The organism is Terriglobia bacterium, from assembly GCA_020073185.1.
Lineage (GTDB): Bacteria > Acidobacteriota > Terriglobia > Terriglobales > Acidobacteriaceae > JAIQGF01.
Genome location: JAIQFT010000007.1, coordinates 57,672 through 110,439, shown reverse-complemented (window position 1 = coordinate 110,439; position 52,768 = coordinate 57,672). Strand labels below are relative to the sequence as shown.

Below are 52,768 nucleotides of genomic sequence, written 5' to 3'. Positions count from 1 at the left end.
CGCAATCCAGATGTCCTCTTGCTTCTCCCGCTGCTTGCGCGTCCCCATCGACATGCGCGACATTCTACGAACTATGCCTGTGGATACTTCAGTACTTTCCGCTCACGAATCCAGACTTGCACCACGGGCTGCTAGGCGAGGCACAGAAGAATGGCGGACGGAGTGGACTTCCCCAAGAACGATGACGACGACGATGGCGACAGCACCTTTTTCGTGCAGGTGCGCGACTGCAACGGCCGTGCCGTGCCAGCGTGCTCCGTCGCCCTGGGTTTTACAGCGCCACAGCGCGGCGTCACCGACGAAGAACGAACCGACGCGGACGGGATTGCGACCTTTCTCGGCTATCGCGATGGGGAAGCAAAGGTATTCGTCAGCGGCCGGGATGTGGGCAGCTATTACTTTGGGCACGGTACGCGCATTGCCGTGACGATCTGATCGCGCGCTCTACAGCGAGCTCATGTTGGAAAGGAAAATGCCGTTGTTCTGAGTCTTGCTGAGCTTGTCGATCAAAAGCTCCATCGCCTCCACCGGCGAGAGCGGATTGAGAACCTTGCGCAGCACCCAGATGCGCGCCAGGTCGTCCTTGGGAATCAGCAGTTCTTCCTTGCGCGTGCCGGAGCGCTGGATATCGATCGCCGGGAAGACGCGCTTGTCCACCAGCTTGCGGTCGAGAATGATTTCGCAGTTGCCGGTGCCCTTGAACTCCTCAAAGATCACGTCGTCCATGCGCGAGCCGGTATCCACCAGCGCGGTGGCGATGATGGTGAGCGAGCCGCCCTCTTCGATGTTGCGGGCGGCGCCGAAGAAGCGCTTCGGGCGCTGCAGCGCGTTGGAATCCACGCCGCCGCTCAGCACCTTGCCCGAGGGCGGAACGATGGTGTTGTAAGCCCGCGCCAGACGCGTGATCGAATCCAGCAGGATGACGACGTCGCGTTTGTGCTCGACCAGGCGCTTGGCCTTCTCGATCACCATTTCGGCGACCTGCACGTGGCGCGCGGCGGGCTCGTCGAAGGTGGAGCTGATGACCTCGCCTTTGACCGAGCGCTGCATGTCGGTCACTTCTTCCGGGCGCTCGTCGATCAGCAGGACGATGAGCACGACCTCGGGATGGTTCGTGGTGATGCTGTTGGCGATGTTCTGCAACAGCATAGTCTTGCCGGTGCGCGGCGGCGAAACGATCAGGCCGCGCTGGCCTTTGCCGAGCGGCGTCAGCAGGTCCATGACCCGGGCGCTGATGTTCTCCTTGACCGTCTCCAGCTTGCAGCGCTCCTGCGGATACAGCGGGGTCAGGTTGTCGAACAGGATCTTGTTGCGCGCTTCCTCGGGCGATTCGAAGTTGACCGCCTCGATCTTGACCAGGGCGAAGTACTTTTCGCCCTCGTGCGGAGGACGGACCTGGCCGCTGATGGTGTCCCCGGTCTTGAGATCGAACTTGCGGATCTGCGAAGGCGAGACGTAAATGTCGTCCGGCCCAGGCAAGTAGTTGTAATCGGGGCTGCGTAGGAAGCCGTAGCCGTCGGGCAGGATTTCCAGGACACCTTCGGCGAAGATGTGTCCTTCTTTCTCGCTCTGGGCCTGCAGGATCTTGAAGATGAGGTCCTGCTTGCGGAGCCCGCTGGCTCCCGGCAAGTCGAGCGTCCGAGCAATGCGGGTCAGCTCGGTAATGTTCTTTTCTTTCAGTTCTGCGATGGTCATATTCACCTACGGAGAGATTTTCAGGGGGGTCAGAAGACGTGCCGAGCGCAACCGAGAGGCGCGCTGGGAAGCTCTATTATGCAGCCCGACGCTGCGCCTCTGCAACCATTTCCGGCTCCGCCAAGACTTGCTCCCGGTCAGCGACCCCAATCCGCTGCAATACCTGGTTCATCGTTTCCTGGATGCGGGTATTGGGACGGTGAAACCTGCGGGTGGCCTTGGAGGCAAGCTGACAAAGCATATACCGGTTACGCAGGGTGTGTAAAGCGTCGAATACAAGATCAGAACGCATCATTATTATCTCCTAAAGTATGAAACCAGGGCCAGATGCGCAAGTTGCGGTGCGAATGCCATCCCGTAAATTTTTGGGAGGTATGGAATAGGCGCGGGCCTACTGCCCTGCGGTATAGATGCCGCAGCGGCCTCCGAAGTTGCTCATTTTTCAAGGGTCCCGGTTAATTGGATGATGCAGAGTAGCAGAGAGTAACTCGGGGGGGAAGAAATATTTCGTGCGCTGCCACAAGGGGAAGATCGAAAGTAAACGGTTGCCCGGGGATGGTTCTCCGTCGGAAAATCCGCCTTTTCTCGGCACGACTGCGCGAGATGAGGGTGAGCTACCGGTGCGAACGACATCGGACCCACATTCAGGGCTGCTCGATCACCCCCTTGATACGAACGAAGGCCCAGTCGATCTCGTCGCGAGTGATGACCAGCGGCGGCGCCAGGCGGATGACGCGATCATGGGTTTCCTTGCAGAGGATCCCCTGGTCCTTCAAAGCCTCACAGTACGGACGAGCGGGGGTGCGCAGCTCGATGCCAATCCAGAGGCCGCGCCCGCGGACTTCGACGATGTCGGGACTGCGGAGGGTTTTGAGGCGGTCGAGGAAGTAGGCGCCGAGTACGGCGGAGCGCTGCACCATCTTTTCTTCGGCCAGCACGCGCAGGGCAGTGCGAGCGATGGCGCAAGCCAGCGGGTTGCCCCCGAAGGTGCTGCCGTGGTCGCCCGGCTGGAAGACACCCAGGACTTCCTTGGAGGCCAGGACGGCGGAAACGGGATAAAAGCCGCCGGAGAGAGCTTTGCCGACGATCAGGACGTCGGGCGTGACGTGCTCGTGCATGCAGGCGAAGAGCTTGCCGGTGCGGCCCAGGCCAGACTGGATTTCGTCGCACATGAGGAGAACGCGGTTGGCGCGGCAGATGCGGGCGGCGTCGCGCAGGTAACCGTCCGGCGGAATGAGGATGCCGGCTTCTCCCTGAATGGGTTCAACGAGAAAGGCGCAGGTGTTGGGAGTGATGGCTTTTTCAAGAGCAGCGGCGTCGCCGAAGGGGATGACCTTGAACCCGGGCGTGAAGGGGCCAAAGCCGCGGCGGTACTGCTCGTCGGTGGAGAAACCCACGATGGTGGTGGTGCGGCCGTGGAAGTTGTTGGCGCAGACGATGATTTCGGCCTGACCGTCGGGAACGCCTTTGACGGTGTAGCCCCATTTGCGCGCGGCTTTGACGGCAGTCTCGACCGCTTCGGCGCCGGAGTTCATGGGCAGCGCCATGCCGTATCCGGTGAGATCGTGCAGATCCTGGTAGAGCAACGGGAGCTGGTCGTTGCGAAAGGCGCGCGAGGTGAGAGTGACTTTGTGCGCCTGGTCGATGAGCGTCTCGAGAATGCGGGGATGACAGTGGCCCTGGTTCACCGCGGAATACGAGGCGAGACAGTCGAGGTACTTTTTCCCTTCTACGTCATACACCCACACGCCTTCGCCACGCTCGATGACGACATCGAGTGGCTTGTAGTTGTGCGCGCCGTAGCGCTCTTCGATTTCGATGAGTTCCTGTGATTTGGTCAGCTCTGTTGTTGGCATAAGTCCTTTTTCCTTTGGTAGCCCGTAGTCGGTAGTCCGTAGTCCGGCGACGGGCTTCAAAATATGATCAAATCGACGCTGCCGCGGCGCCAACCGGCGCTTCACACCAGGCCCTCAAGCCATGGAGCAATTGGGCGACACGGCGGCTCTTACGAAAAACGTCCGAAAGCACTTCATCGGACACATAACCGAGTCTGTTGGCGATATCGAGCTGAGTCTCGACTTCTAGTAACGAGCCAAGAGCCATGCCAATAAACCTTTGAAAATCCTTCCGGGACTTCCGTCCGTACCCTTCGGCGAGGTTGCTCGGTGCGGATACTGCCGCACGCCGAAGTTGTGAGGTAAGTCCGTACAGCTCTTCCTTGGGGAACCCCCGCGTGATCCGATATATCTCGATCACGAATTCCATTCCTTGCTGCCACGCAACCAAGTCGCGATGACCCTTCATGCTCACCTCCGGAAGGTCTTTCCGGACTACCGACTACCGACTACGGACTACCTTCACGCGTGCAACACTTCCTCCGGTTCCGCTCGGCCCGGCCGAGAGACCACTTCGCCCTGCATGAGGTCAAACATGATGGCCTTCTGGATGTGGAGGCGGTTTTCGGCCTCCTGGAAGACGACGGAGTTGGGCGAGTCAATGACCGCGTCGGTGACCTCGTCGCCGCGATGCGCGGGCAGACAGTGCAGGAAGGTGGCGTCGTGCTTGGCATGGGCGAACAGTTCCGTGTTGACCTGGTAGGGGAGGAAGATGCGCTTGCGCTGCTCCGTTTCGGCTTCCTGGCCCATGCTGGCCCAGACGTCGGTATAAATGACGTCGGCGTCGGTGGCGGCTTCGAGCGGATCGTTGGTCAGGGTAATCGTGGCGCCGGTTTGCTGGCCGCGTTCGCGGGCCCACGTGACGGCTTCGCCGCTGGGTTCGTAGCCAAGGGGGGTGGCCACCCAGACGCGTGCGCCCAGTTGTGCGCCGGCAAACATGAGCGAATGCGCGACGTTGTTGCCGTCCCCGATGAAGGCGACCTTCAGGCCGGCCACTCTTCCCTTCACCTCGCGCATGGTGAGGAAGTCGGCCATGGCCTGGCAGGGATGGCTGAAGTCGGTGAGGCCGTTGATGATGGGGATGGCGGCGTATTCGGCCATGCGCTTGACAATCTCATGCGCGAAGGTGCGGATCATGATGCCCTGCACCATACGCTCCAGATTCTTGGCAACGTCGTAGACCGACTCGCGTTTGCCAAGGTTGATCTCCGCGGGCGAGAGATACAGCGAAAAGCCGCCGAGCTGCTGGATGCCGACGTCGAAGGTGACGCGGGTACGCAGTGAGGGCTTTTCGAAGATCATGGCGAGGGTCTTGCCCTTGAGCGAATCGGCGTAGGCCTTCGGACTCGCCTTGATGTCGGCGGCGAGGTCGAGCAGTTCGCGGATCTGGCGCGGCGAGAAGTCGCGGAGGGAGAGGAAATCGGTGGTGATGGCATTCATGGTCGTCTCTCGGTCTTTCGGTCTTTCGGTCTATCGGTGAGAGCTATCAGCTATCAGCGGTCGGCCGGCGAAATTACTGCGAGGCTCGCATCGGGCTCAACCGTCCCTACGGGACTCGGGTAAATCGCATCGCTACCCGGCACTGAAGTGCCGGCTACTTTCATTCGTGCCTTACGGCACGGGAGCTTCGATCTGCGATGTGCAGCAGTGGCGGGGACACCCCTCGAATTCGCTCAGGGCAGGCCCTGTGCCACACGTGTGATCCATCAGCAAGCCGTCAAACCGCCGCTACTCAATCCGCATGCGCGACCTCGCGCTTCACCTGGTGTTGGGTAGTGAAGTCGGCGAGCAGGTCCGGCAGATTGGGCTTGGTGAGCTCCTCAACTTCGTATCCAACGCGCACACAAGGCTTGTTGAGGTGCAGGATGCGGCGCAGGTCCACGGGCGTCGCCAGCAACACCAGGTCGCAGGGCGTGCGGTTGATGGTTTCCTCCAGCTCGTGGCGCTGGGTTTCGCTGTAGCCCATGGCCGGCAGGAGGTCGCGCAGGTGCGGAAATTTTTCAAAGGTCTGGCGGATGGAGCCGACAGCGTACGGGCGCGGATCGACCCGCTGCGCCGCCCAGTACTGGCCGGAGGCGACCACGCCGGCGCCGTAGGGCATCTCGCCATGGGTGAGCGTGGGACCGTCTTCGACGACGAGCACGTGCTTGCCCTTGATGACGTCGGGGTGGTTCTCCACCGAGACGCGGCAGGCGGTCTCGATCACCGTGGCCCTCGGGTTGGCCAGGGCGATGTTCTGACGCACGATGTCCACGTTCTGGGGCACGGCGGTGTTGACCTTATTGATGATGATGACGTCGGCGCGGCGGAGGTTCACCTCACCGGGAAAGTAGCTCATCTCGTGCCCGGCACGATGCGGGTCGGTGACGACGATTTCCAGGTCGGAGCGGAAGAACGGGGTGTCATTGTTGCCGCCGTCCCAGAGGACGAGGTCGGCTTCCTTCTCGGCGCGGCGGAGGATGGCTTCGTAATCCACGCCGGCATACACGACCGTGCCGTTTACGATGTGAGGCTCATACTCCTCGCACTCCTCGATGGTGCACTGATGGCGCTGGAGGTCGTCGAGCGTGGCGAAGCGCTGCACCGCCTGGCGCACCAGGTCGCCGTAGGGCATGGGATGGCGCACGACCACCGGGTTCCAGCCGAGCTTGCGCAAATCGCCGAGCACGCGCCGCGCCACCGGGCTTTTGCCGCAGCCGGTGCGCACGGCGCAGATGGAAATGACGGGCACGTTCGCCTGCAGTTCGGTATGGCGGCCGCCCGGGAGCCAAAAGTCCGCGCCGGCAGCAAGCACGCGCGAGGCGAGGTGCATGAGCGTGGTATGCGCGATGTCGCTGTAAGAGAAGACGACGACATCGATGGCGTGGTCGGCGACCAGGGCTTCGACTTCCTTCTCCTCAACGATGGGAATGCCGTCGGGATAAAGCGGCCCGGCAAGTTCGGCCGGATACCGGCGTCCGGCGATGTCGGGGATCTGGGTGGCGGTAAAGGCAACCACCTGATAATCGGCATTATTGCGGAACAATGTGTTGAAATCGTGAAAGTCGCGGCCGGCTGCGCCGAGGATGACGACGCGTTTCATGGGTCCTCCTGCACAACCCTTTAGTGTCCGCCCGCGGGAAGAGGAAGGAAGTGAGGATTGTCACAACGAGGGGTGGTGGAGTTCCGAAACGGGCATTATTGTTGGGCGAAATGCATATTTATGCGCGCGCCGGATACCGGGAAAGGCACCAGTTTAGCGTTAACCGACGGGGATATGGGAAGGACGGCGCCGATCGGGATTTGGGCAGGGCACGGCGTAAAACCGTGCCCTTTGCTATTCACTCCTGAAATGCAGGAACCGACTCAGTCGGCGCCAGCCAGGGCGGGAGTGTTGTTGGTTTTCTTCTCCCGGGTGATGGCGCGCAGCATGCTGGTGTCGTCGGAGTATTTGAAGTGGGCGAGGCCGCGCTCCAGCGCTTCCTTTTCTTCCGCCTTAACCAGCAGGGCCAGTTCGGTCTTGTTAACCGCCAGGATGCCGCGGGCGCGCAGGTCGCTCTCGATGGTCTCGATCGCGGCGGCACCCTTGTCGGGCTTGGAGGCGAGATAGTTCAGCACGTGGGTGGCGCCGACTTCGGCGTCATGGCGCGCGATGCCCACCAGGCCGTCACTGGCGCGGCGTGCCCAGCCCACCACGAAGTGCGCTTCCATCTCGGCTCCGGTCTGCGGATCGACCACCTGGTAGAGGGAACGCTGGTCGCCCTGGACGGGCTTGGTGCTGTAGCCCTCCGGTCCCATGGGCAGGCCGAGGTTGGGATCGTGCACGTCGCCGATGGCGAAGATCATGGTGTCGATATCGAGCTCGGCAGTCTGGTCGGTAGCTTTGGCGGCGGTACCTTCGCCCTTCTTGACCAGCAGGTTTTCGGTGACGATCAGCTTGCAGATGCGGCCGTCGGGGCCCTTCACGATTTCCTTCGGCGAGCACAAGAAACGGAACTTCATCACCGGCTTGGTCTGCGGCACGTCAGTCTTCTTCAGGATGGAGAAGACGTCGCCGGCCTTGGTGATGTCCTGACCGACGGCGGCAACGCGCTCGGCAACGCGCTGCATTTCGGCGTTGAGCTCGTTGCGGTCGAGGTTGTGCTCAACGTACTTGATTTCCTTTTCGTCAAACTTGGCCTCGAAGGGGCCGCGGCGGGCGACGATGGTGAGTTCCTCGGTCCGGCGATTGGGATCATCGAACAGTACCCAGCGGGCGATGTCCACCATGACGTTACCCATGCCGACGATCGCCACCTTCTTGCCGGTGGAAAAATCCCGGCTGGCAAAGGGCGGCAGCGAGTTGTAGAAGTAAACAAAATCCTTGGCGGAATAGACGCCCTTGGCGTCCTCGCCGGGCAGGCCGAGCTTCTTGGTGCCCTGGGCGCCGACGGAGAAGACGATGGCGTCGGGATGGAAGGCGCGCAGGTCATCCACGGTGAGAGCCTGCTTGGTGCCCACCGGCACGTGGCCGAAATAGTGGACGTTGGGGAGGGACAGCACCTTGGCGAACTGCTTGCGGAGGCCGCTCTTCATCTTATCCTTGACAACGTAGATTCCGTACTCGGCCAGGCCGCCGTGCTTGATATCGCGGTTGAAGATGACCACCTGGTGGCCGGCAAGAGCGATCTTCTGGGCGGCAAACATGCCGGCGGGACCAGCGCCAACGACGAAAACGGTTTTCATTCTGTGCTGCCTCCTGCCATCAATTACATCCTCGACAGGGTACAGAGACAATGTACTAGAGGACTGTGACCTGCGTCTCAGAAGCGTGTGACGTCGTCACATTATGCACCAGCTTTTAGCTCTTAGCTCCTGGCTCTTGGCGGTTGGCCATTGGCGTCTTGAGATTCGCGATGTCGCTAGAGTGGTAGCGTTTCGAACATTTTGGACACCAAACTCGGTACCCCATTCTTATCTCCTCAAATTTAAGTCCTCAGGCCCAAAAGGTGCGGTCGAGAGTGCGGTATTGGATGGCTTCGGCGATGTGCTTGGCGTCGAGTTGGGGGGCGCCTTCCAAGTCGGCGATGGTGCGGGCGACCTTGAGGATGCGATCGTGGGCGCGGGCGCTTAATCCCTGTTGATTGATGGCGCGCTCCAGGAGGCGCTCGCAGTCGGGAGAAAGCTCGCAATGAGTGCGGATCTGGCTGGTCTGCATCTGCGCATTGCAGAAGATGCGGGGGCGGGCGGCGGCAAAGCGCTGTAGCTGGATGTCGCGAGCATGCACCACCCGCTCGCGGATGTGGGCGGAGGTTTCAGGGCTGGCGCCGCCGCGGAGTTCCTTGTAGTTGACCGCGGGAACGTCCATGTGGATGTCAATGCGGTCGAGCAGCGGCCCGCTGATCTTGGCCACGTAGCGCTGGATCATGGGCTGAGTACAGTGGCATTCGCGGGTGCGGTCGTTGAAATAGCCGCAGGGGCAGGGGTTCATGGCGGCGGCGAGCATGAAACGCGCCGGAAAAGTGAGCGACATGGAGGCGCGCGCGATGCAAACCGTGCCGTCTTCCAGGGGCTGGCGCATGACCTCCAGAACGTTGCGCGGGAACTCCGGCAGCTCGTCGAGGAAGAGAACGCCGTGGTGGGCCAGCGAAACTTCGCCCGGCCGCGGCACGACCCCGCCTCCGATCAGCCCGGCGTCGGAGATCGTGTGGTGCGGCGCGCGGAAGGGACGAGTGCCGACCAGCCCGGCGTTGGCGTCCAGCACACCGGCAACGCTGTGGATCTTGGTGGTTTCCAGCGCTTCCTCAAAGGTCAGCGGCGGCAAGATGGTGGGCATGCGCTTGGCCAGCATGGTCTTGCCCGAGCCGGGCGGGCCGATCATGAGGATGTTGTGGCCGCCGGCGCAGGCGACCTCGAGCGCGCGTTTGGCGGTGTGCTGGCCGCGGACGTCCTTGAAGTCCACGGTGAACTGCTGGGCTTCACTGAGGAGCGCGTCGGCGTCCACCTTGATGGGCGCGATGCCGTTGCCTCCGTTCAGCAGTTGGACAACATCCATCAGCGAGCCGACCGGAAAGACGTTAACCCCGCTGACCACGGCGGCTTCGCGCGCGTTGATGACGGGAACGATGAGATTGGGAATCTTGCCGGCGCGGGCGGCGACCGCGATGGGCAGGGCGCCGCGCACGCCGCGCACGCCGCCGTCGAGCGAGAGTTCGCCGACGAAAACGTAATCCGGCACTTCTTTCCGAGAAATCCCGCCGTAAGCGCCCAGGATTCCGAGGGCCATGGGGAGGTCATAGCCGGAGCCCTCCTTCTTTATGTCGGCGGGCGCCAGGTTGACGGTGATGTGGGTGGGGGGGATGTCGTACCCGCAGTTGCGCAGGGCGGAGCGGACGCGCTCGCGGCTCTCGCGGACGGCGGCGTCGGGCAACCCGACAGTCATGAAATTATCTTTGTCACACCGGATGCCGGAGACGTCAACCTCGACCTCGATGATGCTGGCGTCAATGCCGTAGACGGCGGCGCTGAGGGTCTTGTAGAGCATGGGCCGGGCGAAGTCCGCCCAAACCTCAACAGCAAGGCCGGAGTATAGCAAAGGCGGCCCGCAATAGCGGTGATATCCCGCTGCGAAGCCGACTTTGTATGGCCGATTTCATGCCCAAATGCGGACTTGGGACGCGCTGCTGCTTGCGTCGACAGATACATCTGGTGGTTCCCCTATTGCGGGCGTACACGCAACAACATACCATTCGGAAGAACCACCAGAAACCAGCATGGAAGAAAACCCGCAAGCCGGCGAGGAGCACGCGGAAAAGCTGCAGCGTCTGCAGCACGAAGAAAACCGCCTCTGGCGCGCCGCGGTGCTGTTCCTCGTGCTGCTCACGGCCGGGCTGGCAGCGACGTCGTGGCAGAACCTGGCGTCGATTCCGAACCACCTGGAGGCGCTTCCGCTCGGCATGCTCGTTCTGGGGGTGCTGTTCGCAGTGTACTTGACAAGGAAGCGCCGGGAAATCGCGGAACTGCAGGGCGTAGTGCGCGGCCTCCAGGAGCGTGAAAAGGCGCCTCCCAGCGAGGAGCAATTGCACCGGCTGCTGGAAGCGATCAGCAATTCGCAGCGCAATTATCGCGAACTGATCGACAGCCTGGACGAGGCGGTGCTCGGCCTTTCCCTGCAAGGGACGATTCGCACCACGAACCACGCGTTCGTTGACATGCTCGGCAAATCGTTCGCGGAAATCGCCGGGCATAACCTGGAGGAGTTCCTCGACGAACCCACCCGGGAACAGGCGGAGAAACAGGTGGCGCGGTTCCTGCAATGGCGGCAGTGGTCCGGCGTGCTGCGCGTGCGCTTCAAGCATGAAACCGCGATGCGCTACTTCGATACCGTGCTGCACCCCATCGTGGCCAACGGCGAGGTAGTGGGAATCGGTGTGATGGCGAAGGACATCACAGCGTCCCGCGAGCGCGAGACGCGCTTCACCGAGCTGTTCGAAACGCTGCAGGAGGGCGTGTATTTCACCACCCCGGAAGGGAGCATGCTGGACTGCAACATGGCGCTGGTGCGCATGCTGGGGTACGACACCAAGGAGGAGCTGCTCGCGATTCCAGTGCCGCAGTTGTTCCTGGATTCCTCGGAGCGCCGAGAGCAGGTGAGAGTCCTGGAGCAGAGCGCGGCGCTGCGCTGCCAGGAAGTGCGTCTCAAGCGCAAGGATGGCAGCATCGCGATTTGCCTGGACACGGCGCGCGCCATCTGCGACGACAGCGGCAAGCTGGTGCGCTTGCAAGGGGCGCTGTTTGACATCACCGAGCGGCGCCAGGTGGAAGACCGGTTGCAGCGGCAGGAAGAGTTCGGGCGCCGGCTAGTGGAAAGCTTCCCCGACCTGATCCTGGCGCTGGATCACACGGGGCGGTACACGTTCGTCAGCCCGCGCATCCGCGAGATCCTTGGGTACGAACCGGAGAGGTTCATGGGGCGCAGCATGAGCGACGAGGAAGCACCGGTAGCGGCGGAAGAGTTGCAGCAGTTGTTCCGCGAGCTGCTTACCGGCCAGGAGGTCTTTCAGTCGGCGGAATACGGTGCTCAACATCGTGACGGCACCTGGCGCTCGTTGCGCGCCACCGCCAGTCCCATGTATGACGCCCAAGGAAAGCTGACCGGCGTGGTGGCGTCGGTGCGCGACGTGACCAGCCTCAAGCAGATGGAGCAGCAGTTGATCCAGACGGAGCGGCTGGCGGCGATGGGTCAGATGATCGACGGCTTCGCGCACGAGCTGAATAACCCGCTCACCGCGATCCTGGGCGCGGTGGAACTGCTGCAGGCGACTACACCGCCGGAGGCCGGAGCCGCACGCAAGTTCGAATTACTCAAGCAGCAGGCCAAGCGCGCCGCCGAGGTGGTGCAGAACCTGCTGTTCTTCGCGCGGCCGCCGGCGCCGGGCCAGGCGCCGGTCAACATCAGCGACATGGTGCAGCGGTCGCTGCAGTTGCACGAGCACTCGCTGAAAGTCAACAGCATCGCGGTGGACTTTATCCCTGACCCGGACTTGCCCGAGGTGGAGGGCGATCCGCACCAGATCATGCAAGTGTTCCTCAACCTGATCATCAACGCCGAGCAGGCAATCCGCGAAATCCGTCCGCGCGGGACGTTGCGCGTGCGGCTGGGAAAAAGCGGCGACAAGGTGTGGATCGGCTTCCAGGACGACGGCCCAGGCATCAGCCCGGAAGCACTACCCAAGATTTTCGATCCGTTCTTCACCACCAAGCGACCCGGGCGCGGCACCGGACTGGGGCTCAGCGTGGCCATGGCAATCTTGAAAAAGTACGGCGGTACCATCGAGGCGCAGGCCGCGCCCGGAGGTGGGTCAGTGTTCACGGTCACGCTGCCGACGGCGACGCCTAAGACCAAACCGCCAAGCGCACGCGCCGGCCTCTAGTTCCCCTGCGGTTAAGCTGAGTTAGTCTCCTCAGCACCGCTGCCGCCGGTTCGAGAGGATGCAGAAAAAAGCTTAGCCACGGATTCCCACGGTTGGGTAGTGTCCTAAATTGAAATTAGGACAGTACCCAAGGGCTCGACACGGATCAAAAGGAACCAGATTCCCCTGTAAACTGTCCGGCTAGGAGTCTCTCAGATCAGGCATCGCTACCAGCTAGGAACGGGGGGCCAAAACATTCCTCAGGAACCGCAGACCCAAGGTCCTGCCAAAGCCGAGAAACGCGCCAGCCATCGTGTGCGGTACTCAGTCCGGCTACAGATTACCGGCAGCGACACTTCCGGCCGCGCATTTACCGAACCCGCGCGCACCGAGGTAATCACTCGCGATGGGGGGCTGATCATTTGCGCCCCGTCCCTGTTCACGGGAAGCCATGTCCGCCTGTTGCGTGGGAAAAAGGCCGCGCGCGCGCGCGTTGTCGGCGTAGTCGGCTTCCGCGGTGAGGAAACAGCCTACGGAATCCACTTCCTCGATACTTCGGGCCTGTCATTTTGGGGAGTGGAGTTCCCGCCGCCCGAAACGGAAGCCGGCGTGGGGCGAACCGTCCTGGAGTGTGCCCTTTGCACCTCGCAATGGGTGTTTGAGCTCTCCGAGATCGAAATGATGATGCTGGAGAGCGTGCGAGTCGCCAGCCATGAGTGTCGCCACTGCGGCCAGGAAACCCTGTGGCAGATCCCCGTGCTGTTGGCGGATCCCGAGTTGGTCATCGGCAGCACCGAATACGCCAGCGTGGGAATCTACGAGAAACCGCCACGCACCCGCAACGACCGCAAACATACACGCGTGGCCATGATGCGGATCCGGGCCTGCATCAAGCGGCCGGGACTGGAAGATGATGTGGTCGACGTGCTCGATCTCTCCCGCGGGGGCGTTCGCTTCCTGAGCTTCGTCGATTACCAACCCAAGGTCTACCTGGAGATTGCGGTTCCGTACACCGAGGGTGGCGCCAACATCTTCGTGCCGGCACGCTTGGTGCGCGTCAACTCCCGCCCCCAGGCGCAAGACATGCTTGGCGAGTATGCTTGTCAGTACGAGAAGCGCGGCTAGTCTTGGAAGACGGGCGACTCAAGACTTGTTCCTCGGCGCATGGGGCGCGAAGACCTGCGTGATGACGAATCGAGAAAGGGTGCGCCCCCCCGCCGATGGGAAAAATGAAAGAAGAATAGGCGAGGCTTGATGCAGGAATTTCTTACCCCGCCTCGGTGCCTTGCGCCGGTGTTATCGCTCGATCGCGAGTCCGACAGCGTTGCCTCCGCCCAAACAAAGCGCAGCGATTCCCTTCTTCACATCGCGGCGGATCATCTCGTAGAGCAGCGTGACGAGAATGCGCGCGCCGGTGGCGCCGATGGGATGGCCAAGAGCAACCGCGCCGCCGTTCACGTTGACCTTGTCGAGGTTGAGGCCCAGTTCGCGCGTGACCGCAATCGAAGCAACCGAAAACGCTTCGTTGATTTCGTAGAGATCAACTTCGTCCTTGCTCCAGCCGGTTTTCTTCCAAAGCTGGCGGACGGCGTCAACCGGCGCCATCATCACCCACTGAGGATCGACGCCGCTGGTGGCTTGCGCAACGATGCGCGCCATCGGCTTGGCGCCGAGCCGCTCCGCCGTCTTCGCGCTGGTAACGACCACGGCGGCGGCGCCGTCGTTGACGCCGGGCGCGTTGCCGGCGGTCACGGTGCCGTCTTTCTTGAACGCCGGCTTGAGGCCGCGCAGCGCTTCGGCAGTGGTGTCCTCGCGCGGGCCTTCGTCTTTCTCAAACAGAACCTTCTCGCCCTTCTTCTTGCCGGGAACTTCGACGGGGATGATTTGCGACTTGAAGCGGCATTCCTTGATCGCCGCGAGGGCTTTGCGGTGTGAGTTGACGGCGAACTCGTCCTGCTCTTCGCGCGCGATATGGTACTTCTCGGCCACGTTCTCGCCGGTGTTGCCCATGTGGTAGTCGTTGTAGATGTCCCACAGGCCGTCGTAAATCATGGAGTCGAGCATGGTGACGTTGCCGAGGCGGAAGCCCTTGCGCGCGTTGGGCAGCAGGTAGGGCGCGTTGGTCATGGACTCCATGCCGCCGGCCACCACGATGCCGGAGTTGCCGGTCTGGATGGCTTGCGCCGCCAAGGCGACCGACTTCAAACCCGAACCGCAAACTTTGTTGACGGTCATGGCGCCGGCCGAGGGCGGCAGTCCGCCATAAATCGCCGCCTGGCGAGCTGGATTCTGTCCCAGTCCGGCGGATACAACGTTGCCCATGATGCACTCGTCCACCGAGTTGGGGTCGATTCCGGCGCGCTTGACAACTTCGCGCACCACCACCGCGCCCAGCTTGGAGGCGGAGATTTCCGACAGCGAGCCCTGGAATTTTCCAATCGGGGTACGAACTCCCGCGATGATTACCACATCGTCTGCGCTGAACATGAGAGTGCTCCTGTATGAATTCCCAACCCGTCATTATAAGATGTTCGTCAGTTTGGCCGCAGAATTTCAGAGCCCGAACATGACCACCGAAGAAGTCGTTAGAGCCCTCCACGAGAACATAGGCAAACGCGTTCTGCTGACGTGGGAAGACGATACAGCGCAGTGGGTGGACATTCACTCCGTCGACGATGAGGGCGTCCTGCACAGTGGCGCCAACGGCGAGGATCCTGCCCACTGGTGGACTCGGTTTGAGGACGTCAAGCTGGTTCAGAAGGATGGCACGTCGGTGTCGCCCCCAGACGTCGAGCCCAAGCTGAGAACGCCCGCGATACTCAAGATTGCTCAGCCCGCTGCAGTGGCGCCGGCATGGCACACCATAGTTTTCCTGGCGGTGATCTTCGCCTTCGCCGCGGCTTCGGCGCACTCGCAGCACCAGATGATCGAGCGCCACGGCCGTGTCGCCGCCTACCTCCTCACCATGGGGTGGGAATACGCGCTGGTGGTTTACATCCTGTGGGGCGCGCGGAAGAAGAGCGTCCGGCTGCGGGATATCGTCGGCGGAAAGTGGACCAGACCGGAAGACTTCCTGCTCGACGTGGCGGTCGCGTGTGGATTTTGGTTAGTGGCCGCGGCCGTGCTGGCGGGATTGTCGTTCGCACTCGGGCTGGCGTCGGCGTCGCAGGTAGCGGAGGCGAAGAAACAACTGGGACCGCTGCTGCCGCGGACCGGATTGGAATTGGGCGTCTGGATCGCGCTCAGCGCGACGGCCGGCTTGTGCGAAGAGATCATGTTCCGCGGATACCTGCAAAAGCAGTTCCGCGCGGCGACACACAGCACGGCGGCGGCGATCGTGATGCAGGCGATCGTGTTCGGCATCGCGCACGCGTACCAGGGCGGGCGGCGCATCGTCCTGATCAGCGTGTACGGCGCGCTGTTCGGCATGCTCGCGGCGTGGCGCAAGAGCCTGCGGCCGGGAATGATGCAGCATGCGCTGCAGGATACCGTCAGCGGTGTCGCGTTCCGGTTACTGAAGTGAGTGTCCGCAAGATTCTTGCAGCGAATGCGCGCCAAATTCTCACGCAAGTGGATGTGCGATCTCTGGTTCGGTGGATTTTTTGCTTGACTTCGTTTTTGAATGACTCTATACATTCAAGCAATTGCAACGGAGCATTGTTGCGAATCCATGAAGAATGGAAGGGAGAATAGATCCATGGCAACGAAAAAGGGTGGCAAGAAGGCTGCAAAGAAAACCAAGAAGCATTAAGCCGTAAGTTCAATGCAGCGCAAAAGGGGACGCATCAAGCGTCCCCTAAGTTTTGGCAGCAAGGAGCGGTCAGCCAGTTGGGCTCACCGCGGAAGCCGAAGGATAAGGAAGCTCCTCTGACCAAGCACGTCGTCAGTCCCTCAGCGGCTAAAGCCGGGCTTTTTTGCGGCATTCACGGACGGCCTTGAAGGCCGTCCCCTTCAAAGAACCGGAGTTGATCAGACCCTCCTGAATTGCGTGCGGGCGCTGCTGCCGCGATGGTGTATAGCGTGCGCTCCGTCGCCGGGCACAAGTTGCAATACCCGCACGAGCGGCAGTGAAAGCCAGGCTTGGGCTCGAAAAATCCCGCCGCGATTCCCTCCGCAACTTCCGCAATCTTGGCGCGCGTTTCGACGAGCTCTTGGTCGTCGCGCACGGTGGTCACTTCAGAGTTGTCCTCGAGATTGTAGATGGCAAGCTCGAAGGGTTCGGCATCGAACGTCTTGCGCGCGGCGATGGCGTAAATGGAAAGCTGCAGGCTCTTGTCGGCTTTCTCCTGGTCGAAGGGGGAGCCGGTCTTGAAGTCAATGACGCGAACACGTCCGGCGTCAAGCCGGTCCACGCGATCCATGCGCCCGCGCACCCGCACGCCGTCGACTTGCATTTCGAAAGTTTTCTCGACGGCGAGAATGGGTGGCGGCGGCCCCTGCGCGCGCGCAGCGGCGTACTGGATGAGCTGTTTTGCGCCCTGTTGCTCGAACAGCGCGCGCTGCAGTTCATCATCGAACGCGGCGGCGGCTATCAGGTCGCGGAAACATTGCAGTATCTCGCCTTGGCTGCGCGGGCGACCGGCGAGAATTGCCTGATGAAGGTCGCGCAGCACGTCGTGCATGATCTTGCCGTAGAGCATGGCGGCGGATGCCGGGCCGGGAATGCGCCAGTCGCGCATCAACTTGTACTTCAGCGGGCAGGTATCGAAGGCGTCGATGGAGGTGGCGCTCAGCGTGGCGGTGAGGATCTCGGGGCGCGGCTTCATGAGCAGCCAGGAGGCGACGCCGGCGGTTGCGGTTGCGCCGGCCTGGATGCGGGCGCTGAACGAGCGCGCGTCGCGTTGCGACCAGCAGCCCTTGGCGAAGGCACTCTTCATCATCTCGCGCAGCAGTCCGGCGGGCGTGCCGTCCTTCCCTGTCCCCGGGCGCGCGTAGACGCTGAGCGAATCGCGGGCGCGGGTCAGCGCCACGTAGAACAGGCGCCGCTCCTCCTGCGTGTGGATCTCCTTGCTGTCATCGGTCAGCGGCATCGCGCGCAACTCTGGCGGGAACTCGAAGACCGCCTCGCGATAGTGCGAGGGGAACGACCCGGAGTTGGCGCGCAGCACGAAGACCGAGTTGAACTCCAGGCCCTTGGCGGTGTGTACAGTCATGAGTTGGACGGCGCCCGGTGTTTCGGGCACCGGAAGCTCAAGCGCACCGCCGGCTTCGTGGAACAGATCGACGTACTCGATGAATTCCTGCAGTGAGCCGGATACGGTGATCGGCTTGGCGTGCCACTTGTCCACGAATTCGCGGAAGACACGCACGGCGACCTCCGATTCCGCGAAGCCGAAGCTACGGATCACGAACGCGCACACCTGGGCGGAGTTCCAGTCGACTGAGGCGGCGAAGGCGCGCGCCCTCTCCACCGCAGCCAGCACGCGGGCGCCGCCGGGAATCTTCTGCAGCAGCGAGGTGAACGATGCTTCGCGCGAAGAAGAGGCGAGCGAGCTGCGCACGGCGTCGCCTTCCATGCCGAACATGGGAAGCGCGGCGACGCGGAAGAGCGCTTCCGAATCCGAGAGCGAGGCGACCGCGCCCAGGCAAGCAAGCAGGTCGCGGATGACAGCCGTCTCGAGAATATCGAGACCTTTGACGACGAATGGAATTTCGCGGTCGGCAAGCGCCCGGGCGATCTCGTCACGATGCGAGTGCATGCGGTAAACGACGGCGATGCTGCCGGCGTAACCGGCGCTACGAAGTTCTTCGATGCAGGCGGCGAGGTCGGCTGCCTCCTGCTCCTTGCCCTGGTGCAGAACAATGCCGAGCTTTTGCGGAGCGAGCGGCTTCCCTTCCGCCGCGGCCCGCGCCTGGCGCGCCGAACGCAGCGCTTGACGTTTGAATTCGGCGCCGCCGGGCAGGCGACAATCCACCGCGGGGTTGCGTTGGATGATCGCATACGCGCAGCGGAGAATGTTGGACGTGGAACGCTGGTTTTCGTCGAGCACGACCGAACCGGCGCCGGGGAAGCAACGCTGGAATTCCGCGAAGGCGGCGCTGGAAGCTCCGCGAAACCGGAAAATAGCCTGATCGGGGTCGCCGACGGCGAAAATGTTTCGCTCCGTCCCACCCAGCAAGCGCGCCAGTTCGATTTGCGCCACGTTGGCGTCCTGGAATTCGTCAATCAGGAGGAAACGGACGCGCTGCTGTTCGCGCATCAACAGGCCGGGGTCGGAGCGCAGCAGGTGCACGGCGCGCGTGATCATGTCGCCGAAGGTGCCAAGATTCTCTTCGCGCAGCATGGCCTCGACCTTGGCGAACACGCGCGCGATTTCCTCACAGCGATCCAGGCGCTCGGCGAGAGTGACCGGGGACGATTTCCTGGATTTCATCACTCGCGGCGGCGTGTACTTGCCGGCGCGCAGCTCTTCCACGTAGCGGCTGAAACGCGCGGCGTCCACCAGTTCGTCCTGGCAGCGGCTGAAGAAATCGAGTAGCGCGTTGAGGAATTCGTGCGGCCTAGCCGCCTTGATGTAGTACTTGAGTCCGAGGCGGTCGAGGCGGCGCCGCAGCAGGATCCAGAGGTCCTTTTCGTCCAGCAGCCTGAATTCCTGCTTCTCCCGCTTTAACACGGCCAAACCAAAGGCGTGAAAGGTGGTTGCCCGCAGCCTCGGGTTGCCGACGCGCGCCTGCAGTTTTTCCTGCAGCTCCTGTGCGGCTTTGTCGGTGTAGGTGACGGCGAGGATTTCCTCCGGACGCGCCTCGCTTTGGGCGATCAGGCGCGCGACGCGCTCGACCAGCACCATGGTTTTGCCCGTACCCGCGCCGGCAATCACCACCATCGGCCCGTGGACGTGCTCGATCGCTTCCCTCTGTCGAGGGTTGTGTACAAGGTCGCTCATGCTCTGATTCGAGTGAGCCCATTATGTGGGAGCAGAAGGAGGTCAGCAACTCGGAAATTCCTTAGGAGCGGCCGAGATACCGAGTGCGCCGAGGTTCGCCGAGGCAAGGAAGTATTCTCGGTGCGGCCGGCGCTCGGTGGCAAATCGAAAGCTACTGCAGCTACTGCAGCTACTGCAGCTCGGAACTTGCGATGGCGAGCGCGGCGATGGCGGCCGTCTCGGCGCGGAGGATGGTATAGCCGAGTGAGGCCGCGGTCCAGCCCGTGACGGTGGCGGCGGCAATCTCGTCGGCGGTCCAGCCGCCTTCGGGGCCGACGGCCAGAGCGAGAGAGTTGCCAAATTCCAATCTCCGGTTGCCGTCAATCGCCTGCTTCAACGTTATGCCGCACTCGCTTTCGGAGAGCAGGATGCGCCGTTCCGATTCCACCGCCAGCGCCGACTGCAATGCCAGCGGTGTGGCAATCTCCGGCGGCGACACGCGGCGCGACTGCTGCGCCGCTTCGTGGGCAATGCGCCGCCAGCGCGCGACGCGCTTACCGGCCGCCGATGCCAAGTGCACGTCGGTGCGGCGCGCGATCACCGGCACGATTTCGGATGCGCCCAGTTCGGTGGCTTTCTCGATCGCCCACTCCATGCGATCAAACTTGAAGATGGCAAGCAGCAGCGTGATGCGCGCGGGTTCCTTCTGCGCCATGCGCTCACCCAGCTCGAACTCCACGCGGTCGTCGGCAACATGGACGACGCGCCCCAGCCGAACTGCGTCGCCGGTGGAGACTTCGAACTGCTGTCCCACACGGACGCGGAGCGCGCGCGCGAGGTGCTCGGCGTTGCGGTCGAAAAGGAATGCGCGGTTACCGGAGACCTCATCGGCAATCCAGCGTCGGCGGCTCATTTGTGGATGAGGAACAACCACGTAACCGCAGCCGCCGCGGCATAGGCCACGCCGAAGTAGCGATTTTGCCGGGTGAGGCTGTCCGCGTCCGGCGAGTGCGCGTTGCGGATCATCTCCACTCCGGTGAGGACGCCAATCAACAAGGCGACAATCATCCACCGCTGCCGCGAATAGAGGAAGTACACGGGAACCAGGATGAAGGAGCTGAGCAGCGAGATCCAGCCCCACATGCGGTGGCGCACGCGCCGCTTCCGGTCGGAGATTTTCTCGCAGGTGAGTTGCGCGAAATTTTTCGCCTGCGTCAGCCTGACCGCGGCCGGCAGCGCGGTCGCCACCAGCAGGAACCACGAGTAGTAGCGGGCAAACTTATCCAAAGATGTCCTTCACCTTGCTCATAATCGTGCCGCGCTCGGGTTTGTTTTCCACCGCGTTGGTGGCGGAGAATTCCAGGAGCAACTCGCGCTGGCGCCTGGTCAGCTTGCCCGGCGTGTGCACCCGCACTTCGACGAAAAGATCACCCTTGCCGCGCCCGTTCAGCACCGGCACGCCGCGGTTGCGGATCTTGAACACCGTGCCGCTTTGCGTGCCTTCGGGGACCTTGAGCTTCTCCACGCCTTCGAGCGTCGGGATTTCCAGTTCGGCGCCCAGCGCCGCCTGCGCGAAGGAGATCGGCACGGCACAATGCAGGTCGCGGCCTTCGCGCTCGAACATGGGATGTTCCTTGACGTGCAGCACGATGTAGAGATCCCCCGCGGGCCCGCCGTGCACGCCCGCTTCGCCCTGCGCGGCGTAGCGAATGCGCGTGCCGTCTTCCACGCCAGCGGGAACCTTCACTTCGACGGTGCGCTCGCGCACCTGGCGGCCTTCCCCGCGGCAGACTTTGCACGGATCGGTGATGACGGTGCCGCGGCCCTGGCAGGCGCTGCAGGTACGCGCGATGCTGAAGAATCCCTGCTGGTAGCGAACCTGGCCGCGCCCGCCGCAAGTACGGCAGGTGGCCGGCCCGTGCCCAGGAGCGACGCCGGAACCGTCGCAGGTTTCACAGGACTCGTGCCGGCGGACGGCAACTTTTTTCTCTACTCCGAAGACCGCTTCCTCAAACTCGAGCGTGAGGTCGTGGCGGAGATCGCCGCCACGCTGCGACCAACTGCGGCGCCGGCCGCCCATGCCGCCGAACATGTCGCCCATGCCGAACAGGCTGCTGAGGATGTCGCCGAGATCGCCGAAGTCCTGGAAGATGGTAGGATCAAAGCCGCCCGCACCCGCCCCGCTGACCCCGGCATGACCGAAGCGATCGTAGCTGGCGCGTTTTTGCGTATCGGCCAGGACGCTGTACGCCTCGGTGCACTCCTTGAAGCGCTCTTCCGCGTCGGGATTGTTGGGGTTGCGATCCGGATGATACTGCAGGGCGAGCTTGCGGTAGGCGCTCTTGATCTCCTGCTCGCTCGCCGTACGGGTTACACCCAGGACTTCGTAATAATCGCGTTTGCCGTTGTTCGCCAGGTTAGCCGTTCCTGAACATTGGAATTACTTTCTGCCGGGGTTGGTCGCGACGCGCACCATGGCGGGCCGCAGCAGCCGGTCCTTGAGCTTATAGCCGCGCTGCAGTTCGTCGAGCACGTGGTGGTCTGGCGCCTCGCCAGTCTCCACCATCTGCACTGCCTGGTGCAGATTGGGGTCGAAGGGCTCGCCGCGTGCCTCGATGGGTTGCACGCCCAGCTTGGCCAGCGCGTCGTGTAATTGCCGGTTGATCAGTTCCAGGCCCTGATGAAACTCTTCGCTGTTGCGCTCCGGCGTTGCCAGCGCGCGATCAAAGCTATCCACCACTGGCAACAGCGACTTGATCGCTTCCGCCAGCGCGTATTCGCGGAACTCCTGCTGCTCGCGCGCGTTGCGTTTGCGGAAATTGTCGAATTCCGCCTGCAGGCGAGCCAACCGGTCGAGCAGCGTGTCGCGCTCTTGCCGCAGACGTTCGCACTCTTCCTGCTGCGCCCCGGTGATGCTGGCCGCCTCGGTTTCCGTGTCCTCTGCCGGCGGCAGCTCGTGCTCGATGTCGAGCGACGGAGCATCGCCGTCGGCCTTTCCATTTCCTGGCGCCATGGTTCCCTATTCCGATTCGTTCAAAATCTTGTCGAACAGCCGCGCGATGTACGACACGGCGGTAATGGTGTGCTGGTAGTCGATGCGGGTCGGGCCGATCACGGCCAGCGTTCCCATCACTTCCCCGCCCACGCGTGCCGGCGCTCCGATGAGCACGAAATTCCGCAGGTACGGCGCCGCCTCCTCCAGACCTATGACCACGCGCACCGCTTCCTGCTTGGCGTCCAGGTAGGCGCTCAACAACTGGATGACGCGCTGTTTCTCCTCCAGCGTTTGCAGAAGCTGCCGCAGCCGCTGCTTGTCTTCCTCGCTGGCGACCAGGTTAGCCGCGCCCTCCAGATAGATGCCCTGGGTGGCGGTTTCGCTTCCCAACGCGCCTTGGCGGTAGAGTTGCTCGATCGACTGCATGAGCCGGTCGTACTCGCTGCGCTCGCGCTGAATACGCTGCTCCAACTCGACCTGGATGGCCGCCAAGGTCCAGCCACGGAAGTTCTCGTTGATGTAGCGGGCCGCGATTTCCAGGTCCGATTGCGGCAAGTCGACGGTCATGCGCAGCACGCGATCGCGCACCACCCCCGACTTCATCACCACCACTGCCAGGACTTTCTTGTCGCCGAGACGGGAAAAGTAAATGTGATCGAGCGCGTTCTTGGGCCCGCCGCTGGCCACCGTGACACCCACTCCGTGTGAGATCAGCGAGAGCACGTGCGAGGTGCGCTCCAGGAAATCCTGCACGTCGGTGACGCCGTGCAGCGTGGTCTCGATCACTCCCCTGTCCTCGGGCGCCAGCTCGGCCTGGCCGCTGATCTGGTCCACGTAGTAGCGATAAGCGTCGGTGGTCGGTACGCGCCCGGCGGAGGTGTGCGGTTGCTCCAGGTAACCGGCGTCCGACAGATCCGACATCACGTTGCGGATGGTAGCCGGGCTAAGGCCTTCGCGATTGATACGCGCCAGAGTGCGCGAGCCGATGGGTTCTCCGGTCGCGATGTAACTTTCCACAATCGCGGTCAGGATCTCGTGCTCGCGGGCGCCGATTTGTCCACCAGGCGGCATAGACTTCCAACAGATCTCTAGCTCTAAGTACCTTTAGATGCAAAAACTTAGGATTCGACTCCAGCCTCCTCCGATTGTAGGAAGAAGGGGATGGGAAGTCAAGGTTAGCAGTCACAGCGATGGAGTGCTAAGGCGGTTTCGGGTTTCAGTTTCAGATCGCGCGCCCCCGACGGTTCGGTGCTGAAACTGAAACTGAAATAGAAACTTACATAACCTGGATCACGTTCTCCGGACTCGCCGCGCGGATTGCCTGCACCCGATCAATGACGCGCTGGGTAAAGGCGAACAAGGACTTAGCGTGCAGCGAATTCGGACCCTCCAGCACGACGGGATGGCCGCTGTCGCCGCCCTTGCGGATGTCGGGATCGATTTCGATCTGCCCCAGGAACGCCAGCCCGAACTGTTCCGCCGTGCGTGCGCCGCCGCCCTTGGAGAAGATATCGATCTCATGGTGGCAATGCGGGCAGGCGAAGTGGCTCATGTTCTCGACCAATCCGACCAAGTCCACCTTCATCTGGCGGAACATCTCGATTGCCTTGCGCGCGTCCTGCAACGAGACATCGCTGGGCGTGGAAACCACGATGGCGCCGGTGACCGGCACGGTCTGGATCAGCGACATGGCGACGTCGCCCGTGCCCGGAGGCAGGTCCACGACGAGGTAATCGAGCGTGCCCCACTCCACACGCTGCACGAATTCGCGAATCATCTGGTGCAACATGGGGCCGCGCCAGATCAGCGGCTTGTCGCCCGGGTTGAGGAAGCCGACCGAGATCACCTTCACGCCGTAGCGCTCCAGCGGTTCGATGCGGTTGTCGCCGACAATGCGCGGCGTGGAACCGGACCCCAGCATGAGCGGCACGTTGGGACCATAGACGTCGGCGTCGAGCAGGCCGACTTTGTGCCCGAGCTTGGAGAGCGCGAGCGCCAAGTTGACGGCGAGCGTGGTTTTGCCGACGCCGCCTTTGCCCGAGCCCACGGCGACGATCGCGTCCACACCAGGCAGCGGCTGCGGTCCCATCGGCGGTTGTGCGTGCATGTGGCTCAAGGGAGAACCTCGTGTATGGAGTAATTGTCGATTATACGACCTCCGGCCAATCGGGTGGTCAGGTGGTCTGGCGCCAGATCCAGCCGAGATGCCGGCCAATTGACCTTGTATTCGCATGCGTCTACCATCGAGTAGGAGTCTGCAGTGGAACTCAAGATCGAAACTGAGCGCGAAGACGACGGCCGGTGGATCGCTGAAATCGCAAACATGCCCGGCGTGATGTGTTACGGCGATTCAGAAGAAGCGGCGATCGCGGCTGCCCAAGCCCTCGCACTGCGCGTACTTGCCGACCAGATCGAACACCAAAATTCCGTCCAGCGCTTCATCACCATCACCTGCTCTTGAGTACGTGGCCCAGCACGAAGGCGATCCGGGTTCTGCGTGCCTTGCAGAGACTCGGCTGGGCCGAGCAACACCGCGCGGGTTCCCACCGCATCCTTGTGCGCGAGGGATGGGCTAATTTCATCTGGGCTTTTCACGAGCACGATGAGATCGGGCCAAGAATGTTGGCCCGCATCGCAAAGCTCACTGGCCTGAAACCGGATGATCTCTAATCAAGCTTTTCCCGCCAGATACCCGCCGTCGACCGGAAAGGCCGCGCCGGTCACCCACTTAGATTCGTCGCTGGCGAGATAGACCGCACATTCCGCAATTTCCTCAGGCTTGCCAAAGCGCGGGATGGCGTGCAGGGCAATGCGTGCGGCGCGCGCGGCGCGCGGGTCGGGCGCTTTCTGGACGAATTCAGCGACCAACTCGGTCTCGACGATGCCCGGACAGATGCAGTTGACGCGAATGCCTTCCGCGCCGTGGTCCAGCGCCATGGATTTGGTCAGCAGGGTCACGGCGCCCTTCGACGCCGAGTAGGCAACGCGGTTGCGCAAGCCTATTAACCCGAGCACCGAGGACATATTGATGATGGAGCCACCGCCGGCTTCGCGCATCGGTTGCAACGCCGCGCGCGAAAGCATCCACACCGCCTTCACGTTGGTGTCGAAGGTCTGGTTCCAGTCGCGCTCGGTGAGGCTTTCGGCGGTGCCGGCAATGAGCACGCCGGCGTTGTTGACCAGCACGTCGAGTCGGCCGAACCGCTTCAGAGTCACGTCCAAGATTCGCTGCACGTCTTTGTGCCGGCTGACATCGACGGGAATGGCGATGGCGGCGTTGCCGATGTCCCGGGCGACAGCTTCGATCGGCCGGTTGCGGCGTCCGACGAGCGCGACCTGGGCCCCCTCGCGAGCGAAGGCGATGGCGATGGCGCGACCGATGCCGGTGCCGGCGCCGGTCACAATGGCGACTTTGTCTCGCAAACGCAAGGCAGCAGATTAACGCAGACGAAGGGGGATCGGGAAGGCGCCCAATCCTCTAAAGGTCACTTTGGAAACCATCGGCCCACCGCTCTTGCACATCCCCAAATCACCGACACAAAGATCAGAATCAAACCTAGTGTGCCAAACGCCTGTACGATGCCGGGAGGTTTCCATTCCAACACCCACTCATCGGGTAGTCCTGCCAGTCGGCGCCGAAGTATGCTTGTCCACAGTACAGCTAACACGAGCATCGCAACTCCGAGCCCGCCAATGCGTGCGTTGGGTGTGAAGCGCTTCACGTGATTCTCGTCGCTGCTCAATGCCCATCCCCCGCCTCCAGAGCGACCTTGCCTCTGAACATGCGGTAGATGAAGACGAAATACCCGATCGCGAACACCATCCCGATGCACCACCACACCAGCCCGACCGACAGCCCGTGATGTCCCGCCGCGGTGTTGTAAATGGTCAGCGAGTTCTTCTGGTCATTGGCGGCGGGAAGGACGGATGGATAAATCCCGAAGGCAGCGCCGGCGAGCGTGGCGCCGATGTAGACGGACGAGCACAGCAATGCCGCTTTTTCGCGGTACCGGGTCGCGAAGTAGCGCACGCCCAGCAGGCTGGCAAAGACGACGACCGGAATCGCCAGGCCGATTGGCCAGCGCTGGTAGTTGTTCACCACGTCCAGATGCACGCCCAAGGTCAGCAGCAGGCTGATGCAGGTGAGCGCCAGCACCCCCGGCCAGGCCGCCAGCGCAATCCGGCGCGCGCGTTCGTTGATCGCCCCGGAGGTCTTGTGCGCGATGTAGAGCGCGCCATGCATGGTGAGGGTGGCCAGCGCCATTACCCCGGTCATGACGGTGAACCAATCGAGGATGCCCGGCTGCGGTCCGACGCGCCAGTTGGTCCACAGCGGCTCGAAGAAGTAGCCGTCGTTGTTCAGCGGCACTCCGCGCACCACGTTGCCCAGGGCCGCGCCGAAGAAAATCGCCAGCAGAATGCTGGAAAGCGAAAAGATCACATCGAAGAAGCCGCGCCACACCGGGCTTTGCAGGTGAGTGCGGAACTCGATGCCGATGGCGCGCAACATCAACAGCCAGAGCACCATCATCAGCGGCAGATAGAAGCCGCTGAAGCTGGAGGCGTAGAGCAGGGGGAAGGCGAAGTAAAGCGTGCCACCGGCGGCGACCAGCCAGACTTCATTGCAGTCCCACACCGGGCCGATGGCGCGAATGATGGTGCGCCGCTCTTCGTCGGTCCGCCCGGCGACGAGATGAATGATGCCCGCGCCGATGTCGAAGCCGTCGAGCACGACGTAGGCGACCAGCATGAGCGCGACAAGCACAAACCAAAGCGTTTCCATCATCCCACCTCCACCCGTTAAGGCAGCCTGGCCGGGGCGGCGTCCTCCGGCCCGCGATCAATTTCGCGAGAAACCAGGAAGAGGAACAAGAACGAAAGCACGGTGTACATGCCCATGAAGCCCAGCAGCGTAAACATCCCATTGCCCGCCGAGACCATCTTCGAATAGCCGTCGGCGGTGCGCATCAGACCGTACACCAGCCAAGGCTGGCGGCCGATCTCGGCCGTCATCCAGCCGGCCGTGTTGGCGATGTAAGGAAACGGGAAGCTGAGCATCAGGATCCACAGCGCCCAGCGCGCGTCGAACAGCTTGTTGCGCCACAGCAGCGCCGCCGAGAGCGCCATGATGGCGATGAAGATCGTCCCCAGCCCCACCATGATGTGGTAGCTGTAGTAGAGCAGTGGGATGTTCTCCGGCCTGTCTTGCTCAGGAAATGCATCCAGTCCCCGCACTTCGGCGTTCCAGCGCTTGTAGGTCAGGAAGCTGAGCATCTTGGGAACAACCAGCGGGTTGTCGATCTGCTGCTTTTCGCTGTCGGGCTGGCCGATGATCACCAGCGCCGCGCCGGGTTGGGTTTTGAACAGCGCTTCCATGCCCGCCAGTGTGGCCGGTTGATGACGCGCGAGCATGCGGCCCTGCCCGTCGCCAGTGGGGAACACTTGCAGGATGGAGAAAATGACGCCCGCAATCACGCCGGTGCGGAGGTAAATCTGCGCCTGCTCGCGGTGCTGGCGGCTGAGCAGATAGAACGCGCCGACGGCCGCCATCACGAACGCCCCGGTAATCACCGCGCCGCTCATGTTGTGCGCGTACTGCCAACCGGCCCAGGGGTTCAGCAGCAGCTCCCAGAAGCTGCGCAGTTGTACGCTGCCGTCGGGCATGAGGACGTAGCCGGTGGGGTGCTGCATCCAGGCATCGGTGGCGACGATGAAGTATCCCGACAGCCATGATCCGGCGAAGACCATGAATCCGCTGAACCAGTGCAGCTTCGGACCCAGCCGCTTCTCGCCATAAAGGAACAGCCCCAGGAAGGTGGATTCCAGGAAGAAGGCAAACATGCCTTCCATGGCAAGCGTCTGGCCGATGACGCCGCCGGCCCAGCGCGAGAAGTGCGACCAGTTGGTGCCGAACTGAAATTCCATCGGGATGCCGGTCACCACGCCGAGCACGAAATTAATTCCGAAAATCTTCGCCCAGAATCGCGCCGCGCGGTTGTAGCGGTCGTCGTGCTTCCACAGCGCCAGCGACTTCAGCGCCAAGATCAGCGGCGCCAGTCCCATGGTCAACTGCGGGTACAGGTAGTGATACGTCACCGTGAAGGCGAAGTGCAGCCGGTGAATGACAAGCGCGCTGTCCATAAATGATCTCGCCGTATAGGGAACTGCCTGCCCGCCGGGCTGGCGGAAGTCAGCGACCAAGCCCCAAGCTCAGGCCGCGAACACACTAATAGCTTCCCTGCACCAGTGTCCAGAAGACGATGGAACGCCGGCGGTGACCGGAGTCACGAATTACGAGGACCTTCGCCTTAAAGTCCGGACCAATCGCGAATCGCCAAGGGCCGACGGCTAAAGGCCAGCGGCTAGCCTAAAGCAGTTCTTTGCGTTGTGGCTGGCGTGCTTCGCGGCGCCGACCGGCTTCTTCGTAGCGGCGTTTCTCTTCTTCGGTCTCAGGAATCACCGGCGCCACCGTCAGACGGCGTCCGTCGCGATCCACGGCGACGAAGGTGAGCAGCGCCGAGCTGACGTGCGAGCGCTCGTCTTTGATGTAGCTCTCCACGAAGACCTTGACACCGACTTCCATCGAGGTGTGGAAGGTGCGGTTCACCGACGATTGCAGAATCACCAGGTCGCCGACCCGGACGGGCGTAAGAAAATCCAAGTGATCAATGGAGGCGGTGACTACGTAGTTGCGCGAGTGGCGGTGCGCCGCCAGCGCTCCCGCCAGGTCGATCCAGTGCATCAACCGGCCGCCCAGCAGCGAGCCGAGCGGGTTGGCGTCGTTGGGCAAGACGATCTCGGTCATTTCCGATTGCGATTCGCGCACCGGGCGCGGCTCAAGCTTCACATTCTCTGGGCCCATCAATCAGCCTCACTTGCCCGGCGGCGCCGGTAAGAATGGAGGAAGCACTCAGCCATTTTCTGGATGCGCGTGTCGTCATGCGTGGACGACCAGCGGCTGGCGGCGACGTCGAACTCCAGCATGCCATGCGCAGCCGGGGCATGCCCGATCTCGCAGACGAATTGCACCGTGAGCTTACCATCGCGATCGCGAGCCAGCGAGAATCTCACGGCATCGCAGTGGCGTTCGCGCGGCAGCCGCGGACACGTCCGCGCATATCCAAGGTTGCAGCCGTGCACCAATTCTTCTTCCGTGGGTTGCGCCCCTTCGTGGCCGGGTGCGGTGCAGTGGCCCGTCCATCCATCGCCGAGCGGCAGCCGCGCCGGATGCGGCCACGGCGGATTCTCAATTCGCTGCAGCGGCAGGAAGTAGGGACAGGCCATGAAGCGGACATTGTAAACCAGTGGTCAGTGGCCAGTGGCTGCAGGCACGAAGGGCACGGCTTCAGCGTGCCGTAAACGTAGCTTTCTTCTCTGTCATTCCGAGGGGCTTTAGGACCGAGAAATCTGCAGTCGCTTCTCTCCGCGAGAGTCTTCCGCCGCTGAACCTGAAACTGGAAACCGAAACTTGTTACACTGACCGCCGGCCACTAGCCACTGGCCGTTATCTTATGGATCGCATCGCCGCGCTCAAGGAATTGCTCGCCGAGAACCCCACCGACGCCTTCGCACGCTACGGCCTTGCCATGGAGTATTCCAAGGCAGGGGACGTCGCTGGCGCGCTCGACGAATTCAACACCATCCTGCGGCACAACCCGGACTACGTGCCCGCCTACCAGATGGCCGGCCAGATGCTCGTGAATGCGGGCCGCATCGAGGAAGCACGCAAGCTGTTCGAGAGCGGAATTGCCAGCGCGCGCCGCAGCGGCAACCAGCACGCGGCGTCGGAGATGCAAGGGATGCTGGACGTGCTTCCGTTATAGCCATCGGCCATTAGCCCTTGGCCAATAGCTCTTGGAATGCGACGCCCAATGGCTGACGGCCAACGGCTAATTGCTGCGTTTCAGCTTCCGCGCCATTCCCCATTCCACCAAACCCGGAAACATCTGGTACAGCTTAGTGACGAACCAATAGTACTGCGGAGTAAATACTTCGCGCTTGCCCTTCAAGTATCCATTGAGGGTATCGCGGGCCACGGTTTCGGCGCTGGCGCCGCGCTGGTCGGCGGAATTCAGCCGCCGCGGCTCGCGGCCCTGAGTCTTGTTGGCGTTGAAGTCGGTGCCAATGTAGCCGGGGCAGACGGTCAGCACATGCACGCCTGTGCCCAGCAGTTCCACGCGCGCCGCCTTGCCGATAGCGTTGATGGCGAACTTGGTCGCGCTGTACGCCGCGGAATATGGCAGGGGAATATGCCCGGCGACGCTGGAAATATTGATGATGGCGCCGCCGCCCTGCCGCTTCATCACCGGGATCGCCGCCTGCATGCCTTCGATGGCGCCGAACAGGTTGGTGTCGAACATGCGTCGGTACGCGTCTCGGTCCATCATTTCAACCGAATCGCTCAAGCCGTGCCCGGCGTTGTTGACCCAGATGTCCAGGCGGCCGAAGTTGTGCACGGTCAACGAAAGTACGCGGTCAATCTCCTCGCGGTTGCGGACGTCGCAGGCCAGCGCCAGCGTGCTTTCCGGACGGCCGATACGCGCGCGCGCCGCCTCCACCCGCGCCGAGTCGCGCGAAGTCAGAACGACGGTAGCGCCTTCGTCCACAAACAGCCGGGCCAGCGCCTCTCCGATCCCCATGGAAGCGCCGGTGATGACCGCAATTTTTCCGTCGAGTTGTGCAGGCATGCTTCGCTTCTAACGGGTGCCGAAAACGAAGTCAAGCTTGAGAATCCCGCCGTTGCCGAACTAGATACCGAGATCCTTCAGCCGCTGCAATGGGCGGGCTAGCACGACTTTGTTCCCACGCACCACCAGAGGACGCTGGATCAGCTCCGGATGCTTGACCATCAGGGCAACCAGTTCGTCGTCACTCCTATTCTTTCCAGCGACGAATTGCTGGAATGCCGCTTCCCGGGTGCGCATTGCGTCCATCGGTTTCAGGCCCGCGCGGCGCAGCAATTCTTTCAGGGCCTCGGCGGTGAGCGGCTGCTTGGCATAGTCCACCGCCTCGAAGTCAAGGCCCTTTCCGGTCAAGATCCTCTTGACCTCGCGGCAGGTGCTTCAGGTGGGCTTTTCGTAGACGGTGATCTTCTCGCGTGCCATGGCGACAGGGTACTCTCCTCCTACGTTAACGTGGTAAAAGCCGCCTCAAGCGTTCTTCCAACATGGAAGGCGAATTCGTGAACGGCTCATGGCCGGCTGCAAGCTCGCTAATTTCCCGCGCCTTCTTCCCCGCTCAGCGCTTCCGCCGCCTCGACTGCCGTCGCATAGGTCTCGAACACAGTTGCCAGCTTGGTGATTTGCAGCACATCGCGCACCCGTCCGGTCAGGCCCGCCAGCACGATCGTCTTTTGTGCCCGGGCCGCAGTGGTGAGCAAGCGGATCAACTCCCCCACCCCCGAGCTGTCAATGAAGCTGACATTCGAGAGATTCAGCACAACATTGGGCGCTTGCCCAAGCAGTTCCATGACCTGCTGTCGGAGATGCGCCGTTTCATCCCCAAAAACGATTCTGCCGTGACAATCCAGGATCAGGGCTAGTCCGTACATCCGGCTGCTGGTTTTGAGCAACATGGTTCCCCCAACCACCTCCGGCGTACCTTACTATTTTGCGGCGCCAGGATACACAAAAACTTTCGCCGATCGTCATTTTCCCTGGGGCTGAATCTCTGCGTTCCCAGATACGGACACATCTGAGGCCCCCGCTTTAGTTTCCATCCCTCCCCGAGCCGCGGGCATCCGTGTGGGTCAGAACTTTGTTGACAGGGCCTTAGTGCTCAGGCCAGAATTTTTCGATAGAAGTCCCTCCCCTGGGGACTAATATTTTCTCCCCCACAAACTAGTGTGCCCGTGACGGTGCAATAGCGTGCGAAACTCACGACTCGCGCCCCGCGCCCGGATAACTCGCATGAATCGACGCGATAAAAACTTTGAATTTCTCCCCGCGCTTCTTCCCACGTAAAAATGAGGCACGGCACTCTGCCGTCGCCTCACCCCTTGATGGAGTATGATGCGCGCTGTTATGCGGAAACTGGGTCTCGGGCTCCTGTTACTTCTTGCCACCGGGCACTCGCTCGCCCAAACTGCCACCGCCTCTCAGGCGGATCGCCTCCTCAAGCTCGAGCAGCAGGTTGCCGACGCTAAAGGCTCCGCCGACAACGCCTGGATGCTGATGTGCGCGGCCCTTGTCCTGCTGATGACCGGCCCTGGCCTCGCGCTTTTCTACGGCGGCCTGGTACGCAAGAAGAACGTGCTCTCCACCATGATGCAGAGCTTCGCCATGATGGCCATCGTCACGGCGCTCTGGGCGATGGTCGGTTACAGCCTGGCCTTCGCTCCCGGCAACGGCTTCATCGGAGGACTGCAGCACGCGTTGCTGCGCGGCGTGGGCGCGCAACCCGACCCCGACTATGCCGCCACCATTCCGCAGCAGACGTTCATGATCTACCAACTCATGTTCGCCATCATCACCCCGGCGCTCATCTCCGGCGCCTTCGCCGAGCGCATGAAGTTCAGCGCCATGGCTTTGTTCATGGCGCTGTGGTCGCTGTTGGTATACGCACCGATGGCGCACATGGTCTGGGGCAAGGGCGGAATTCTCAACGCCTCGCTCGGCGGACGCTTCCCCACCCTCGATTTCGCCGGCGGCACCGTGGTTCACATCACTTCCGGCGTCTCGGCCCTGGTCTGTGCACAATATCTCGGCCGCCGCATCGGATATCCCAAGGACATGATGCCGCCGCACAGCGTGGTGCTGAGCTTCATCGGCGCCTGTCTGCTGTGGGTGGGATGGTTCGGATTTAACGCCGGCAGCGCGCTTTCCTCGGGGAGCCTCGCCACCAGCGCCTTTGTTGCGACCCACTTTGCGGCCGCAGCTGCGGCGATTGGCTGGGCCGCCTCCGAATGGATACGCAACGGCAAGCCCAGCGTGCTGGGGGCAATCTCCGGCGCGGTGGCGGGACTGGTGGCCATCACACCGGCGTCGGGTTTTGTCGGCCCCATGCCGGCGCTGCTGATCGGGCTCGTCGCCGGCGGCTTCTGCTATTTCATGGTCGCCAGCGTCAAAGCGCTCTTCGGCTATGACGATTCCCTCGACGCCTTCGGCGTGCACGGCGCCGGTGGCACCATCGGCGCGCTACTCACCGGCGTTTTTGCCACCAAGATCATCAACCCGATCTTTCACGATGCGCAGGGCAACGCGCTCGCATTGGGCTTCATGGACGGCAACTTCCACCAACTGCTCAACCAACTCGTCGGCGTGGTGATCGCCTGGGTGCTCGCCATCGTTGGCACGCTCATCATTTTGAAATTTGTGGACACCGTGCTCGGCCTGCGCGTCCCCGCCGAACACGAGGTCCAGGGCCTGGATTTCACGCAGCACGGCGAAGAGGGCTACTATCTGGAAGCCTCCGCACTGTAACCGAACTCGGAACTCACTATGACCAAACTCGAAGCCGTCATCCAACCCTCCAAGCTCGACGCCGTCAAGGACGCGCTGCTGGAAATCGGAGTCGAGGGCATGACCGTCCTCGAAGTCCGCGGCCACGGACGCCAGAAGGGCCACACCGAGTTCTACCGCGGCCGCGAGTACAGCGTCGATCTTCTTCCCAAGGTGAAGATCGAAATCGTCCTCGCCGATGAACTGGTGGACAAGGCCGTCCACGCCGTCCTCGACCACGCGCGCACCGGCAAAATCGGCGACGGTAAGATCTTCCTCTCTCGCGTCGATGAGGCCATCCGCATCCGCAACGACGAACGGGGAGTGGCGGCGCTGTAGCGATTGAACGTCATGGAGACCTCCGCTCGCATCCTCAGTTTGCGCGACCTCTACTCCCGTGAGTCATCCCGCATCCGCAAAGCATTCGACGCCACCACCGACGGCATGGCGGCCGCCACCCAGCGCTCCGGCCTGGTCGACCAGGTCGCGCTCCGGCTGTGGCAGGAACTCAGCGGCAATGGCGGCGCATCTCCGAACGGATTTTGCCTGGTCGCGCGCGGCGGGTACGGGCGCGGCACTTTGTTTCCGCATTCCGACATCGATCTGCTTTTCCTCTCCGACAATCCGGCCCTCCTGAACCGCTTCAAGGATTCCATCGGCCGCATGTGCCAGCAGATGTGGGACCTCGGTTTGCGCGTCGCGCCCACCGCGCGCACGGTTTCCGGCTGTTCTGAATTCGATGCCAACAACGTCGAACTCACACTCTCGCTGCTCGACTGCCGCCAGCTCGCCGGCGACCGCCAGCTCTTTCGCCTGTTTCACGGCCAAACCATCCCCGATGTTGTCCATCGCAACTGGCCCGCCCTGGTGGAAACCCTGGTCGAGCTGACGCGCACACGTCACGCCAAGTACGGCAACACCGTCTTTCATCTCGAACCCCAGGTGAAGGAGTGCCCTGGCGGCTTGCGCGACTTCAACGTAGCCTGCTGGCTGTCATTCCTCGCCACCGTCGAAAAGCAGGGCAAGGGCTCCGACCGGCCGCCGATGGAAGTTCTCGTGCGCCGGGATCACCAGGCTGCGGTCGCATTCCTGATGTCGGCGCGCTGCTTCCTGCACTATCTCCACGGGCGCGACGACAACAACCTGACCTGGGAAGCGCAAGACGCGGCCGCCGCCAAGGGCATCGGCGTCGACGGCCACCCTTCCGACAATCCCGCCGAGTGGATGCGGAATTATTTTCGTCACGCGCGCCCCATCAGCCGCTGGACCAACCAGCTCCTGGAGGAAGTCGCCGCCGCGCGCTCTTCACTCTATCGCCAGTTTCTGAGCTGGCGCTCGCGCGTCTCCAATCCCGATTTCTCGGTCGTGAGCGGCCGCGTTTACCTGCAGCAATCGAGCGCCGTACGCGATCCGGAACTGCTCTTGCGCATGTTCGAATTCATCGCCCGCCACGGCCTCAGACTCGCCGCCGACACCGAATTCCGCATCGAGCAGGCGCTGGGGACGCTCAGCTTCCCTACCGGGCCTGAGCTCTGGTCGCATCTCCGCGAAGTCCTGCTCTCGCCCCACGCCGCCCTCGCGCTGCGCGACATGCACGCGCTCGGCGTCCTCGACACCGTGCTCCCCGAATACCGGCTGATTGATTCGCTCGTCATCCGCGACTTCTACCACCGCTACACCGTGGACGAGCATTCCTTCGCCGCCATCGAGAGCTTGCATCGCCTCAAGAAGCCGGAGACCGAATGGGAAGCTCCCTACGCGACCATCTTTTCCGCACTCGAGCACCCCGAACTGCTCCTTCTCGCCGTGCTGCTGCATGATGTCGGCAAGGGCTTGCCGGAGGGCAGCCACGTTGACGGCAGCCTCCAACTCGCCGAAGCTGCCTTTACGCGGCTTGCGCTTTCCGAGCGGCAGCGCGACACCGTGCGCTTCCTCATCGCCCATCATCTGGAAATGTCGGCCGCCATGCGCCGCGACATCTTCGATCACGAAAACGTGCACGCCTTCGCCGAAAGGGTCGGCTCGCCCGAGCGCCTGAAGATGCTCTGCCTGCTCAGCTACGCCGACATCCGTGCCGTTAATCCGCAGGCCCTCACTCCGTGGAAAGCGGAGAATCTCTGGCACCTCTACATGGCGACCGCGAACTATCTGGATCGCAGCGCCGACGATGCCTCCTTTCAGGCCACGCTTCAACGTGAGTATGTCGACAAGGTCAGCGCGCTGATTCCGCGCCGCGAACCAGAACTGCGCGACTTCCTCGCCGGCCTGCCGCAACGTTATCTGCGCGCACATTCCGCCGACCAGATCGCCGCCCACTTCGATATGGCATCGAAGCTGAATCAGCAGCCGGTGCAACTGGAGCTGGGCACTGCGCGCAACCTCTACGACCTGACGCTCATCACCCGCGACCGCCCGTCACTGTTCGCGACCCTCTGCGGCGCCCTCACCGCCTGGAGCATGGACATCGTCAAGGCCAACGCCTTCACCAGCCACAACGGGGTAGTCGTGGACACGCTCTCCTTCCGCGACCGCTTCCGCACCCTGGAACTGAATCCGCCCGAGCGCGAACGCTTCCAGCGCAACCTCATCGAGGTTCTCAGCGGCAACGCCGATATCACCCACCTCATCGAGAGCCGCATGGCTGCCGGCCAGGTCGCGCCCGTGAAGGTGACCGTCGAAACCCGTCTCACCTTCGACAACGACAGCTCTTCCCACAGCACGCTCCTGGAAGTGATCGCGCAGGACCGCCCCGGCCTGCTCTACCGCGTCGCCTCCACCCTGGCGCGCCACGGCTGCAACATCGAAATCGCTCTGATCGATACCGAAGGCCAAATGGCCATTGACGTCTTCTACGTCAGCCGCAATGGCGCCAAGCTCGACCCCACGATCCAGGAGTCCTTAAAGACCGCGCTCCACCAGGAACTCCCTGTGCATGGAACGACGCAGCCTCAGCCGCGGGGCGGCATTCGTTAGCCCGGAGGTGGCGACACCTTGATGTCCTCCGAGGGTCAACCCAGTCATCATTATTCAATTGCCCAATCGCCCCATCACGCAAGCGCCCCCCTCGGTGCTATCGTATTAACGACTTCATGCCTAACAATCCCGAAACCAACGAATCCTTCGACGCCATGCTCTCGCAATACGAGCAGAGCCATGCGCGGACCGATCGCCGCCAGCAGATCGAAGGCACGGTCGTTGCCGTGACCGCTGACTCAGTGCTTCTCGACATCGGTTTCAAAACGGAAGGCATCCTGCCCCTCTCCGCCTTCCAGGACGCCGCCGAAACCGTGAAGCCCGGCGACCGGTTCCCGGTCTCGGTCACCGGCCGCGACGCCGAAGGCTACTACCAGCTTTCGCGCTCGCGGGTGGAGCGCCCCACCGACTGGTCTTCGCTCGAGCAGGCCTTCGCCGAAAAAGCCACCATCGTGGGCACCGTTACCGCCGTCGTCAAAGGCGGCCTGAGCGTGGACGTCGGCGTGCGCGCCTTCATGCCTGCCTCACGCAGCGGCGCGCGCGACGCCGCCGAAATGGAAAAGCTTGTCGGCCAGGAAATCCGTTGTCGTATTACCAAGCTCGACGTCACCGATGAGGACGTCGTTGTGGACCGCCGCGCCGTCGCCGAAGAAGAAGAACGCTCTTCCAAACAACGCCGCTACTCGGAATTGAAAGAGGGCGATACGGTCACCGGCACCGTCCGCAGCCTCACCGACTACGGTGCCTTCGTTGACATCGGCGGCGTGGACGCCCTGCTCCACGTCGGCGACATCGCTTGGAGCCGCGTCAACAAGCCCGCCGACGTATTCTCCGTCGGCCAGCAGATCGAAGCGCGCGTGCTGAAGATTGATTCCAACCAGCGCCGCATTTCCATCGGCCTCAAGCAACTTCAAGCCCATCCCTGGGAGTCCGTCGCGGAAAAGTACAAGGTCGGCGAGCGCGTGCGCGGCGCCGTTACCCGGATCGTGGACTTTGGCGCCTTCGTCGAACTGGAGCCGGGTGTGGAAGGCCTGATTCACATTTCGGAAATGTCGTGGGGCAAGCGGGTGAGAAAAGCCAGCGACGTGGTTAAGCAGGGCGACACGGTCGAAGCCGTCATTCTGGGCGTCAACCTCGCCGACCGCCGCATCTCGCTCGGTCTCAAGCAGGCGTTAGGCGATCCATGGATCGAGGCGGCGCAAAAATTTCCCGCCGGCTCCGTCATCGAAGGCCCGGTGACCAGCCTCACCAACTTCGGCGCATTCGTGCAACTGGTGGACGGCGTCGAGGGCATGATTCACGTCGGTAATATCAGCGCCGAAAAGCGAATCAATCACCCGCGCGACGTGCTCTCGGTTGGCCAGACCGTCCGCGCCCAGGTCCTGGAGTTCGATCGCGACAAGCGTCGCATCTCGCTCGGCATGAAGCAGCTTGTACCCACCGGCCTCGACGAATACCTTGCCGAGCACAAGCTGGACGACGTCGTTACCGGGCGCTTGATCGAAATTTCCGGCGCCGAGGGCCGCGTCGAACTCGGCGAAGGCATCCTCGCCACCTGCCACATTCCCGCCGCCGCGCAGGAAAAGGGACCCGCCGAAAAAGACCATCGCCAGGAAGAACCCCGTGCCGCCAGGCCGGACCTGTCCACCCTCACTTCCATGCTGAACGCCCGCTGGAAGGGCGCGTCCGCCCCCAGCGCGTCGTCCAAACCGCAACCGCTCATGGCCGGCCAGGTGCGGAGCTTTCGCATTACCAGGCTGGATCCTGCTACCAAGAAGATCGAATTGGATTTGTCGCCATAGCTGCCGGACGGCGTCCCAAGTTGCGGAGAATCCCTGGCCTTCGTCCCTTATGGCCGACAGTCCAACTCGACTCCATACCACCGGAGAATCTTGCGAAGGTCATGTCGGTAGATGCAGGCGAGGGAGTAGAGGCGGTAAATACTGGGGGTCGCACCCTGCACTTCGATCTCATGCAGGCGACTGGCGCCGATTTTGAAACCAGGGTTTCGGCGCCTTGCGGCGACTTGTCCGCTTGCGAAAGCAACGTCGCGGAGCGTGAGACCGGTTTTCTGCCGTAAACGGCGGAGTCGTTTGCCGGCAAAGCGAGCGCTCTGATAGATGGAATTGCCGCCCACAGCACCCCCCAAAAATGCGACTGGTACTATAGTACTAGCCGCATTTTTCTGCGAGTTTTTTCGCCCATTCTGTCGATCTGTTGTGCAAGTGTAACTGGAAGGTCCTTGATCGGGGCTTCCGCACAGCCGAGTCGTGCCTGCCTTTGTTCCAAAACAGATTTTGTTCCGAAAACGTATCAATTCCCATTTCCTTGCGTGCTGGGCCGGCACATGGGCAATAGTTCTGTCGTGGAAGAGCTGAGCCGACGTGAGCGGCAGATCGTTTTACTGGTTGCCAAAGGCTGGACAAACGGCCAAGTAGCTGCGTATCTCAATCTTTCTGAACAGACGGTCAAGAATCACCTGCGAAACATCTACAAGAAGCTCCGCGTCCGCAACCGCGTCCAGCTTGTCAGACTAGTCCTCTCCGCCGCCTGAAGGAGCCTGATTCATGCGCTGCAGGGGCCCGGCCACCTGATATCCGCAGCCCGCGGAGCAGCCTCCAATACCAGCCCGCAATCTCCCGATGCCCCAACCCCGAGCACCAGCAGGTCGAGCGGCGTCTCGACTGCCTCGCCAAACGTCAACCAGTCTTTCAGCCGGACTTTGAGCGTCGAGCCGTCATCGCCCAACTCGAGATTGGCGGAGACGAGCCGCCAGCGATGACGCGAGCAGCACAAACCAAGTTGGTCGGGGCGATTCTGCCAGCGAAAGCGGCGGCCGGTCCGAAGGGATGAGCCGCCCCGCCTTAACGAACCCTCTCAACCCCCTTGGAATGTTGGCGTCCCCGGCGGGATTCGAACCCGCGCTACCGCCGTGAAAGGGCATTTTAGCGGTTTTGCCGAAGCTTGCCAGGGGTTGCAACGGGTTACCGCGCTCCCGTGTTCATGCGCCTTCTCTCGCCATACGACCTGATGCCGCCTTGGCCCTGTTTGCGGCTGTTTCGTTTCCCCGCATCACCGCCAATTAATGCTTCGTGAGCTGGAGTCTCAACTGACGCCCCGGCAGAACACCTCCCGCCCCCCCTGCGCAAGCGGTCTAAAGGTCCACGCACGACTCACAGTTTCTTTCGGTTCTTGTGACCCGGACGCTCAGAGCGGGAGTAGAATACGATGCTCTCCCCTTGATGGCGCGTGCCCGAAATTGGGGCACTAAATGAAGAGCCTTCTGCTGGCGATGTTGCTAGTTGCGGCGCCAGCACCGGGATTCGCGGCGGAAGCCAAGCAAAGGGAATATCCACGTGCTGTCACTGTTCTTTCGACAGATATGGGTTGGTCGCAGTACACGTCCAACAAGCTCATGGACACTAATCGCACCTCCGACGCACTTGGTCACACTGACTACTCAACGACTTGGCAGCACCAAGCAAGGCACCCTAGTGAATCTCACTCAAACGGCCGAGGGTTCGGATGGGAACATCTACACGATCCAGTGGGTCTCTCGGCGGCAGGGATTTGGTGCGGGTATGCCCCCTTCGTCGGGAGCGCCGATACAACAAGCCAGGAGGGTAGCATCCGATGAAGCGACTCGTGTGGAATGATGCGAACGGGGTGAGGAGCTTTGGCTGTGCCGGATGCCGGTGGACCTTCTCTGTGAAGGAATTCACGCCGGGGTTCTCGGAAACGGAAGTTCGCGAAGAATTCCTCGATCATGACTGCGATGATCCGCGGTTTCGACCAGAAGACAATCGAAGCTTACCGCTACCCAGGACTGCCGAGCTGACCTCCCCGCCGGTAAACACGAGCCAGGTATTGCAAGACCTCTGCGGACTGCAGGGCGCGGTGCTGGCGGCTATCGAAGCCCTGGCCTCGCCGACACCCAGCGGAGATTTGGCGGCGATTAAGGCCGAGCTCGATAGCGTGCGATCATTGTTGTGGCTGCACCTGCATGCTTCGCAGGAAACGCCAGTGCCCGATCATCATCCCCAATCACCCTCGGCAACCCCGCAAAAGCGCCGCTGGCGGCGTTACGGTTTCGACCTGCCGGTCACCATCACAACGAGCACTGGAAAGAGGTTAAAGGCACGTGGCACCGATTTGAGCGAAGGGGGCATAACCGTTCATGCGGAGACCCCGCTTACATTAGGAGACGAGCTGAGGGTGGTGTTCACGCCGCCGTTCTCGAACGCCGAGGTGAAGTTGCCGGTTGTGGTAAGGAACCAAGTTGGCAATCGTTATGGAATGGAATTCTTAGGTAGCAGCGGTGCGGAACTCCAGGAGGTTGCGCTGCTACGCATGCTTGTCAAAATGCTAGAAGCGCGGGTCAACTACTGCGAAAATGACGCGAGTAAGTTATGAAGCGGCTATGCCGTCGGATTGCGGCAGTCCACTGTTTGCTGGAAGCAGGACTTGTCTTTTGAAACTAAGAAACCTGCGGCTCTGTACAAATCTGTGCTGAGAACGGCAATGGAGGCGCATTCGCCCGGATTCATTGGCGCATCTGGCGAGCGCTTTTTCCTCAACGTGGGCATGAACGCCTGGCGGGCGCGCTCGTTCGGCCAGCCAGATAATGAAAGGTTCGGAAAATCTTGGCGTCCCCGGCGGGATTCGAACCCGCGTTACCGCCGTGAAAGGGCGATGTCCTAGGCCGGGCTAGACGACGGGGACGCTGGGCGGGAAGTTCCAGTCGAATTTTAATCGTAGCAGCCGCTTTCTTTGCCTGTCAAAGCACCGCATCACACAAATCGCAATCTCGCACTCGATGGCGGCCATTTAAAATGTACGTTATGGCCGATCCCCTCTACCTCAGCCTCTGGTTCCCTAACGTCACTGAGTCCGACATGATGCCGCGCCTGCTCTCCGTGGTACGCCAGTTCATGCTTTCCGCTGCGCGGCCCGGCATCGGCGCGGTCGCGGTACATCCGGTTTCCTGGAGCGAGCCCACCATCCTGGAGCGCCGCTTCCGACCCGGTATTGATCCCGGGCAAGCCATCGCCATCGTCGGCGACCTGCCGCACCCGGACTACGCCTACGTCGTCGAAGGCTATTGGGACCTGTGGGTGCCGAGCGAGGAAACCGGCGAGTGGGTGGTCGAGCCGCGCCCGGTGCAATTCATCGCACAAGGCCTCGAGTTCGACGACGGCGCCTACCAGGAGAGCGGCCACATCCAGGTGGACTTCGGCTTGGACACTCCGTTCCTTTTCGACGACGTTGAGCTCGACGACACTACCGAACCTCGCGTTCGCGCCAACGTTCAGAAGCTGGTGAACTTCACCAACGCCGTCGAGAAGAACTGCGGCATTAGCGGGCGCGTACTCTGGTCGGAATCAGAAGAAAACCTCGCCCAGAAGCTGATCTCGCGCCTGCAAAAAACCCACTGAGCGATTCTGGGTAAGACGGGTACACTCGCGACTCAAAACTCACAACTTCTTACCAGCTCAGCAGCGCGTTGCACACCGGGCACCTAGTTCCCTTCTTCCTGTTATCGCCGCCCGCAATGCGCGGAGGCGCGCTGTTCACGATGCGCACTACCACGTCGGAATCCACCGGCAACTCCGCTGTCACCAGGCTCTTATTGTTGCTCTGCGCCTCGCGCAAGGTAATGGCGATGCTCGCGCCGTCCACCTTACCGAGATACGTCTTCCATCCGTCCTTGTCGGTCAGGATCAACTTGTCGAAGCCGCGCTTCGCCGCATCCTCGATGTCCACGCGCGACTTCACGCTCAGGCTCTTGATCTGGATATATCCATGGGATCCCGCCGGAAAGTCCACCAGGATCTTATCGCCGTTGTCCAACAGCAGGAAATCCCTCGGCGTCAACTGCGCCGACATCATCACCGCCAGCAGAACAATTGCCGTCACACACAGCACCACACTCGCCTTCATTTGCATCTCCCAAACCTCTTTGCCCGAATTCCTGCACCCGCGTCTCGCAGATCACAATGCTGTTTTGGAAAAAAGGCCCGGCATTTCCGCCGAGCCTTTCATCCTGAAGGCTGAGACCTGGAGCCTATTTCGTTCTTCCCGCCTCGGCTCCCAGCTTTTCGCCCGCCGCGGCCTGCGCCGCCGCCAGACGCGCCGTGAGCACGCGGTAGGGCGAACAGGAAACGTAGTCCATGCCCACCTGGTAGCAGAACTCCACCGAGGCGGGTTCGCCGCCGTGCTCGCCGCAAATGCCGACTTCGAGCTTGGGCCGTGTCTTGCGCCCGCGCTCGATGCCCATCTTCACCAAGTCGCCCACGCCCTCGCGGTCAATCACCTGGAAGGGATCCTGCTTCAGGATCCCTTCCGAGACGTACTTGGGCAGGAACTTGTTGATGTCGTCGCGCGAGAAGCCGTAGGTGGTCTGCGTCAGATCGTTGGTGCCGAAGCTGAAGAACTCGGCCTCCTGCGCAATCTTGTCCGCCACCACGCACGCGCGCGGCAGCTCGATCATCGTCCCGACCAGGTAATGCACCTTGCGTTCCTTCTCCGCGAACACCTCCTCGGCGACGCGGCGGCAGATTGCCGCCTGGTTCTCCATCTCCGTCACCATGCTGGTAAGCGGAATCATGATCTCGGCGTGCGTCTTGACCCCTTCCTTCTCCACCTGCACCGCCGCCTCGATGATGGCGCGCGCCTGCATCTCCGTCACCTCGGGCAGCGCGATGCCCAAGCGGCAGCCGCGGAAGCCCAGCATGGGGTTGAACTCGTGCAGTTCTTCCACACGGGCCAGGATTTTGCGCAGCGCTTTCAACTTCGGAGATTTCGGCTTGGTCGCCTCCAGCACTGCGATCTCCACCATCAGCTCCTCGCGCTTGGGCAGGAACTCGTGCAGAGGCGGATCCAGCAGGCGAATGGTCACCGGCAACCCTTCCATGGCGCGGAACAGTCCGGCGAAGTCGGCGCGCTGCATCGGCAACAGCTTCTTCAGCGCGGCGCGCCGGTCCTTCTCGTTGTCGGCGAGAATCATGGCGCGCATGTGCGGAATGCGGTCTTCGGCAAAAAACATGTGCTCGGTGCGGCACAGACCGATGCCTTCCGCTCCGAACGCACGCGCCTGGATGGCGTCGCGCGGAATGTCGGCATTGGCGCGCACCCCCAGCTTGCGGTAGGGCTCACTCCAGCTCAGCAGCGTCTGCAGCTCGGGATCGTCCACCGATGCCGGTACCGTGTTCAGACGGCCCTTGATCACGCGCCCGCTGGTGCCGTCCAGCGAGATCCAGTCGCCTTCGTGGAATACCTGCCCGTCGACGTGCATTTCCTTCTTGCTTTCGTGAACCTGGATTTCGCCCGCGCCCACGATGCCGCACTTGCCCATGCCGCGCGTGACCACGGCCGCGTGGCTGGTCATGCCGCCGCGCGAGGTCAGAATGCCCGCCGCCACTTCCATGCCGTGGATGTCTTCGGGTGTGGTCTCGCCGCGCACCAGAATCACCGGGTTCTTCTTCTTGCCGGTGCCCGCCTTCACCACCGCTTCATCGGCGGTGAACACGATCTGCCCGACGGCCGCGCCCGGCGACGCCGGCAGGCCGGTGGCCAGCACTTCGACGTTCACGCCCTTCTCGTCCAGCCGCGGAACCAGGAAGTCGTACAACTGGTTCGGCTCGACGCGCATGAACGCCTCTTCCTTGGTGATCAGCCCTTCGTTGACCATCTGGATCCCGACCCGCACGGCGGCGCGCCCGGTACGCTTGCCGTTGCGCGTCTGCAGCATGTAGAGCTTGCCATCCTGGATGGTGAACTCGAAGTCCTGCATATCCTTGTAGTGCGTTTCCAGCCGCGTGGTGATGTCGCGGAGCTGGTTGTAAACGTTGGGCATGTTCTTCTGCAGCTCGCTGATGTGGATCGGGGTGCGCACGCCGGACACCACGTCCTCACCCTGCGCGTTCATCAGGAACTCGCCGTAGAACTCCTTGTCGCCGGTGGCGGGATTGCGGGTGAAGCCGACGCCGGTGCCGCTGGTTTCGCCCAAGTTCCCGAATACCATTGCCTGCACGTTGACCGCGGTGCCCAGGTTGTCGTCGATGTTGTTAATGCGGCGGTAGGTCTTGGCGCGCGGGTTCATCCACGAGCGGAACACGGCGTCACGCGCCATGGTCAACTGCTCTTTGGGCTCCTGCGGGAAGTCGAGCTTGGTGTGCTTCTTGACCACCTTCTTGTACTCGGCGATCACTTCCTTGAGCGCCGCGGCGTCGAGTTCGGTGTCGAGCTTCGCTTTCTTGCGCTTCTTGACGCCGTCGAACACCTCGTCAAAGGCGGGTTTCGGGATTTCCAGTACCACGTTGCCGAACATCTGGATCAGCCGGCGATAGCTGTCGTAGGCGAAACGCGGGTTGTTGCTGCGCTTGGCCAGCGCCTCCACCGACTTGTCGTTCAAGCCCAGGTTCAGGATGGTGTCCATCATGCCAGGCATGGAAAACTTCGCGCCCGAGCGCACACTCACCAGCAGTGGATTGCTTCCTTCGCCCAGCTTCTGGCCCTGAATCTTTTCCAGCCGCGCCAACGCCTCGTTCGTTTGCCGGCTCATCTCCGGCGAAACCTGGCCGCGCATATACTCGCGACAGGCCTCGGTCTGAATGGTGAATCCCGGCGGGACGGGCAGCGCGGCGCTGGTCATCTCCGCCAGGCCGGCTCCTTTGCCGCCCAGCACGTCTTTCATCTTGCCATTGCCGTCGGCCTTGCCTTCGCCGAAGAAGTAAACGTATTTGGTCGCGCCTTCCTTCGCCGTGGCCATGTTCGCAGTCTCAACGTCCATCGTGGTAGTGCTCATTGAATCTCTCCATCCTTTATATGAATTCGTATGAATTTCAAATCCTGGTGCACAAAACCCGAATCCGCCACAAAACCTTGACTGCTGTCATCCTGAGCGTCGAAAACCGCTGTGGCACAGGCGCCCCCGCCTGTACGAAACCGGGTGGCGCAGGGCTTCAGCCCTGCGGTCCAGCCCGCCCAAACTCTCCAGGGCTTTAGGCCCTGAGGTACCTATGCCGCAGACCGCCGCTTATTTCTTCTCCGTCACGATCTCGGAAAAATCCGCGATCGTGGAAAACTCATCGCAAAGAGCCTGCAAAAGACCTAAACGATTTTTCCGCAGCCGATCGTCGTCGACCATCACCATCACGTCATCGAAATAAGAGTCGACGATCGGGCGCAGCGTAGCTATTGAGTTCAACGCCTCCAAATATTCCCCTTCTGCTTTCAAAGGCGCTATTTGAGATCCGATGCGTCGCATGGCATCAACGAGAGTTCGGTCTTTGGGCTCCAACGCTTCGATCTCATACGGCCTCGCGATGTTCTTTCCCGTTTCCTTCGCTTGCCGCAGGATGTTCTTGATCCGCTTGAACGCCGCCGAAATCGCCTCGAAATCTTCCGACTCGCGCACCGTCGCCACCGCCTGCGCCCGTGCCACTACGTCCACGACATCATTCGCTCCGGCGGCAAGCACCGCGTTGACCACGTCGTAGGCAAACCCCAGCGCTTCGCGCAGATAGAACTCGACCCGCTCCCGATAGAAGGCGGCAAGGGTCGCCAGCAGGTGGGCCCGGCCTTCGCCGGATTGTACCGACACCGTGAATTTCTTCTGCGCCTCCGAACCCGCGTAGCCGGCCAGGGCGTCGCGGAACAGCAATGGCAAGTCCAACGGCAGCTTGTGTTCCGCGATCGTCTTGATGATCCCGTTCGCCTGTCTCCGCAGCGCAAACGGATCCTTCGACCCACTTGGGGTCAGCCCGAGCGCAAACATGCCCGCGATTGAATCCGCCTTGTCCGCGATCGAGATCACCGCGCCCTCGACCGTCCGCGGCACCGCGTCTTCCATGGACTCCGGCTTGTACTGGTCGTAGATGGCGTCGCCGATCGCCGGATCAATTCCTTGCGCCTTGGCGTACAGCCCGCCGACCACGCCCTGAAGCTCGGTGAATTCCTTCACCAGTTCGGTCGTCAGGTCGGTCTTGGCCAGGAGCGCCGCCTTGTGCACGATGCCGGCGCGCAGCTTAACGCCCGCGTCCTCCAGCGTCTGGGAAACCTGGCTCGCCAGCTTCTGCACCCGCACGGTCTTATCGTGGTAGCTGCCAAGGTCTTTCTGGAATGTGACGTTCTTTAGCCAGTCCACGCGCTCCCGCAGCGGATGCTTCTGATCCACGGTCCAGAAGAAGTGCGCGTCGCTGAAGCGTGCCCGCAGTACGCGCTCGTGCCCGTGGCGGACGATGCCCGTCGGATCGCCGGACGTGTTCAGCACCGCCAGGAAATGCGGCGCCAGTTTTCCGTCGGCGTCCTCGACCGCGAAATACTTCTGGTGATCGCGCATCACCGTGACCAGCACTTCTTCCGGCAGCGACAGGAACTCGCGCTCGAAATTCCCCAGGATGACGGACGGATACTCGGTGAGATTGACCACGGCGCCGAGCAGTTCCTTATCTTCTCGCCAGCGCGCGCCCACTATCGTTCGGCAGGCGTCATCGAGCTCTTTGCGGATCAGCGTCAGACGTTCCTCGCGCCGCGCCAATACGCCCGCTTCCTTCAACTCGGCCGCGTACGACGAGGGCGCCTTCACCTCGAAATCGTGCCCTAGCAGACGGTGTCCCTGCGACCTGCGCGCCGCCTTGATTCCCGCGTACTCCAGCGGCACCACGTCATTGCCGAGCAGCGCCACCATCCAGCGCACCGGACGCACAAACCGCTCCGGCTTGCCTTCGCGCCAGTACATGCTCTTCGCCCAGTACAGCGCGTTGATCTCCTGGGGCAACGATGCCGCCAGAATTTCCTGCGCCGTGCGGCCCCTGCGCGCCACCGTCGCCGCCAGGTACTCGCCTTTCGCCGTTGTCACCGTCTTCAGGTGCGCAACGTCAACCTTGACCTTGCGAGCGAACGCCTGCGCCGCCGGCGTCGGCTGACCGTCCTTGTACGCCACTTTCACCGATGGCCCCAGCACCTGCTCCTCCGTGTCCGCCTGCGACTCGAGGATCCCGCGTGCCAGAACGGCGAGGCGCCGCGGAGTCGAGAAGGTGGGTACCTGCGCATCTCCAGGATCGAGGCGCTGATCGACGAGCAGCTTCGCGACGCGCGCCCCGAGCTCGGTCTCAGCGCCATCGATCATGCGCGCCGGGATCTCTTCCAGCCCGATCTCAAGAAGGAAGTCAGCCATCGTACAAAGTGGTTATTGTCGCACTTGCCTTACAAGCTTCGCGTGACGCAGGTCACATCAGTTTGTAGCTGGCGGCGCCTCTTGGTACCCAGTCTCCGTTGATCACCCCATGCCAACGGTCAGTGTCCACCGGCTAGGCTTTCTGCGCCTCCGCCAGTCGCGGTTCGCCGACGGCGCTCGGACTAGGGCCCGCAATCGCTTGTTGCGCCACCCACGCCTTCGCCACCCCGACCGCTAACTGCCGTATGCGCGCGATCACTCCCACGCGCTCCGTCACCGAGATCGCGCCCCGCGCGTCCAAGATGTTAAACAGGTGCGAGCACTTCAGGCACAGGTCCAAGGACGGCAGCACCGGGAATCGCCGGATCTGATCCCGCAGGTGCACCGGAAATTCCTCATCCACGACGCGTTCTTTCTTCCCTGCCTGTTTCTGCTCCCCCATCAACTTGGCGAACTCTGCCAGCAGCTCCTTGCACTCGTCTTCGAACAGCTCCAGGTGCTTCCACGCGCGGTCCACGTCCGCCAGCTCGAAGTTATACACGGAGTACTGCAGCTCGTCGGCGAGCCGCACATCGCCGTAGGTGACCTCTTTGCCCGTCTGCGGATTCCGTGCCCACACGATGTCATAGATGGAATCGACGTCCTGCAAAAAGGCGGCAATGCGCTCCAGCCCGTACGTCAGCTCCGCCGCAATGGGGTCGAGGTCAATCTGCCCACACTGCTGGAAGTAGGTGAACTGCGTGATCTCCAGGCCGTCCAGCATCACCTGCCAGCCGATGCCCCAGGCGCCCAGCGTCGGCGACTCCCAGTTGTCCTCTTCGAACTTGATGTCGTGCTGGTGCAGGTCGATGCCGATGGCCTCCAGGGAGCGCAAATACAGCTCCTGCACATCCTCAGGTGGAGGTTTAAGGATTACCTGTAACTGTGTGTGTTTGTAAAGCCGGTTTGGGTTCTCACCATAACGCCCATCGGCCGGACGCCGCGATGGCTGCACGTACACAACGTTGTACGGCTGCGGCCCCAGCACGCGCAGAAAGGTTTCCGGCGCCATCGTGCCGGCGCCGACTTCCAGGTCGTGCGGTTGCTGCAGCACGCATCCGTAGTCGGCAAAGAAGTTCGACAACCGCAGGACTAATTCCTGAAAGGTAAGCGGGTTCTGTTTCGGCTGTGGCATTTAGCTTTTAGCTGCTAGCTTGAGGCTTGTGGCTTCGAGCTAGAAGCTAAGAGCTAACAGTTATTGCAATTTGTCCAACATCGACGCGGTCACCAACTTCTTCTCGAGGTGCCGTTCCAAAATCTGGATCAAGAACTTCCGCAAATCCGCCGCTTTCGACTTCGGCCACACCTGCTGCGCCATGATATCGACCGGCGTGCGGAACATTTCCGCGGCCAGCGCGCGCGATTCCGGCGTCATCTCCGAAGAGGCCAGGCGCTTGTCGCCCGCGCACATCAGGCCGTCCACCAGCGCGTGATAAAAAGCGCGGCTGCCGTTCAACGTGTGGCCGCAAACCACGCACTCGCCGAGCTCCGGGAGAAATCCCGCCAGGCGCGTCAGCCATAGCTCGAAATAGGTCAGCGGCATCCAGATCGCACCCACGCGCAACGACCGCAGCACCGAAACTGTCAGCCGGAACAGCGCATCGTTGGCCTCACGATCAGGGAGCAACTCGTCCAGCAACTCCGCGACGTGTCCCAGCGCCACGGCGCGCGCATAATCCACTGCTGTCGTCAGTGGCGAGTCCAGGATCTCGCAGGAATCAATCCGCGCCAGTTCCTGCCGCTCACGGTCCTCGTAATACAGCTTGACGCAGGTCAGCGGCTCCAGCGCGCCTCCGAAGCGCCGCTTCGATTTCTTCGCCGAACGCGCCACGCCGCGCACTTTGCCTTCCGCGCGCGTGAAGAACGTCACCAGCAGGTCGGCTTCGCGCAGCGGATAACTGCGCAGCACCACCGCCTCGGAATCCTTGAGCGGCATACGGTCCTGCTTGCAACGGCGCTATCGAGCGAAACCATCATTCTAAACGAGCGCGGCGTTCGCTGCTAGCGACGCGTGTGAAAAAAAGGGACCAAGAACAAGACGGCGCGCCCTCTGCAGGAAGTGCGCGCCGTCGCGAACCCGAGAAAAAACTCGCCCTACGCCGGGGTGCGGCCGTAGTAGGCCGCATTGCGCTCGGTAAATTGCTTCCACTTGTCCGGCAGGTCATCGAGCGCGAAGATCGCCGACACCGGGCATACCGGCACGCAGGCGCCGCAATCAATGCACTCCACCGGATCGATGTACAGCATCTCTTCACTGGCGTGCGCCGGTTCGTCCTTCTTGGGATGGATGCAGTCCACCGGGCAGGCATCGACGCAGGCCGTGTCCTTGGTGCCGATGCAGGGTTCCGCAATCACGTAAGCCATCTGTTCTCTCCCCCTCGCTCCAGGGTGTACCAAAGAATCTATCTGAACCGGCGATTTTAGCCAAGTCCCACCCGCTCCAGCCAACCTATCATGGTGGCGCCCCAGCCCCGGCTCGCCGTGACACAGGTCCACGCTGGGATCAGGCCGTAACCGCCTCTCGCTCCTGCGCCGGCTCGTACTCGGTGATGTAGCCGGCCACGGCACTGGCCGCCACCGTCAGCGGACTGGCAAGGTACATCTGCCCCGGGCCGCTGCGTCCAGGAAAATTGCGGTTCTGCGCGCTGATCACGATCTGGTCGGGGCGCGTCGAAACTCCGGGTCCGGCATTGATGCAGGCGCCGCAACCGGGCTCGATGACGATGGCGCCCGCCTGCTTGAACACCTCCAGGTAGCCCTGGCGCACGCAGTAATCGCGCGTCTCCTGCGAGCCGAACTGGATGTAGAACTTCACCGAATCAGCCACTCGCTTGCCCTGCTTCAGCGCGTCGGCCAGCACGCGCGCGTACATGTCCATGTCTTCGTTCTTGCCGGCGGTGCAGGTGCCGCCGTAGGCGATCTCGATGGGCACCGGCGTGTTCAAGTCGCGGACAAATTTGCCGTTGCCCGGATCGCCCGGCGTCGCCACCATCGGAGCAATGTCTTCGGCATTCAACTTAATGACGTGGGAATACTGGGCGTCGGGTTCGCTGTTAAGACCCTCGATGAGCATTTGCGCCTGGGCGCGATCCATGCCACGGCGCTCGACCAGGAATGCAACCACCTTTTCATCCGGCGCCACAATTCCGGTGAAACCGCCAATCTCGGCCGCCATGTTGGTGAGCGTGGCGCGCTCGTCAACGCTCAATTCCTCCACCGCTTCGCCGGCGTATTCGATCACCTTCGCCAGCGCCTTGCCGCTGCGCACGTAATCCATGGCGAGAAGGGCGAGGATAAAATCCTTGGCGGTGACGTTCGGCTTCCGTTTGCCGCGGATGACAACCCTCACCGATCCCGGCACCTTGACGCGCACGTCCTTGGTGATCCAGGAATTGAACACGTCGGTGGTGCCGATACCGAAGGCGATGCAGCCCATCGCGCCGACATGCGGCGTGTGCGAGTCGGAGCCTACGTCCACCTGCCCCGGCAGCGCGTAAGTCTCCAGCATCACCGAGTGGCAGATGCCTTCGCTGCCCTTGCGGTCTTTCAATTCGCCATGCAGTTGTATGCCTTGGTCTTTCGCGAAATCCTGTTGTTTGAACTTGAGCTGCGTCGCCAGGTCGAGCAGGCCCATTTTGCGCTTCTCTTCCGATAAGACTTCGTCGAGGAACGTCAGATGGTCGCGGAAGAACTTGATGGTGTCCCGATCGTTCACCGGCACGCCCTTGCCGACGAAGTGCTCGTAGAAGATGGCCGCCATGGGCGTGACGTACTCGTGCGAGAAGCGCAGGTCCACGCGGGTGAAGCCGGTATCGCCCGGCTTGACCGCCTCGACGCCGACCCCTCCGTCCGCGTTGACCATGTGCCTGGCGAATATCTTTTCCGACACGGTCATTGGCCGCGGCTTGGTGGTAATCGGCGAGAAGAAAACCTTGCCCTGCATGCGGGCGAGGTTGAACGGGAACAAGCCGCCGTACTCGATCACCTGGCGCGTGATCTCGTCTTCGCCCTGGGCGAACGCGGACAGTGGAATCTCCTCGCCGCGGCGGATGCAGTCAATGAGCGAAAAATCGGTGGACGTGAGCACGCCCAGGTTCTGGCAGTTCTGCTTGTAAATGCGCTCGATGTTCTCCGCGATGACGAGCTGAATTCCGGCGCAGCGCTCAGCGTAAGGCGACTGCTCGCGGCTGGATCCCTTGCCGCGGCGCTTGCCGCTCACGGCAGCCACGAACCCGCCTTGTTTCACGTCGCCGCGGCGGATGGGCGTGTCATTTCCTTGCCCGGCTCCGCTGGTTCCGCCGGGGCCGCATCTCAGGCCGGTGTAGGGGAACTCGCCGAGCGTCTCGTCGAAGAAAAAGCAGATGTGGGCGGGCGTGATCTCGTCGGTGGAAATGTCGTCGCGCAGCTTGGGATTCTTTTCCGGATGCTCGGTGTCCCAAGGCAGGTCCCAGCCCGCAAGCTGTCGCCGGATAAGCTCGGGGTCTTCGGTGAGAAACAGGATGCGCCCCTGCAACCGCACGTGCGGAGGACGCTTTTCAATCTTGCGATCCAGGAGCGACTTGATCACGGCTTCCACCCTCGGCGATCGTAAACCCCGTTATTCTAATTCTAACCCCCGGCTAGGTCTTGCGGCGGGAGCCGTGCTATAGAGTACCTGCACGCGGTCCGGCGCACTTCCCATCACACGGCGACATTTGGATCACTTGGCGAGAATCTCTAACGCAAAGCCGACAAAGGCCAAGATGGTCGTGAACCACGCGTCCGCCGAGCACGATCAGAGCGACACGGCAGCGCGGAGGTGGCTGGTGTTGATGGTGATGG

Annotated in this window: 46 protein-coding genes and 1 tRNA gene (1 of these 47 running past the window's edge); 15 read left to right on the top strand and 32 right to left on the bottom strand. The window is 62.1% G+C overall.

Features of this window, described 5'->3' with window-relative positions:
• The first annotated feature begins 150 nt into the window (after positions 1 to 150).
• Positions 151 to 435, top strand: coding sequence for a hypothetical protein (locus LAN64_03545; protein ID MBZ5566905.1), 285 nt, complete (start codon positions 151 to 153; stop codon positions 433 to 435).
• A 9-nt stretch (positions 436 to 444) separates the two neighbouring features.
• Here the strand turns inward: LAN64_03545 and rho are convergent, their stop codons facing one another.
• The 8 genes from rho to LAN64_03505 form a co-directional block, all read right to left on the bottom strand.
• Positions 445 to 1,695, bottom strand: a complete 1,251-nt coding sequence (rho, locus tag LAN64_03540) for a transcription termination factor Rho (GenBank protein ID MBZ5566904.1) — start codon at positions 1,693 to 1,695, stop codon at positions 445 to 447.
• Positions 1,696 to 1,771: 76 nt separating this feature from the next.
• Positions 1,772 to 1,990 (bottom strand): DNA-directed RNA polymerase subunit omega, encoded by a 219-nt coding sequence (locus tag LAN64_03535; protein ID MBZ5566903.1) that lies wholly within the window; start codon positions 1,988 to 1,990, stop codon positions 1,772 to 1,774.
• Positions 1,991 to 2,339: 349 nt separating this feature from the next.
• Positions 2,340 to 3,551 carry an ornithine--oxo-acid transaminase gene (rocD, locus tag LAN64_03530; GenBank protein MBZ5566902.1) on the bottom strand — a complete coding sequence of 404 codons (1,212 nt, stop codon included), beginning with the start codon at positions 3,549 to 3,551 and terminating at the stop codon, positions 2,340 to 2,342.
• A gap of 67 nt (positions 3,552 to 3,618) precedes the next feature.
• Positions 3,619 to 3,999, bottom strand: a complete 381-nt coding sequence (locus LAN64_03525) for a four helix bundle protein (GenBank protein ID MBZ5566901.1) — start codon at positions 3,997 to 3,999, stop codon at positions 3,619 to 3,621.
• A 53-nt stretch (positions 4,000 to 4,052) separates the two neighbouring features.
• A complete protein-coding gene (gene argF / locus LAN64_03520; protein ID MBZ5566900.1) occupies positions 4,053 to 5,030 on the bottom strand; it encodes an ornithine carbamoyltransferase in 978 nt (325 codons plus the stop codon).
• A gap of 292 nt (positions 5,031 to 5,322) precedes the next feature.
• Positions 5,323 to 6,672 (bottom strand): cyclic 2,3-diphosphoglycerate synthase, encoded by a 1,350-nt coding sequence (locus tag LAN64_03515; GenBank protein ID MBZ5566899.1) that lies wholly within the window; start codon positions 6,670 to 6,672, stop codon positions 5,323 to 5,325.
• Positions 6,673 to 6,935: 263 nt separating this feature from the next.
• Entirely contained in the window at positions 6,936 to 8,294 is a 1,359-nt protein-coding gene (locus tag LAN64_03510; protein ID MBZ5566898.1) for an FAD-dependent oxidoreductase, read from the bottom strand.
• A 250-nt stretch (positions 8,295 to 8,544) separates the two neighbouring features.
• A complete protein-coding gene (locus tag LAN64_03505) occupies positions 8,545 to 10,092 on the bottom strand; it encodes a YifB family Mg chelatase-like AAA ATPase (protein MBZ5566897.1) in 1,548 nt (515 codons plus the stop codon).
• A 229-nt stretch (positions 10,093 to 10,321) separates the two neighbouring features.
• On the opposite strand from LAN64_03505, the gene LAN64_03500 reads away from it, so the two are divergent.
• Positions 10,322 to 12,481, top strand: a complete 2,160-nt coding sequence (locus LAN64_03500) for a PAS domain S-box protein (protein MBZ5566896.1) — start codon at positions 10,322 to 10,324, stop codon at positions 12,479 to 12,481.
• Positions 12,482 to 12,775: 294 nt separating this feature from the next.
• The gene (locus LAN64_03495) at positions 12,776 to 13,585 is read left to right on the top strand and encodes a hypothetical protein (GenBank protein MBZ5566895.1); all 810 of its coding nucleotides are present in this window, start codon (positions 12,776 to 12,778) and stop codon (positions 13,583 to 13,585) included.
• Positions 13,586 to 13,756: 171 nt separating this feature from the next.
• On the opposite strand, the gene LAN64_03490 is transcribed toward LAN64_03495, so the two are convergent.
• Positions 13,757 to 14,947 (bottom strand): acetyl-CoA C-acetyltransferase, encoded by a 1,191-nt coding sequence (locus tag LAN64_03490; protein ID MBZ5566894.1) that lies wholly within the window; start codon positions 14,945 to 14,947, stop codon positions 13,757 to 13,759.
• Positions 14,948 to 15,026: 79 nt separating this feature from the next.
• Here LAN64_03490 and LAN64_03485 point away from each other — a divergent pair, with 79 nt between their 5' ends.
• Positions 15,027 to 15,983, top strand: a complete 957-nt coding sequence (locus LAN64_03485; GenBank protein ID MBZ5566893.1) for a CPBP family intramembrane metalloprotease — start codon at positions 15,027 to 15,029, stop codon at positions 15,981 to 15,983.
• 400 nt (positions 15,984 to 16,383) lie between these two features.
• On the opposite strand, the gene LAN64_03480 is transcribed toward LAN64_03485, so the two are convergent.
• The 7 genes from LAN64_03480 to LAN64_03450 form a co-directional block, all read right to left on the bottom strand.
• Complete coding sequence (locus LAN64_03480; protein MBZ5566892.1) at positions 16,384 to 19,344, bottom strand: ATP-dependent helicase; 2,961 nt, start codon at positions 19,342 to 19,344, stop codon at positions 16,384 to 16,386.
• Positions 19,345 to 19,513: 169 nt separating this feature from the next.
• Complete coding sequence (locus tag LAN64_03475; GenBank protein MBZ5566891.1) at positions 19,514 to 20,236, bottom strand: 16S rRNA (uracil(1498)-N(3))-methyltransferase; 723 nt, start codon at positions 20,234 to 20,236, stop codon at positions 19,514 to 19,516.
• On the bottom strand, positions 20,233 to 20,610 hold the full coding sequence (locus LAN64_03470) for a hypothetical protein (protein ID MBZ5566890.1): 378 nt from the start codon (positions 20,608 to 20,610) through the stop codon (positions 20,233 to 20,235). Before LAN64_03470 ends, LAN64_03475 begins: the two co-directional genes overlap by 4 nt.
• Positions 20,603 to 21,739, bottom strand: coding sequence for a molecular chaperone DnaJ (gene dnaJ / locus LAN64_03465; protein ID MBZ5566889.1), 1,137 nt, complete (start codon positions 21,737 to 21,739; stop codon positions 20,603 to 20,605). The genes LAN64_03470 and dnaJ overlap by 8 nt, the downstream gene beginning before the upstream one ends.
• 24 nt (positions 21,740 to 21,763) lie before the next feature.
• Positions 21,764 to 22,336, bottom strand: a complete 573-nt coding sequence (gene grpE, locus LAN64_03460; GenBank protein MBZ5566888.1) for a nucleotide exchange factor GrpE — start codon at positions 22,334 to 22,336, stop codon at positions 21,764 to 21,766.
• A 6-nt stretch (positions 22,337 to 22,342) separates the two neighbouring features.
• Positions 22,343 to 23,389 carry a heat-inducible transcriptional repressor HrcA gene (gene hrcA / locus LAN64_03455; protein MBZ5566887.1) on the bottom strand — a complete coding sequence of 349 codons (1,047 nt, stop codon included), beginning with the start codon at positions 23,387 to 23,389 and terminating at the stop codon, positions 22,343 to 22,345.
• A 205-nt stretch (positions 23,390 to 23,594) separates the two neighbouring features.
• Complete coding sequence (locus tag LAN64_03450) at positions 23,595 to 24,425, bottom strand: Mrp/NBP35 family ATP-binding protein (GenBank protein MBZ5566886.1); 831 nt, start codon at positions 24,423 to 24,425, stop codon at positions 23,595 to 23,597.
• Positions 24,426 to 24,578: 153 nt separating this feature from the next.
• Here LAN64_03450 and LAN64_03445 point away from each other — a divergent pair, with 153 nt between their 5' ends.
• Both LAN64_03445 and LAN64_03440 read left to right on the top strand, forming a co-directional pair.
• A complete protein-coding gene (locus tag LAN64_03445) occupies positions 24,579 to 24,779 on the top strand; it encodes a type II toxin-antitoxin system HicB family antitoxin (protein MBZ5566885.1) in 201 nt (66 codons plus the stop codon).
• Entirely contained in the window at positions 24,776 to 24,988 is a 213-nt protein-coding gene (locus LAN64_03440) for a type II toxin-antitoxin system HicA family toxin (GenBank protein MBZ5566884.1), read from the top strand. The genes LAN64_03445 and LAN64_03440 overlap by 4 nt, the downstream gene beginning before the upstream one ends.
• Here LAN64_03440 and LAN64_03435 read toward each other — a convergent pair whose 3' ends face one another.
• The 5 genes from LAN64_03435 to LAN64_03415 all read right to left on the bottom strand — a co-directional run bounded on the left by LAN64_03435 (position 24,989) and on the right by LAN64_03415 (position 29,602).
• Positions 24,989 to 25,747: a glucose 1-dehydrogenase gene (locus tag LAN64_03435; GenBank protein ID MBZ5566883.1), complete on the bottom strand. Its 759-nt coding sequence runs from the start codon at positions 25,745 to 25,747 to the stop codon at positions 24,989 to 24,991.
• 310 nt (positions 25,748 to 26,057) lie between these two features.
• A complete protein-coding gene (gene cydB / locus LAN64_03430; protein MBZ5566882.1) occupies positions 26,058 to 27,101 on the bottom strand; it encodes a cytochrome d ubiquinol oxidase subunit II in 1,044 nt (347 codons plus the stop codon).
• Positions 27,102 to 27,118: 17 nt separating this feature from the next.
• Positions 27,119 to 28,459 carry a cytochrome ubiquinol oxidase subunit I gene (locus tag LAN64_03425; protein MBZ5566881.1) on the bottom strand — a complete coding sequence of 447 codons (1,341 nt, stop codon included), beginning with the start codon at positions 28,457 to 28,459 and terminating at the stop codon, positions 27,119 to 27,121.
• A 226-nt stretch (positions 28,460 to 28,685) separates the two neighbouring features.
• Complete coding sequence (locus tag LAN64_03420; GenBank protein MBZ5566880.1) at positions 28,686 to 29,180, bottom strand: acyl-CoA thioesterase; 495 nt, start codon at positions 29,178 to 29,180, stop codon at positions 28,686 to 28,688.
• A complete protein-coding gene (locus LAN64_03415) occupies positions 29,180 to 29,602 on the bottom strand; it encodes a hypothetical protein (GenBank protein MBZ5566879.1) in 423 nt (140 codons plus the stop codon). Before LAN64_03415 ends, LAN64_03420 begins: the two co-directional genes overlap by 1 nt.
• A 227-nt stretch (positions 29,603 to 29,829) precedes the next feature.
• Here LAN64_03415 and LAN64_03410 point away from each other — a divergent pair, with 227 nt between their 5' ends.
• Entirely contained in the window at positions 29,830 to 30,141 is a 312-nt protein-coding gene (locus LAN64_03410; GenBank protein ID MBZ5566878.1) for a tetratricopeptide repeat protein, read from the top strand.
• Positions 30,142 to 30,207: 66 nt separating this feature from the next.
• Here LAN64_03410 and LAN64_03405 read toward each other — a convergent pair whose 3' ends face one another.
• From LAN64_03405 to LAN64_03395, 3 genes are all read right to left on the bottom strand, one after another.
• Entirely contained in the window at positions 30,208 to 31,005 is a 798-nt protein-coding gene (locus LAN64_03405; protein MBZ5566877.1) for an SDR family oxidoreductase, read from the bottom strand.
• Between the two features lie 60 nt (positions 31,006 to 31,065).
• Positions 31,066 to 31,353 (bottom strand): arsenate reductase (glutaredoxin), encoded by a 288-nt coding sequence (locus LAN64_03400; protein ID MBZ5566876.1) that lies wholly within the window; start codon positions 31,351 to 31,353, stop codon positions 31,066 to 31,068.
• A gap of 176 nt (positions 31,354 to 31,529) precedes the next feature.
• Positions 31,530 to 31,892: an STAS domain-containing protein gene (locus tag LAN64_03395; GenBank protein ID MBZ5566875.1), complete on the bottom strand. Its 363-nt coding sequence runs from the start codon at positions 31,890 to 31,892 to the stop codon at positions 31,530 to 31,532.
• Between the two features lie 436 nt (positions 31,893 to 32,328).
• On the opposite strand from LAN64_03395, the gene LAN64_03390 reads away from it, so the two are divergent.
• The 6 genes from LAN64_03390 to LAN64_03365 all read left to right on the top strand — a co-directional run bounded on the left by LAN64_03390 (position 32,329) and on the right by LAN64_03365 (position 41,142).
• The gene (locus LAN64_03390; GenBank protein ID MBZ5566874.1) at positions 32,329 to 33,738 is read left to right on the top strand and encodes an ammonium transporter; all 1,410 of its coding nucleotides are present in this window, start codon (positions 32,329 to 32,331) and stop codon (positions 33,736 to 33,738) included.
• Positions 33,739 to 33,756: 18 nt separating this feature from the next.
• A complete protein-coding gene (locus tag LAN64_03385; protein ID MBZ5566873.1) occupies positions 33,757 to 34,095 on the top strand; it encodes a P-II family nitrogen regulator in 339 nt (112 codons plus the stop codon).
• 12 nt (positions 34,096 to 34,107) lie between these two features.
• Positions 34,108 to 36,729 carry a [protein-PII] uridylyltransferase gene (gene glnD / locus LAN64_03380; GenBank protein MBZ5566872.1) on the top strand — a complete coding sequence of 874 codons (2,622 nt, stop codon included), beginning with the start codon at positions 34,108 to 34,110 and terminating at the stop codon, positions 36,727 to 36,729.
• 116 nt (positions 36,730 to 36,845) lie between these two features.
• Positions 36,846 to 38,531 (top strand): 30S ribosomal protein S1, encoded by a 1,686-nt coding sequence (locus LAN64_03375; GenBank protein MBZ5566871.1) that lies wholly within the window; start codon positions 36,846 to 36,848, stop codon positions 38,529 to 38,531.
• A 545-nt stretch (positions 38,532 to 39,076) separates the two neighbouring features.
• Positions 39,077 to 39,283: a LuxR C-terminal-related transcriptional regulator gene (locus LAN64_03370; GenBank protein ID MBZ5566870.1), complete on the top strand. Its 207-nt coding sequence runs from the start codon at positions 39,077 to 39,079 to the stop codon at positions 39,281 to 39,283.
• A gap of 1,154 nt (positions 39,284 to 40,437) precedes the next feature.
• Positions 40,438 to 41,142: a PilZ domain-containing protein gene (locus LAN64_03365; protein MBZ5566869.1), complete on the top strand. Its 705-nt coding sequence runs from the start codon at positions 40,438 to 40,440 to the stop codon at positions 41,140 to 41,142.
• Between the two features lie 231 nt (positions 41,143 to 41,373).
• Here the strand turns inward: LAN64_03365 and LAN64_03360 are convergent.
• Positions 41,374 to 41,451 (bottom strand) — tRNA-Glu (locus LAN64_03360).
• A gap of 119 nt (positions 41,452 to 41,570) precedes the next feature.
• Here LAN64_03360 and LAN64_03355 point away from each other — a divergent pair.
• Positions 41,571 to 42,164, top strand: coding sequence for a hypothetical protein (locus LAN64_03355; protein ID MBZ5566868.1), 594 nt, complete (start codon positions 41,571 to 41,573; stop codon positions 42,162 to 42,164).
• A gap of 49 nt (positions 42,165 to 42,213) precedes the next feature.
• Here LAN64_03355 and LAN64_03350 read toward each other — a convergent pair whose 3' ends face one another.
• The 7 genes from LAN64_03350 to LAN64_03320 all read right to left on the bottom strand — a co-directional run bounded on the left by LAN64_03350 (position 42,214) and on the right by LAN64_03320 (position 52,466).
• Positions 42,214 to 42,669 (bottom strand): hypothetical protein, encoded by a 456-nt coding sequence (locus LAN64_03350; protein MBZ5566867.1) that lies wholly within the window; start codon positions 42,667 to 42,669, stop codon positions 42,214 to 42,216.
• Positions 42,670 to 42,793: 124 nt separating this feature from the next.
• On the bottom strand, positions 42,794 to 45,535 hold the full coding sequence (ppdK, locus tag LAN64_03345) for a pyruvate, phosphate dikinase (GenBank protein ID MBZ5566866.1): 2,742 nt from the start codon (positions 45,533 to 45,535) through the stop codon (positions 42,794 to 42,796).
• Positions 45,536 to 45,766: 231 nt separating this feature from the next.
• Positions 45,767 to 47,908: a glycine--tRNA ligase subunit beta gene (gene glyS / locus LAN64_03340; protein MBZ5566865.1), complete on the bottom strand. Its 2,142-nt coding sequence runs from the start codon at positions 47,906 to 47,908 to the stop codon at positions 45,767 to 45,769.
• Positions 47,909 to 48,041: 133 nt separating this feature from the next.
• Positions 48,042 to 49,082, bottom strand: coding sequence for a glycine--tRNA ligase subunit alpha (locus tag LAN64_03335; protein MBZ5566864.1), 1,041 nt, complete (start codon positions 49,080 to 49,082; stop codon positions 48,042 to 48,044).
• A gap of 60 nt (positions 49,083 to 49,142) precedes the next feature.
• Positions 49,143 to 49,883, bottom strand: coding sequence for a DNA repair protein RecO (recO, locus tag LAN64_03330; protein MBZ5566863.1), 741 nt, complete (start codon positions 49,881 to 49,883; stop codon positions 49,143 to 49,145).
• Between the two features lie 158 nt (positions 49,884 to 50,041).
• Positions 50,042 to 50,311 (bottom strand): ferredoxin family protein, encoded by a 270-nt coding sequence (locus tag LAN64_03325; protein MBZ5566862.1) that lies wholly within the window; start codon positions 50,309 to 50,311, stop codon positions 50,042 to 50,044.
• Between the two features lie 139 nt (positions 50,312 to 50,450).
• A complete protein-coding gene (locus LAN64_03320) occupies positions 50,451 to 52,466 on the bottom strand; it encodes a 3-isopropylmalate dehydratase (GenBank protein ID MBZ5566861.1) in 2,016 nt (671 codons plus the stop codon).
• 229 nt (positions 52,467 to 52,695) lie between these two features.
• Here LAN64_03320 and LAN64_03315 point away from each other — a divergent pair, with 229 nt between their 5' ends.
• On the top strand, positions 52,696 to 52,768 hold the 5' portion of the coding sequence (locus LAN64_03315) for a hypothetical protein (GenBank protein ID MBZ5566860.1). It continues 1,454 nt past the right edge of the window; the window shows 73 of its 1,527 coding nt (coding positions 1-73); its start codon is at positions 52,696 to 52,698; the stop codon falls past the right edge of the window.

Excerpts from the sequence above, each read along its gene's own strand:
- LAN64_03515 (MBZ5566899.1), bottom strand. The coding sequence starts at position 6,672 with ATGAAACGCGTCGTCATCCTCGGCGCAGCCGGCCGCGACTTTCACGAT.
- argF (MBZ5566900.1), bottom strand. The coding sequence starts at position 5,030 with ATGAATGCCATCACCACCGATTTCCTCTCCCTCCGCGACTTCTCGCCG.
- cydB (MBZ5566882.1), bottom strand. The coding sequence starts at position 27,101 with ATGGAAACGCTTTGGTTTGTGCTTGTCGCGCTCATGCTGGTCGCCTAC.
- LAN64_03510 (MBZ5566898.1), bottom strand. The coding sequence starts at position 8,294 with ATGAAAACCGTTTTCGTCGTTGGCGCTGGTCCCGCCGGCATGTTTGCC.
- LAN64_03355 (MBZ5566868.1), top strand. The coding sequence starts at position 41,571 with ATGGCCGATCCCCTCTACCTCAGCCTCTGGTTCCCTAACGTCACTGAG.
- glyS (MBZ5566865.1), bottom strand. The coding sequence starts at position 47,908 with ATGGCTGACTTCCTTCTTGAGATCGGGCTGGAAGAGATCCCGGCGCGC.
- rocD (MBZ5566902.1), bottom strand. The coding sequence starts at position 3,551 with ATGCCAACAACAGAGCTGACCAAATCACAGGAACTCATCGAAATCGAA.
- LAN64_03390 (MBZ5566874.1), top strand. The coding sequence starts at position 32,329 with ATGCGCGCTGTTATGCGGAAACTGGGTCTCGGGCTCCTGTTACTTCTT.
- LAN64_03505 (MBZ5566897.1), bottom strand. The coding sequence starts at position 10,092 with ATGCTCTACAAGACCCTCAGCGCCGCCGTCTACGGCATTGACGCCAGC.
- LAN64_03410 (MBZ5566878.1), top strand. The coding sequence starts at position 29,830 with ATGGATCGCATCGCCGCGCTCAAGGAATTGCTCGCCGAGAACCCCACC.
- LAN64_03375 (MBZ5566871.1), top strand. The coding sequence starts at position 36,846 with ATGCCTAACAATCCCGAAACCAACGAATCCTTCGACGCCATGCTCTCG.
- LAN64_03450 (MBZ5566886.1), bottom strand. The coding sequence starts at position 24,425 with ATGCACGCACAACCGCCGATGGGACCGCAGCCGCTGCCTGGTGTGGAC.
- LAN64_03370 (MBZ5566870.1), top strand. The coding sequence starts at position 39,077 with ATGGGCAATAGTTCTGTCGTGGAAGAGCTGAGCCGACGTGAGCGGCAG.
- rho (MBZ5566904.1), bottom strand. The coding sequence starts at position 1,695 with ATGACCATCGCAGAACTGAAAGAAAAGAACATTACCGAGCTGACCCGC.
- LAN64_03425 (MBZ5566881.1), bottom strand. The coding sequence starts at position 28,459 with ATGGACAGCGCGCTTGTCATTCACCGGCTGCACTTCGCCTTCACGGTG.
- LAN64_03395 (MBZ5566875.1), bottom strand. The coding sequence starts at position 31,892 with ATGTTGCTCAAAACCAGCAGCCGGATGTACGGACTAGCCCTGATCCTG.
- LAN64_03385 (MBZ5566873.1), top strand. The coding sequence starts at position 33,757 with ATGACCAAACTCGAAGCCGTCATCCAACCCTCCAAGCTCGACGCCGTC.
- LAN64_03535 (MBZ5566903.1), bottom strand. The coding sequence starts at position 1,990 with ATGATGCGTTCTGATCTTGTATTCGACGCTTTACACACCCTGCGTAAC.
- recO (MBZ5566863.1), bottom strand. The coding sequence starts at position 49,883 with ATGCCGCTCAAGGATTCCGAGGCGGTGGTGCTGCGCAGTTATCCGCTG.
- LAN64_03350 (MBZ5566867.1), bottom strand. The coding sequence starts at position 42,669 with ATGAAGGCGAGTGTGGTGCTGTGTGTGACGGCAATTGTTCTGCTGGCG.
- ppdK (MBZ5566866.1), bottom strand. The coding sequence starts at position 45,535 with ATGAGCACTACCACGATGGACGTTGAGACTGCGAACATGGCCACGGCG.
- LAN64_03500 (MBZ5566896.1), top strand. The coding sequence starts at position 10,322 with ATGGAAGAAAACCCGCAAGCCGGCGAGGAGCACGCGGAAAAGCTGCAG.
- LAN64_03525 (MBZ5566901.1), bottom strand. The coding sequence starts at position 3,999 with ATGAAGGGTCATCGCGACTTGGTTGCGTGGCAGCAAGGAATGGAATTC.
- LAN64_03485 (MBZ5566893.1), top strand. The coding sequence starts at position 15,027 with ATGACCACCGAAGAAGTCGTTAGAGCCCTCCACGAGAACATAGGCAAA.
- hrcA (MBZ5566887.1), bottom strand. The coding sequence starts at position 23,389 with ATGCCGCCTGGTGGACAAATCGGCGCCCGCGAGCACGAGATCCTGACC.
- LAN64_03420 (MBZ5566880.1), bottom strand. The coding sequence starts at position 29,180 with ATGGGCCCAGAGAATGTGAAGCTTGAGCCGCGCCCGGTGCGCGAATCG.
- glnD (MBZ5566872.1), top strand. The coding sequence starts at position 34,108 with ATGGAGACCTCCGCTCGCATCCTCAGTTTGCGCGACCTCTACTCCCGT.
- LAN64_03490 (MBZ5566894.1), bottom strand. The coding sequence starts at position 14,947 with ATGTTCAGCGCAGACGATGTGGTAATCATCGCGGGAGTTCGTACCCCG.
- LAN64_03480 (MBZ5566892.1), bottom strand. The coding sequence starts at position 19,344 with ATGAGCGACCTTGTACACAACCCTCGACAGAGGGAAGCGATCGAGCAC.
- grpE (MBZ5566888.1), bottom strand. The coding sequence starts at position 22,336 with ATGGCGCCAGGAAATGGAAAGGCCGACGGCGATGCTCCGTCGCTCGAC.
- LAN64_03335 (MBZ5566864.1), bottom strand. The coding sequence starts at position 49,082 with ATGCCACAGCCGAAACAGAACCCGCTTACCTTTCAGGAATTAGTCCTG.
- LAN64_03405 (MBZ5566877.1), bottom strand. The coding sequence starts at position 31,005 with ATGCCTGCACAACTCGACGGAAAAATTGCGGTCATCACCGGCGCTTCC.
- LAN64_03415 (MBZ5566879.1), bottom strand. The coding sequence starts at position 29,602 with ATGGCCTGTCCCTACTTCCTGCCGCTGCAGCGAATTGAGAATCCGCCG.
- LAN64_03475 (MBZ5566891.1), bottom strand. The coding sequence starts at position 20,236 with ATGAGCCGCCGACGCTGGATTGCCGATGAGGTCTCCGGTAACCGCGCA.
- LAN64_03325 (MBZ5566862.1), bottom strand. The coding sequence starts at position 50,311 with ATGGCTTACGTGATTGCGGAACCCTGCATCGGCACCAAGGACACGGCC.
- LAN64_03545 (MBZ5566905.1), top strand. The coding sequence starts at position 151 with ATGGCGGACGGAGTGGACTTCCCCAAGAACGATGACGACGACGATGGC.